45 protein-coding genes and 2 pseudogenes are annotated in these 45,782 nt (G+C 71.6%); 20 read left to right on the forward strand and 27 right to left on the reverse strand.

The window, feature by feature from the left end; translation table 11 throughout:
• The first annotated feature begins 344 nt into the window (after positions 1–344).
• The 7 genes from ACFXGI_RS25710 to ACFXGI_RS25740 all read left to right on the forward strand — a co-directional run bounded on the left by ACFXGI_RS25710 (position 345) and on the right by ACFXGI_RS25740 (position 7,038).
• Complete coding sequence (locus ACFXGI_RS25710) at positions 345–542, forward strand: hypothetical protein (RefSeq protein ID WP_384711014.1); 198 nt, start codon at positions 345–347, stop codon at positions 540–542.
• A 123-nt stretch (positions 543–665) separates the two neighbouring features.
• Positions 666–2,621 carry a hypothetical protein gene (locus ACFXGI_RS25715; protein WP_384711017.1) on the forward strand — a complete coding sequence of 652 codons (1,956 nt, stop codon included), beginning with the start codon at positions 666–668 and terminating at the stop codon, positions 2,619–2,621.
• A gap of 97 nt (positions 2,622–2,718) precedes the next feature.
• Positions 2,719–3,630 (forward strand): hypothetical protein, encoded by a 912-nt coding sequence (locus ACFXGI_RS25720; RefSeq protein WP_384711020.1) that lies wholly within the window; start codon positions 2,719–2,721, stop codon positions 3,628–3,630.
• A 225-nt stretch (positions 3,631–3,855) separates the two neighbouring features.
• Complete coding sequence (locus tag ACFXGI_RS25725; RefSeq protein ID WP_384711022.1) at positions 3,856–4,254, forward strand: STAS domain-containing protein; 399 nt, start codon at positions 3,856–3,858, stop codon at positions 4,252–4,254.
• A 533-nt stretch (positions 4,255–4,787) separates the two neighbouring features.
• Positions 4,788–5,084 carry a hypothetical protein gene (locus tag ACFXGI_RS25730; protein WP_384711025.1) on the forward strand — a complete coding sequence of 99 codons (297 nt, stop codon included), beginning with the start codon at positions 4,788–4,790 and terminating at the stop codon, positions 5,082–5,084.
• Between the two features lie 622 nt (positions 5,085–5,706).
• Positions 5,707–6,357 (forward strand): hypothetical protein, encoded by a 651-nt coding sequence (locus tag ACFXGI_RS25735; RefSeq protein WP_384711027.1) that lies wholly within the window; start codon positions 5,707–5,709, stop codon positions 6,355–6,357.
• Positions 6,358–6,486: 129 nt separating this feature from the next.
• Positions 6,487–7,038: a hypothetical protein gene (locus ACFXGI_RS25740; protein WP_384711030.1), complete on the forward strand. Its 552-nt coding sequence runs from the start codon at positions 6,487–6,489 to the stop codon at positions 7,036–7,038.
• A gap of 458 nt (positions 7,039–7,496) precedes the next feature.
• Here the strand turns inward: ACFXGI_RS25740 and ACFXGI_RS25745 are convergent, their stop codons facing one another.
• A complete protein-coding gene (locus ACFXGI_RS25745) occupies positions 7,497–7,691 on the reverse strand; it encodes a hypothetical protein (protein WP_384711033.1) in 195 nt (64 codons plus the stop codon).
• A 389-nt stretch (positions 7,692–8,080) separates the two neighbouring features.
• On the opposite strand from ACFXGI_RS25745, the gene ACFXGI_RS25750 reads away from it, so the two are divergent.
• Positions 8,081–8,716 carry a hypothetical protein gene (locus ACFXGI_RS25750; RefSeq protein ID WP_384711035.1) on the forward strand — a complete coding sequence of 212 codons (636 nt, stop codon included), beginning with the start codon at positions 8,081–8,083 and terminating at the stop codon, positions 8,714–8,716.
• Between the two features lie 78 nt (positions 8,717–8,794).
• Here the strand turns inward: ACFXGI_RS25750 and ACFXGI_RS25755 are convergent, their stop codons facing one another.
• Together ACFXGI_RS25755 and ACFXGI_RS25760 are read right to left on the reverse strand one after the other, a co-directional pair.
• The gene (locus ACFXGI_RS25755; protein WP_384711038.1) at positions 8,795–9,187 is read right to left on the reverse strand and encodes a nuclear transport factor 2 family protein; all 393 of its coding nucleotides are present in this window, start codon (positions 9,185–9,187) and stop codon (positions 8,795–8,797) included.
• A 68-nt stretch (positions 9,188–9,255) separates the two neighbouring features.
• Complete coding sequence (locus ACFXGI_RS25760) at positions 9,256–10,482, reverse strand: alpha/beta hydrolase family protein (RefSeq protein WP_384711041.1); 1,227 nt, start codon at positions 10,480–10,482, stop codon at positions 9,256–9,258.
• 88 nt (positions 10,483–10,570) lie between these two features.
• Here ACFXGI_RS25760 and ACFXGI_RS25765 point away from each other — a divergent pair, with 88 nt between their 5' ends.
• Positions 10,571–11,164, forward strand: coding sequence for a TetR/AcrR family transcriptional regulator (locus ACFXGI_RS25765; RefSeq protein WP_384711044.1), 594 nt, complete (start codon positions 10,571–10,573; stop codon positions 11,162–11,164).
• A gap of 60 nt (positions 11,165–11,224) precedes the next feature.
• Here ACFXGI_RS25765 and ACFXGI_RS25770 read toward each other — a convergent pair whose 3' ends face one another.
• From ACFXGI_RS25770 to ACFXGI_RS25780, 3 genes and pseudogenes are all read right to left on the reverse strand, one after another.
• Positions 11,225–11,662, reverse strand: a complete 438-nt coding sequence (locus tag ACFXGI_RS25770) for a hypothetical protein (RefSeq protein WP_384711047.1) — start codon at positions 11,660–11,662, stop codon at positions 11,225–11,227.
• A gap of 195 nt (positions 11,663–11,857) precedes the next feature.
• Positions 11,858–12,208: pseudogene (locus tag ACFXGI_RS25775) on the reverse strand (hypothetical protein); the annotation flags it as partial.
• Positions 12,205–12,570, reverse strand: a complete 366-nt coding sequence (locus tag ACFXGI_RS25780; RefSeq protein WP_384711050.1) for a hypothetical protein — start codon at positions 12,568–12,570, stop codon at positions 12,205–12,207. The gene ACFXGI_RS25780 and the pseudogene ACFXGI_RS25775, both read right to left, overlap by 4 nt.
• Before the next feature lie 94 nt (positions 12,571–12,664).
• On the opposite strand from ACFXGI_RS25780, the gene ACFXGI_RS25785 reads away from it, so the two are divergent.
• On the forward strand, positions 12,665–12,904 hold the full coding sequence (locus ACFXGI_RS25785) for a hypothetical protein (RefSeq protein ID WP_384711053.1): 240 nt from the start codon (positions 12,665–12,667) through the stop codon (positions 12,902–12,904).
• Positions 12,901–13,167 carry a hypothetical protein gene (locus tag ACFXGI_RS25790; protein ID WP_384711056.1) on the forward strand — a complete coding sequence of 89 codons (267 nt, stop codon included), beginning with the start codon at positions 12,901–12,903 and terminating at the stop codon, positions 13,165–13,167. The genes ACFXGI_RS25785 and ACFXGI_RS25790 overlap by 4 nt, the downstream gene beginning before the upstream one ends.
• A gap of 13 nt (positions 13,168–13,180) precedes the next feature.
• Here the strand turns inward: ACFXGI_RS25790 and ACFXGI_RS25795 are convergent, their stop codons facing one another.
• Together ACFXGI_RS25795 and ACFXGI_RS25800 are read right to left on the reverse strand one after the other, a co-directional pair.
• On the reverse strand, positions 13,181–13,615 hold the full coding sequence (locus tag ACFXGI_RS25795) for a nucleoside deaminase (protein WP_384711059.1): 435 nt from the start codon (positions 13,613–13,615) through the stop codon (positions 13,181–13,183).
• On the reverse strand, positions 13,612–14,448 hold the full coding sequence (locus ACFXGI_RS25800) for an LLM class flavin-dependent oxidoreductase (RefSeq protein WP_384711062.1): 837 nt from the start codon (positions 14,446–14,448) through the stop codon (positions 13,612–13,614). Before ACFXGI_RS25800 ends, ACFXGI_RS25795 begins: the two co-directional genes overlap by 4 nt.
• A 93-nt stretch (positions 14,449–14,541) precedes the next feature.
• Between ACFXGI_RS25800 and ACFXGI_RS25805 the strand changes: the two genes are divergently transcribed.
• The gene (locus tag ACFXGI_RS25805) at positions 14,542–14,988 is read left to right on the forward strand and encodes an Lrp/AsnC family transcriptional regulator (RefSeq protein WP_030873151.1); all 447 of its coding nucleotides are present in this window, start codon (positions 14,542–14,544) and stop codon (positions 14,986–14,988) included.
• A 67-nt stretch (positions 14,989–15,055) separates the two neighbouring features.
• Here ACFXGI_RS25805 and ACFXGI_RS25810 read toward each other — a convergent pair whose 3' ends face one another.
• Positions 15,056–16,687, reverse strand: a complete 1,632-nt coding sequence (locus ACFXGI_RS25810) for a sigma-70 family RNA polymerase sigma factor (protein ID WP_384711065.1) — start codon at positions 16,685–16,687, stop codon at positions 15,056–15,058.
• Between the two features lie 323 nt (positions 16,688–17,010).
• Here ACFXGI_RS25810 and ACFXGI_RS25815 point away from each other — a divergent pair, with 323 nt between their 5' ends.
• On the forward strand, positions 17,011–17,580 hold the full coding sequence (locus ACFXGI_RS25815) for a GNAT family N-acetyltransferase (protein ID WP_384711068.1): 570 nt from the start codon (positions 17,011–17,013) through the stop codon (positions 17,578–17,580).
• A 28-nt stretch (positions 17,581–17,608) separates the two neighbouring features.
• Here the strand turns inward: ACFXGI_RS25815 and ACFXGI_RS25820 are convergent.
• Both ACFXGI_RS25820 and ACFXGI_RS25825 read right to left on the reverse strand, forming a co-directional pair.
• Positions 17,609–19,496 (reverse strand): annotated as a pseudogene (locus ACFXGI_RS25820) (serine/threonine-protein kinase).
• 17 nt (positions 19,497–19,513) lie between these two features.
• Positions 19,514–19,753 (reverse strand): hypothetical protein, encoded by a 240-nt coding sequence (locus ACFXGI_RS25825; protein ID WP_384711071.1) that lies wholly within the window; start codon positions 19,751–19,753, stop codon positions 19,514–19,516.
• Positions 19,754–19,958: 205 nt separating this feature from the next.
• Between ACFXGI_RS25825 and ACFXGI_RS25830 the strand changes: the two genes are divergently transcribed.
• Positions 19,959–22,574, forward strand: a complete 2,616-nt coding sequence (locus tag ACFXGI_RS25830) for a helix-turn-helix domain-containing protein (RefSeq protein WP_384711074.1) — start codon at positions 19,959–19,961, stop codon at positions 22,572–22,574.
• Between the two features lie 137 nt (positions 22,575–22,711).
• Here the strand turns inward: ACFXGI_RS25830 and ACFXGI_RS25835 are convergent, their stop codons facing one another.
• Positions 22,712–23,914 carry an IS110 family transposase gene (locus ACFXGI_RS25835; RefSeq protein ID WP_384711077.1) on the reverse strand — a complete coding sequence of 401 codons (1,203 nt, stop codon included), beginning with the start codon at positions 23,912–23,914 and terminating at the stop codon, positions 22,712–22,714.
• Between the two features lie 210 nt (positions 23,915–24,124).
• Between ACFXGI_RS25835 and ACFXGI_RS25840 the strand changes: the two genes are divergently transcribed.
• On the forward strand, positions 24,125–25,246 hold the full coding sequence (locus ACFXGI_RS25840; RefSeq protein WP_384711080.1) for a hypothetical protein: 1,122 nt from the start codon (positions 24,125–24,127) through the stop codon (positions 25,244–25,246).
• Positions 25,247–25,299: 53 nt separating this feature from the next.
• On the opposite strand, the gene ACFXGI_RS25845 is transcribed toward ACFXGI_RS25840, so the two are convergent.
• From ACFXGI_RS25845 to ACFXGI_RS25855, 3 genes are all read right to left on the reverse strand, one after another.
• Positions 25,300–27,357 (reverse strand): ABC transporter ATP-binding protein, encoded by a 2,058-nt coding sequence (locus ACFXGI_RS25845; RefSeq protein WP_384711083.1) that lies wholly within the window; start codon positions 27,355–27,357, stop codon positions 25,300–25,302.
• Between the two features lie 509 nt (positions 27,358–27,866).
• A complete protein-coding gene (locus ACFXGI_RS25850) occupies positions 27,867–29,372 on the reverse strand; it encodes a trypsin-like serine protease (RefSeq protein ID WP_384711086.1) in 1,506 nt (501 codons plus the stop codon).
• 148 nt (positions 29,373–29,520) lie between these two features.
• On the reverse strand, positions 29,521–29,964 hold the full coding sequence (locus ACFXGI_RS25855; protein WP_384711088.1) for a hypothetical protein: 444 nt from the start codon (positions 29,962–29,964) through the stop codon (positions 29,521–29,523).
• A gap of 420 nt (positions 29,965–30,384) precedes the next feature.
• Between ACFXGI_RS25855 and pip the strand changes: the two genes are divergently transcribed.
• On the forward strand, positions 30,385–31,347 hold the full coding sequence (gene pip, locus ACFXGI_RS25860; protein WP_384711091.1) for a prolyl aminopeptidase: 963 nt from the start codon (positions 30,385–30,387) through the stop codon (positions 31,345–31,347).
• A 30-nt stretch (positions 31,348–31,377) separates the two neighbouring features.
• Here pip and ACFXGI_RS25865 read toward each other — a convergent pair whose 3' ends face one another.
• Positions 31,378–31,833: an NUDIX domain-containing protein gene (locus ACFXGI_RS25865; RefSeq protein ID WP_384711094.1), complete on the reverse strand. Its 456-nt coding sequence runs from the start codon at positions 31,831–31,833 to the stop codon at positions 31,378–31,380.
• Positions 31,834–31,925: 92 nt separating this feature from the next.
• Entirely contained in the window at positions 31,926–32,198 is a 273-nt protein-coding gene (locus tag ACFXGI_RS25870; protein WP_384711097.1) for a response regulator transcription factor, read from the reverse strand.
• 279 nt (positions 32,199–32,477) lie between these two features.
• Here ACFXGI_RS25870 and ACFXGI_RS25875 point away from each other — a divergent pair, with 279 nt between their 5' ends.
• Entirely contained in the window at positions 32,478–32,921 is a 444-nt protein-coding gene (locus ACFXGI_RS25875; RefSeq protein WP_384711099.1) for a hypothetical protein, read from the forward strand.
• Positions 32,922–32,947: 26 nt separating this feature from the next.
• Here ACFXGI_RS25875 and ACFXGI_RS25880 read toward each other — a convergent pair whose 3' ends face one another.
• Entirely contained in the window at positions 32,948–34,009 is a 1,062-nt protein-coding gene (locus ACFXGI_RS25880; RefSeq protein ID WP_384711102.1) for a LuxR C-terminal-related transcriptional regulator, read from the reverse strand.
• Positions 34,010–34,188: 179 nt separating this feature from the next.
• Between ACFXGI_RS25880 and ACFXGI_RS25885 the strand changes: the two genes are divergently transcribed.
• Both ACFXGI_RS25885 and ACFXGI_RS25890 read left to right on the forward strand, forming a co-directional pair.
• A complete protein-coding gene (locus ACFXGI_RS25885; protein WP_384711104.1) occupies positions 34,189–34,371 on the forward strand; it encodes a hypothetical protein in 183 nt (60 codons plus the stop codon).
• 264 nt (positions 34,372–34,635) lie between these two features.
• Positions 34,636–35,250 (forward strand): DUF6461 domain-containing protein, encoded by a 615-nt coding sequence (locus ACFXGI_RS25890; RefSeq protein ID WP_384711107.1) that lies wholly within the window; start codon positions 34,636–34,638, stop codon positions 35,248–35,250.
• 96 nt (positions 35,251–35,346) lie between these two features.
• On the opposite strand, the gene ACFXGI_RS25895 is transcribed toward ACFXGI_RS25890, so the two are convergent.
• Positions 35,347–37,371 carry a hypothetical protein gene (locus tag ACFXGI_RS25895; RefSeq protein ID WP_384711110.1) on the reverse strand — a complete coding sequence of 675 codons (2,025 nt, stop codon included), beginning with the start codon at positions 37,369–37,371 and terminating at the stop codon, positions 35,347–35,349.
• A 231-nt stretch (positions 37,372–37,602) separates the two neighbouring features.
• Complete coding sequence (locus tag ACFXGI_RS25900) at positions 37,603–37,878, reverse strand: response regulator transcription factor (protein ID WP_384711113.1); 276 nt, start codon at positions 37,876–37,878, stop codon at positions 37,603–37,605.
• 389 nt (positions 37,879–38,267) lie between these two features.
• Between ACFXGI_RS25900 and ACFXGI_RS25905 the strand changes: the two genes are divergently transcribed.
• Positions 38,268–38,708, forward strand: a complete 441-nt coding sequence (locus tag ACFXGI_RS25905) for a hypothetical protein (protein WP_384711116.1) — start codon at positions 38,268–38,270, stop codon at positions 38,706–38,708.
• Between the two features lie 104 nt (positions 38,709–38,812).
• Here the strand turns inward: ACFXGI_RS25905 and ACFXGI_RS25910 are convergent, their stop codons facing one another.
• The 7 genes from ACFXGI_RS25910 to ACFXGI_RS25940 all read right to left on the reverse strand — a co-directional run bounded on the left by ACFXGI_RS25910 (position 38,813) and on the right by ACFXGI_RS25940 (position 45,644).
• Entirely contained in the window at positions 38,813–40,003 is a 1,191-nt protein-coding gene (locus ACFXGI_RS25910; RefSeq protein WP_384711119.1) for a JmjC domain-containing protein, read from the reverse strand.
• 41 nt (positions 40,004–40,044) lie between these two features.
• On the reverse strand, positions 40,045–40,200 hold the full coding sequence (locus ACFXGI_RS25915) for a hypothetical protein (protein WP_384711122.1): 156 nt from the start codon (positions 40,198–40,200) through the stop codon (positions 40,045–40,047).
• 165 nt (positions 40,201–40,365) lie between these two features.
• Positions 40,366–40,908, reverse strand: a complete 543-nt coding sequence (locus ACFXGI_RS25920) for a hypothetical protein (RefSeq protein WP_384711125.1) — start codon at positions 40,906–40,908, stop codon at positions 40,366–40,368.
• 642 nt (positions 40,909–41,550) lie between these two features.
• Complete coding sequence (locus ACFXGI_RS25925) at positions 41,551–42,714, reverse strand: insulinase family protein (protein WP_384711128.1); 1,164 nt, start codon at positions 42,712–42,714, stop codon at positions 41,551–41,553.
• Complete coding sequence (locus ACFXGI_RS25930) at positions 42,711–44,081, reverse strand: MFS transporter (protein WP_384711130.1); 1,371 nt, start codon at positions 44,079–44,081, stop codon at positions 42,711–42,713. The genes ACFXGI_RS25925 and ACFXGI_RS25930 overlap by 4 nt, the downstream gene beginning before the upstream one ends.
• On the reverse strand, positions 44,078–44,866 hold the full coding sequence (locus ACFXGI_RS25935; RefSeq protein ID WP_384711133.1) for a hypothetical protein: 789 nt from the start codon (positions 44,864–44,866) through the stop codon (positions 44,078–44,080). The genes ACFXGI_RS25930 and ACFXGI_RS25935 overlap by 4 nt, the downstream gene beginning before the upstream one ends.
• A 43-nt stretch (positions 44,867–44,909) precedes the next feature.
• On the reverse strand, positions 44,910–45,644 hold the full coding sequence (locus ACFXGI_RS25940; protein WP_384711136.1) for a hypothetical protein: 735 nt from the start codon (positions 45,642–45,644) through the stop codon (positions 44,910–44,912).
• Positions 45,645–45,782 lie beyond the last annotated feature (138 nt).

Below are 45,782 nucleotides of genomic sequence, written 5' to 3' on the forward strand. Positions count from 1 at the left end.
GCCTGGCTACGAAGGGCTGTGTCAATCTTTTTGGGCACGAGACCCATCCTCTCTGATGGCTCACAACGGAGCGGCAGAGAAGTCGGAACGGTTCAACCCAGCTCGCACACGCCCTCGCCGGACGCTGGTGTCTCCGCAGGCAGGGGCAGCTCGGCGGTCTGCGGGGAACAGTGTTTTCGAGTGGAACGGGGGACGGTCGTGTCGGGGGACTTCGCGCAGGAGTGGGGCAGCGAGAGAGCAGGGGTCGCCGATCGGGCAGCGATGCGGCTCCCTCGGTGCGGGGGACGGGTTCCGTCCACTGGGCACCCGGTCGAAGCTCAACGGGCTGTGAGGGGGAGCCGTACATGTTGACGTACCACGAAGTGATGTCGACGGACCTGGGCCTGCTGACGACGGCAGCGGGCAAGTGGGACGAGATGGCGGGCGAGCTGAAGAAGGTCGAGACCCGTTACGGAGACAGTGTCCAGAAGATCACCATGGGGCCCGACTGGAGCGGCGTCAGCGTCGGCGTGGCCCACTCGAGTTTCGCCGCCACGCGGTAAGAGTACTCCGCCGCGCAAATCCAGGCCAAGGCTGTCGCGAGCCTGCTGCGCGATGCACACAGCCAGTTCACCGACCTGAAGAAGCGCGTCGAGTCCGCTCGCGACGACGCGATCAAGGCGGGCATGACCGTCTCGGAGCAAGGCAATGTCGCGTTCGACTACGCCAAGCTGACTCCCTCTGAGCGCAGCGCCTACCACAACGACCCCGATGGCCAGACCACCATCCGTGACGCGGTCAACAAGTGGCAGCAGCACATCAACGACCAGGTCAAGGCAGTCTCCGAAGCCGACCAGGGGGTCAGGATCGCCCTTGCGGCGGTCGTGGTGGACAGCAACAAGGACGCCTTCGGCAAGGGCAACGACGGAACCCTGAACGGCTTCAACGCCGAGGCGCAGGGCGATATCGAGGTCTACGAGGCCCGCAATGCCGAAGACATCGCCACCCGTATCAACAGCGGCGACAAGGTGTCGGCAGCCGACTACGCCGAGCTGGACCGCTCTTTCCGCGACAACGCCAAGAGCACCGAGTTCAACCAGACCTTCCTGAACGGGATGGGCGCGCAGAACACCCTCAAGTTCACCAATCGGCTCAACGACCTTGCCTACCAGGACGACAAGAAGGGCAGGCAGACCTACCTGAACCTGGAGAAAGGTCTCGCCAACTCCCTGTCCAATGCGATGCAGGACCCGAAGTCGAAGTTCTACAAGGACTTCCGGGAGCAGCTGAAGAAGGCAGGCGTAGAAAAGTTCGACCTCAAGGAAGCCGCCGAGGGCCCCAACGCCGTCAGCCGTGGCCACGGGCAGCAGGTCCGGGGCTATCAGAGTCTGATCACACTCATGCAGAGCGGCGACGGCTACTCGGCGCCGTTCATGCACGACCTCGCTGACGACATCCGCTCGGCGGAGGACAGGAAGCGCGGCGGCGACCCGAACAGCTGGGACCTCCAGGGAGACTTCAGCGGCAAGAACGGCGGATGGTTCGCCCATGACCCTCTCGACGGCCTGCTCGGCATCATGTCCAAGGACCCTGCCGCTGCCACCGCCTACCTCGACCCCGGTACGGACCACAAGAACGACAACCTCGGGTACCTGCTGAAGGAACGCGACTGGAAGTTCGATGACACTCCCATCTGGCACGGGAACATCGAGACGCACAGCGATACGGAGAGCGAGGGTACGGACGCCCGCACCGGTCTGGGACTCCTCCTCGAATCCTCGACGACCGGCCACACGCCGCTCGGCCCGAACCAGGACCCCTGGCCGGCGACCCCTCACACCGCGGGACAGGCGCGCATCATGCACGACGTGATCGGCGGGCTCGGGCCGGACCAGAGCGTGCACGAGAACATGCGCGAGCCTCTCGCCCGCGCTCTGGCCACGTACACCGCGGACACCCACGAGATCCTCGGAGGCCTGGACTCCAAGTACATCTCGGCGGCCGGGACCGGGTACTTCCAAGACGGCGACAAGACCCACATGGCGGTCAGTCAGAAGGACCTCGTGCAGTTCATGCGCGGCCTCTCCGAGAATCCGGAGGCTTACGGAACGCTCCACAAGGCGGAGTCCCGGTACATCGACCTCTCCCTGGAGGAGATCCCCAAGGGCGCGCACGGGTCGGAGCTCACCAACCCGATCAACAAGGCGGGCACCGCCCTGGGCGTCATGAGTTCCATCCGGGAAGACGTGATCAACGACGGCCGGATGGCCGGGTACAGCGAGGCCGACTGGAAGTCGAAGCTCGCCTACCACGTCATCGGCGGCGCGGTGACCCCCATGTACTTCACCACGGCTGGTGGTGTCTCCATCGCCTTCGGAGACTCGATCCAGCGCGGCGTCGACACCTGGGCCTGGGAGTGGGGCAACCGGATGAAGGGCGAGATCGACGCCAAGGTCAACCCCCAGATCGCGGACGAGTACCTTTCCGTGAACACCCAAGCGCCGATCCTGATCCGTGAGTGGGCCACCGACCGGGCGGACATCTCGGAGAGCGACATTCAGGACTACACCCGCGATGTCCTCGAAGGCCGGGTCCGCGGTACGGAGACAGCACACAAGTACCTGACCGACACGACAAACTGATCGGGCAGCGAGGCAGCGAGGCGGCGAAGTGGGGACATCGATGGCGGGGAGCGCGGGACGCCGAGCCGTTCCGGTGAAAGCGTGGGCCGGGGCAGGGGTGTGCCTCGCCCTGCTGGGCGCATTCGCGGCCTGGCTGCTCCTCGGGCGCGAGACGGCGCCGCCCTGCAACGGGCTGGCCGAGGACACGAGGGTGCAGAAATCGGTGGGGCCGGCTGTTCACACCGGCATGAGCTGCACGGCACTCGGCCAGACCGTCGTCAGGGCCACTGCGGGCAGCGAGCCGGGCCGCCACACCCCGGCACAGGCGCAGGCAATGAAGGACGTGCTTCTCGCGCTCGGCTTCGGGCAGTCGAAACAGCTCGACCTCGACCCCGCGCTACGTGTCCCGATCGCCACCGCGCTGACCGACTACGCCCCCGACCTGCACGAAATGCTCGCGGGCCTCGACAGCATGTACGTGACCAAAGCGGACCGGGACACCCCGCCTTGGGAAGCCGGAGGAACCCACCACCTGTCAGTGCCCACCGACGTGCTCAGGAAGACCCTGCGAGCGGTCGCCGAGGACCCCCAGGCATACGCCCTGCTGCGGATGACGGAGACCCGCACCGCAGCAGGACGGCTCGCCGCCGTTCCCGCGGACGCGACCGGCTCGGAGCTCTCGCTGCCGCCTACGAAGAACGCCCGCGCTCTCGGCATCCTGGACGGCGTCGCCGACGCAGCCGAAAGCCACGACGCCGAAGAGGCCCGGAAATGGCACGCTACGGTCTTCGACCGGCTGTTCAACGAAATGGCTGACCAGGCGGAGCCGGCCGGTCGCCTCACCGCCACGTGGCTCCGGCAACTGAAAAACACCCCCGAAGAGCAACGCTCGGAACGCCTGCGCACCCAAAGTCTTGACATGGCCCGTACCTGGGCTCAGGCCCGCAACATGGACGAACCGACCCGCCAGGACCTGCTCGCGCAAGTAGAGAAAAGCGCCCACTACGCCCGCGAGGAAGTCAAGCACTGACACCTTGGGCTTCAGTGCGGAGGAGGCACAGCCTTCGCCGCCACGGAGCGGACCCGGGTTGCGCTGCTTCACACCTCCGGTCACAGTCCCGGTCCGGTACAAACGCGATCTCGGCTGATCGCCGACGCTTCAGCGTGCCGCGCACCGTCCCTACGCCGTACCGGGCCAGGATGGGGCCCCGTGGGTCCGGAGCCTTCGGGTGACGGGAGCAGAACATTGATCAACGTGGACGTCCAGCACTGCGGCAGCTCGATTCTGATCAGCGCCACCGGGGAACTCGACGAGGGTGCGGGAGAAGTCCTCCAGCGCGCGCTCGACTACGTGACCATGGACGAGCGTGATCTCCTGGTGGACCTGCACGCCGTCGCGGTCATGGACGCCGACGGCCTGCTCCATCTCTTGAACCTGCACCGGCGCGCCGAGCGCATGCGCCTACGGGTCCTGGTCACCGGCTGGCAGCCCCAGCCCCAGCAGTGCATGGCCACCGTGGCCGGCATCCCCGGCCCCAGAGCGGCCACCGGGGAGCGCTACGCCCTGGCAGGCTTCCGCCGACTCCTCGAGCAGAAGGCACAGCGCGCACGGGAGCGCTGCGACTTCGCCGACGGCTGGCTGCCCCGCGTCTAGGCCGCTTCCCTCAAATCACCTCGCTGACCGGATGAAAAGGGCGGCGAGGTGGATCGAGGCGGTCATGTCGTGGCGAGTGGCCGGGCCGCGCCACTGCTTGAGCTTGTTGATGCAGCGTCCGACGGTGTTCCGCTGCGTGTAGACCGTGCGGTCGAAGGCCGGTGGGCGGCCGCCGGGCCGCTTGCGGGCAGCGGGATCACCGCTGACAGGTCCCGGCGGCGTGCTGGAGGGCGGTGAAGACCTGCGCCCAGGTCCCGTCCGCGGCCCACAGGTCCGATGGTCTGAAGGAAACGACCTGGACGGCGCTCTCAGCTCGGGACCGACGGCCTTCGGCGAGTACCACTCACATCGCCTGCCAGGTCGAGTCGAGGTTCACGCACGCAAAGCTCGATGCATTCCTGGCTTTGCATTGCCGACTGCGATCCGCGCCTCCGACTCGCGACCCAACGACCGGATTTTTCGGCCGCATGTACTAGGATCCGCCGCTAGCGTCACTCGATCGACCGTTGCTCACCCAATCGACAGGAGGCCCGATGATCGGCGTGCTCGTGACTTTCACGCAGACCGGCAAGTTCGATCGCGCAACTCTCGCAAAGATTGCCGGCGAACTCCGAGGACCGTTCGAAAGCATGGCCGGACTTCGCTTCAAGAGCTTCATGCTCGACGAAGACGGCATTCGGGCAAGGAACTACTACGTGTGGGATGACGAAGAGAAAGCCCGTGCCTTCTTCACGGAGGAGCTCGTCGAGAAGGTGACGGGGATTTATGGCGTCCCGCCCAAAATTGAATACCTCGACATCGTCGGGTTCGTCGACAACTCTGGCACCTGATCCTCAGGGAGGCTGTGTCGCACCAACCCTCGCCGTCCGGGCCGTTTGGGACCATCTGGGCATGCCACAGAACCTCCTCGCATGCGATCGAGACCAACCGCCGCTGCAGCCCCCGGCCATGCGGCGATGCCCGCTTCCGGGTCCGCCACGAGGAGGCCCTCGCCGACCTCTTCGGCCAGCTGCTCGGCCCTACCGCGTCCAGCTGCTCCAGGGCGGCCTGCCGGGCGGACAGGTTCAGGCCGTCAGTGAGCCCTGCATGGCGCGGGCGTGCGTGCCCGCCGTCACTGTCATCACCTCCGGGGCAGGAACCGGGGAGGCCGCGGGACCGTCCTGGTAGGCCGACCATGGGACCCGGTCCGTTCGCGCATCGCCAGGCCGAGGGCCTCTTGCAGCGCGATGACATGCCTGTGGGAGAGTTCTTCCACCTGTTCCTCGGCTGTCCTGCGGATCGCGGCACGGAAGTCTGCGGTCTGGCAGAGTCCGGCTAGCTCCACCCAGGCGTCGACCTGTTCAGGCGTGGGGTCTTCAGGTAGTTCGGGCAGTGCGGATCGCATCCGGCTCACGAGCTCGGGTTGGTGTGGAGGCCGGCGAAAGCTGTTTCGAAGAGTGCGAGGACCGGAATATGGCCACCAACCATGTCCCTGAGGGCATCACTCGCAGGGCGCAGTATTTCATCAGGATCCATGGTCATTGGATCGGCCGGTCGGACACCGAGCAGTACCGGGCTCGATGGCTGGAGGCCGGCGTCCCTGGGGTGCAGATCGACCGGGTGAGCGCGTACGAGGCCACCTGGGGTGGTCTGGCTCTTCCTCCGTCCCCCCACTATGACGGCGGTCCCCGGACGCTGAGCGGCGATGTGCCCGAGGAGTCGGACGGTGAGGGCTGGTGCTTCGAGGCAGGCGCGCAACGCAGCGCTCTGCCCTACTCGTTCATGATCGGCCCCCGCGGGGAGTTCGGCCTCCACTCAGGGGGCTGGGTACCGCTGCACGCAAGCGTCGAAGGATGGGTCGAGGCCCTGGCGCTCGCCGACCACGCCCGCAGGTGCGCGCGCACGACCACCACACTGACGGGTGACGCAGTGGACGACCTCGAACTCGACGGCTTCGAGGCCGTCCCGGAGGTCGTGGGCCTGGCGGACACCTGGTGGCGCGGTACCGACTCCCTCATCGCCGTCTACCGCGGCGAAGCCGAAGTCATGCAGGCACCCCAATGCCGGACCGCCACCGTCTACGCCGGCCTTGACGACTGGGGTCTGCGGGGGCTCGACAACTGAATGCAGCCCGCATCGGCCCGCGCGTCTGCGGACCCGGCTGACGGCCGAAGCCGGGCGGCTGCGATGCTCTGCGGAGAGGCGGGGGCCGCGCCGCCCTTCCCCCTCTCGGCACGAAACCACTGGAGCATCGTGTACCTGCCTGCCCGGACCGGCCGTTCCACCACCTTGCTCCTGTCGGCCTCACTCTTCAGCATGCTCGCCGGCGGCCTGGCCGGCTGCTCCCTGATCAACCCGTACGCCTCGTGCGAAGGGTCGGAGCCGCGGCTCAAGGAAATGGCTTCCCTGGCGATCCTCGACGCGAAGCCGCCCCAGGCCAGTCCCCCGGCCGGCCACACCGAGGTGGCGACCGCATGCGACGACGACAGCAGCGGCGACGCCTGGCTCTCGGCCGAGCGACTGTACTCGGCCTCGGAATCGAAGACCGAGATCCTCGGCTACTACACCAAGACGGCAACGGCCGATGGCTGGAAGCTCGAGGAGAACACCTCGCCGCAGCGCGTCCCCGCGGAAGTCGCAGGCCTCTGCTTCAGCAAAGGCGGCGACGGCAGCGCAATGACACTGACGGTGACCTTCCCGACCGGGGACAAATATTCCCCCGCGCCCGACTTCGGGGCCGGAACCGGAGTCGAGATACTGGTCGGAGCAGAGATCGACGGCTCACCCACACCCTGCTGGGACTGAAGGGTGTTGCGGCCGGGGGGAGACGCTTGGGTGCGGTGCGGCTCGTGCGCCGCGTGCGCCGCCTCCCTGCGCACGTCGGACAGCGGGTGTTGAAGGAACCGCTCGGCGATCGGGAGCGCCGCCTGGCGTAACCCTCAGTGGAGAGCGCGGTCTTCACCAGCCGCTCGACGGTTCGCTCGGCGTCGTCCTGGGTCGGACGGCCCGTCTCCAGGATGTCGCTGATGGCATCGGGGCAGAAGTCGCGGTGGCCGGTATCGGGGCCGTTCAGCTCGTTCCAGGCCGATTCCACCATTGCCGCCGGCGCTTGCCATCCCTCCACGGCCAGAGCCTAGGACACGGTCGGAGGCCTGGAGGTGGGCCGGCTCAGCGGGCGCCGGCAAGCTCGGTGCGCAGTCGGCCGAGTCGGGCGGCGGAGCGGGTGGCCCAGCCGTCGCGCAGGTGCAGCGGGACGCTCACCGTCACCCCGCTCTGCACCGGTCGCGGACCTTCACCACGAACGGGTTTGCGGCGCACAGCCGCAGGTAGGCGCTGCGACCCGTCGTGGGCCAGTCGGTGACCGAGCCGTCCGGGAGGCCGCCGTCCTCCGCGGCGGCGGCGCGGGCAACGAGGAACGCGGTGAGGTCCGCGAACCTGACTACGTCGAGATCCCCCACCCGTGCTCTTCCTCCGAATCCGCCGTGGCCGCCTGGCCGGACCCGGGCCCTGCCGGCCCCCTCTCCGACCACCGGGTTCCGGGCAGCACTTACCGCTCGACAATGCGGTGCAGGGGCTCGCCTGGATTCTGCCCGATGGCCTGGTGTGCGATTCGTGCTGCGGACCACCGGACGCCGTCGCTCCTGTGGATCGCGCTTCGGGGTTGTCGGTTTCGGAGCCTTTGATTCTTGGGGTGTTGTGGCAGCATTTGTCTTTATTGTTTCTTGCGCCATCACGGCGCCTGACGCGGCGGTCGAGGAAGAGCATGGGCTGGAGAGGTACATGTCGGACGGCCACGTCGGGCGCTCTGGCCGGGGCGGTAGCCCTCGTCCTGGCGGCTGCGCCTGCGGTGGGCGCCGCGCCTCGGAGCGGGGCCGCGCCGCCGTTCGGGACCGTCGCCGGCCGGCAGGACGCCTCTTCGACTCCGCCTCCGCCGCGCCTGCCCCGCGACTTCCGCGGCAAGGGCAAGTGGATCGTCCGGGACCTGGGCATCACCGTGCCGTTCACCTGGGAGGGACGCGACGGTGAGAGCCGGATGACCGCGGGAGGACCGCAGTACCCGATCTGGTTCACCAACCTGATCTACCACGGCACCCTCTACACCCTGACGTACAAATGGCCCGGCCTGGACGACCATCCCTGCTCACGCATCCCCGGCTTCACCCTGGAGGATCTGAACCAGGGGCTGGAGGGCTCCCGGTTCGTGGGGCGCGAGACCTTGCGGCGCACCCCGGAGCGGCGCGTGAACCACTGGAGGGTGGGTGTGGTCTTCCCGCAGCTGCCTCCCGGGAACCACCCGCGTCTGCCGCTCGCGCTGGGTGACATCTACGTCGACGAGGACAACCGGGGCACGTTCTGGCAGGTGCTGCAGTTCGGTGTGCAGAACCTCTACGACCCCGAGCTGGACGAGTGGCTGGTCATGGACACCTTCGAGCACCGGCCCGGGAACGTGACGCTTCCCCCGGAGTGCGAGCCGCCCCGGTGAGCGGGAGTCTTCGCTCCGGCCCGGTGGTTCCGCCGCCAGGGGAACCCGCTCCCTGCCGACCGGCGGACGCCCGGCGCCTCAGCGGGCGCTGCCCATGTCGCGGTCGGCGTCGGAGCCGCTGAGCATCAGGGTCGTTTCCTCGATGCGGTGGAAGCGGCCGTCGGGGGCGAGGTCGGCGAAGACGTAGACCTCCATGGTGACGGTGGTGCCGTCGTTCTTCGTGATGTGGCAGGTGTGCCGGTCGGCGTACTTGGTGCCGTCGTAGAGCTCGTCGTGGACCTCCACCGTGCCGCCGGCGACCATGCCCCGCAGGTGGCTGATGTGGTCGAGGAACTCGGTGCGGTCGGCCCATTCGCCGTCCGTGCGCTGGCGGTACCCGGGGGTGAAGTGGCGCTCGGCGGCCTCCTCCAGGGTGATGTCCCGGTTGAAGAGCAGGTCGTTGAGGGCGGCTTCGATTCCGGTGCGGGTCATGGTGATGGCTCCCTTGGGTGCGCGTAGGTGCGTGCGTGCGTGGGTGGGTCGCTGTGGGTTGCCTGGTGTCAGGCGGTCGGGGCGAGGGTGGTGTCCAGCCAGTCGTAGATGCGGGCGAGCGCCAGGCGCATGGCGCCGGGGTGGCAGTGGGCGCTGGCGCCTTCCTCGGCGGTGAACAGCATGAGGGTCTTGGGGCAGGTCAGGTGGTCGTAGAGCTGCTCGGGCTGGCCCTTGAAGAACTCGTCCTCCTCGGCGTCGCACACGAGGGTGGGGCACTGGATCCGCTCGGCGATGCCGTCGGCGAGGGTGTAGTCGAGGTAGGAGGCGCTGAAGGCCCGCGGGGTTTCGACGCCCATCACGTACATGCCGTGGTTGATCGCCCAGCGTGCGGTGGCGTCCTGGGTCGTGATCTGCTCGAAGCGCGCGTCGAGTTCGGGGGCGGAGTCCGCGCGCAGGAGCCGTTCGGCCTCTTCGCGGTCGCCGGGGATGTGGCGGGTGGAGACCTGGCCGAGGTCGTAGACGCCGTCGACGGCGATCAGGGCGGCGAGGCGGTGCTCGAAGGCCGCCGCCCTGGGGGCGAGTACGCCGCCCATGCTGCTCCCCAGGAGTGCGATGCGGCTGTTGTCGACCTCGGGGAGGGTTTCGGCGAAGTCGATGACCGGGGTGATGACGTTCTCCCAGTCCGGGCGGAAGACCAGGCCCTGGTGGTGGCGGGGGCCGGGCTGTCCCGGGCCGTCGAAGGCCAGGACGGTGTACCCGCGCTCGACGGCGGCCAGCGCGCCGCTGAAGTGGAGTTCCTCGGCGGTGCCGTCGAAACCGCTGTGCATGATCAGGGTGGGGCGGGGGGTGCCGGTGTCGTCTGCCCGGTAGAGGTAGCCGGGGAGGGTGGTGTCCTCGTACGGGATGCGGACCGCTTCGATGCGGGGGGTGGTGTAGAGCGCGGCCGCGCTCCGGAAGCAGGCGACGCTGCGGTCGTAGGCGTGGTCGTGGCGGGGGTCGCACGGGTGGCCGTGCTGGAAGAACTCCGCCGACCGGTAGTAGTTGGAGGCGCGCAGGAATCCGTCCCGGGCGCTGACGGTGTGGCCCGCGTCCAGGGCCCGCCGGGCTTCGGCGGCCACGCGGTCGGCGGTCGCCATCCACTCCGCGTGCCAGCTGTCGTAGTCGCCTTCCTTGATGCGCTCGGCGGTGGAGACGACCTCGCCGAAGTCGGCACCGCCGTAGGCGATGTGGCTCATCGAGCGCAGGGTCTCGTACCAGAACTGGGGGTTGTCGGGGAACATCAGCGGCTTCATCATTCTCTCCTTAAGCACAGATCTGTGCGTACGGCAGAACTGTAGACCGCCCGGGCGGCATTAAGCAAATAGTTGTGCTTACGATGTGGGGGTGACTTCAAAAGAACCGGCCCCGCGCCTACGCAAGAGCCCCGAACAGGTCCGCTCGGCGGTCCACCAGGCCGTCATCGACCTGCTGTCCGACCCCGAGGGTGCGGACCTGACCATCCCCGCGGTCGCGCAGCGCGCCGGGGTGAACCACACCAGCGTCTACCGGCGTTGGGGCAGCCGGGAGGCGCTCCTGGCCGACGTGGTCGTCACCCGCCTCGAACGGGACTGGCCGCTGGCCGACACCGGAAGCCTGCGCGGCGATCTCACGGCGTGGGTCGAAGCCGGCGTCGCGAGCATCCGCACCGCCGAAGGGCGGCTGCTGATCCGGGCCGTCGCACTGTCCATGCCGGGCAGCGCCACGGCTCAGGGAGAGCGCGCGCAGCAGTTCCAGCGCCGCCTCGGCGCCATCGAGCGCATCCGCGAGCGCGCCGTCGCGCGCGGCGAGGAGCCGCCGCCGCTCGACCGGATCCTCGACCAGCTCGTCGCGCCGCTCTACCTGCGGGCGATCTTCGGCATCGACCCGCCGGCCTCCGGCTACCCGGAGCTCCTCGTGGACCGCCTCCTCGGCGGTACGGGCGCGTCGGTGCCGAGCTGAGCGATGTGGGTGCCGTCTCCCACCGCCGGTGCCGCAGGGGCGGGCGGCGGGCGTCTCCTTTCAGGGCAGGTCGGTGCGTCCCAGCCATGACGGCTTCACCGGTACGCCGTCCTCGTCACGGTCCACCGCTGCTGCCGGGAGCAGCGGGGGCGGGGGCGGCGTCATGGCCGGTAGCGCCTCAGCCGCGACCGGTTCGGACTCGCGCCGCTCCGCCGGTGTGGGGCGATCGGTGTCGTCCAAGAGCTCGACCGCGGAGAAGCGGGTGGCGTGGAACTGCCAGGAGCCGTCGACAACCAGCAGAAATCCATCACCGGCACGGAAGAGGCGGCGGCGCTTGGGGCTCCTGGGGTGCTCCGGCGTATAGGCCCGCGCCCGCTGTTCCAGCTCCGCCAGAGCCGTCTCGCGGTCCCCCTCCACGTGTGCCATCACGTAGGCCTCGGTGTGCTTGCGCTCGCCGGAACCGACCGTCGTCTCCAGGATCAGGCCCCATGTCGTCATGGCCGACCCCCCTTCCCGAGTTCCCGAAAGGATGCCACCGGGCAGTGGCAGAGCGGCAGATGTACGGCATGAGCGGAGACGCCGCAACCCGTACCCGATGGTCAGAGGGGCCCGTCACCCGTGTCGTGGGCGGTGAGGCGTTGTTCGAGGTCGGTGGTCCAGGACCGGGCCCAGCGTCCGAGGGTCGCGATGGCGGGCGAGGACCGGACCGTACTCGGTGCGGGCCGGGCGCTCCACAGGTTCTCTTTGAGGATGTCGACCTCGCACTCGGCGCCGGCTGCGGGGGCGGTGACCATCAGGCGGGCGGACAGTGGGGCGACGGAGATGACGGAGACCTGCCAGCCGCGTCTGGCCAGCTCGTGGGCGAGGTCGGTGGTGATGTCGGCCATGGGGGCGGGGTTCTCGGTGGCCACGTCGAGGTCCTGGCTGAGCCGGTCGACGAGGCCATGGGCCTGCACGGCGTAACCGCCGGTGATCACGAGGGGGTGGGGGTGTCTTGCGGGTCAGGCCGGTGAGGAGCCTGCGGTGCGGGGCGCTGAGGTTCACGCCGCGGAGGTCACCCGGCCGGCGAGCTGGGGGAAGCGGTCTTCCCAGACCTGGCGGATGTGGCGGCTGACCAGGGTGCGCAGGAGGGGCCACTGCTCGGTCAGCAGGTCGCGGTCGAGGGGTGTGGTCAGGTCGTCGCGCCGGCCCTCGGCCAGGACGGTGCGGTACAGGCTCATCCGCTGCCGGGGCCGGTCCAGGTCGTACGCGCGCAGCCCTGACCACGCGATGTACAGGGGCAGCCGCACCACTGCGCCGGTCGGGCCCGCGAGCTCGTCGAGGGAGTCGGGCAGGCGGCCGGTGTAGCGCTCGCGCAGGACCTCGGCGGCGGGGACCGGTGAGACGGGGGACGACAGCCGAGCCATACGGCCGGTATCCCGCGCCACGGCCCCCGCGGGTGCGGCGGACGCGATATCGCTCCACTCGCACCATAAATCGAACACGTGCTTGAATTGATGGATGCAGTGCACCTCCTTCCCCGATGACCTGGTCGGACTCCAGGCCGACCGGCTCCGTACGTACCGGGAACTGGCCCGGCGGCCCGCGGCAGCCGGTACGACCCCGCTCCGCCGCCGGCTGATCGCCCTCTCGTGCGCGATCTCCACCCATCCGTACTGGTCGCGCCCCGTCCGTACGGCGGGCGGCCCGGCCGAGCTCCGCCGCGCGGCGAGAGCCCGAGCCTGGGCGAGGGCGGCATGACGAGCGCCTGCCCGGGAGGCGACCAGGGCTACGGGGCGCCGGGCCCCGCTCCCCGCCTGGTCGTCCATCCGCCCGACCACCGCGGGTGGCGCCGGGTGCGGTGTGACGGGCGGAGCCTGGGCACGGCCTACCGGATCAGCGACATAGCCGTCTTCCTCGCGGCGACGGGGATGGAGGACGCCGAGGACTTCGACCTCACGGACCCCGCGCTGGTGGACTGGCGCGGCGGCGGCCCCGACTGCTGGACGCAGCCGGAGGCATAGCGCGCCTTCGCGGTCAGGGCCGGTAGTAGGCGTCGATGGGGGCGCGTGCCTCGTCGAACAGGGCCGGGCCGTCCTGCGGCAGCGCCGGCCATGCGCCCGACTCCGGGTTGAGTTCCACGAGTTGCGCCGTGGAGAGGGCGTAGACCACGCGTCCGAGTCCGGAGCGGACGATGCCGCCGGCGCACATGCCGCACGGCTGGCAGCTGGTGTAGAGAGTGGTGCGTGCGGCCGTGTCGCGGTCGAGCTCACGGGCCGCCCAGCGCGAGAGTTTCAGTTCCGGGTGGGCGGTGATGTCGTCGTCACGCCGCACCGTGTTGTGGGCTTCGGCGAGAATCGCTCCGTCCGGGCCGGCCAGCAGGGAGCCGTACGGCGCGTCGCCCAGGGTGACGGCACGGGCTGCGATGGCGACGGCCCGCCGCAGCAGCGCCTCGTCGGCAGTGGTGATCATGAAAATGTCCTCCGGTGGGTTGCCACGGCGGTGAGCGCCTGCCAGGCCTCTTGGGGCCGGCGGGTCTCCTCCGGATCTCCGTGGTAGGGGTCCAGCACGACGGTGTCGGCTCCGAGGCGCTCGAGCTGGTCGAGATCGTCGAGGATCTGCTCGAGGGTGCCGGTGCCCGCGAGCCGCTCGGGGTCGGTCACCGGTTCAGTGGTCAGCCGCAGGGCGATGCGGGGCGCGAACGCCGGAAGCGAGTGGTTCGTCACGACCGAACGCATCCAGGGGAGGGTTCCCCGCAGCGGATGCCAGGCGTCGCCGAACTCGATGGCACGCCGGATTCCCGCCTCGCTGTTGCCGCCGACCCAGACGGGAATCGGGGCGGTGTGCCCGCCGTCCCCGCCGTCCCCGCCGTCCTCCTCGCTCCAGGCCTTCCGCAGGGCCACGAGGTGCTCGTCGGTCAGTCTGCCGCGCGCGCTGAACGGCACGCCGAGCGCCTCGAATTCCTGGCGCGCCCAGCCGACTCCCACCCCGAGCACGAGCCTGCCGCCGCTGAGCGCGTTGAGGTTGGTGGCCATGCGCGCCACCAGCAGCGGATGCCGGTAGGGCAGCACGAGCACGGTCGTGCCCAGCCGCACCCTGGTGGTCATGCCGGCCAGCCAGGACAGGGTGGTGAACGGCTCGTGGAAGGGCGCCGGATAGCGCGCGGCCACGTCCGGGGTGACGGCCACATGGTCGGACACCATGAGGAGGTCGAAGCCGAGCCCCTCCACGAGCCGCGCCCATTCGCTCAGCACACCAGGAGTGGTTCCGGGCCCGAAGTTCGGTACGTTCACGCCAAGTTGCATGACCGGAGGCTATCTCGGTGATCAAGAAATCTGAAAGATGCTTCTCGCGGTCAACTCGCCATTCACCCATGACTTTCCCGGTAGAGTCGCGATATGGCCGGGAATCTTGATGACATCGACTGGGCGATCATCGACGAGTTGCAACGCGATGCACGCATCTCCCTCAGCGAGTTGGGGCGGCGCGTGAATCTCGGCTCGTCGGCCACCACGGAACGGGTGCGCCAGCTGGAGGCATCGGGCGTCGTCACCGGCTACCGCGCCGTGGTCGACCTGGCCAAGGTCGGCTATCCCGTGCTCGCCGTCGTCCGGTTGAAGTACCCGGGCAACCGCCACCAGCCGCTGCGCCGGCTGCTCGCCGACCGGCGGGAGATCCTGGAGTGCCTGCGCACCACCGGCGACGACTGCTACACCCTGAAGGTGGCCGCGACCTCCATGGAACATCTGGAGACGCTGATGGACGAACTGGCCGGCTTCGGCAGTACGACCACCAGCGTCGTCTACAGCCAGACGCTGCCCTATCGCGGACCCGACCGGCCCTGAGGGCGGAGGCCGGCGGAGCCGGTGCCGGAGCCGATGCTCGCCCGTGGCCGGCGGGTCGCGCGCGCGGTCACCCCAGGGTGAAGAGGAAATTGACGGAGTTGTAGTAGTTGGGCAGCTGTACCAGGTCCGAGCATTGGCGCGGGGAACTGCCCTTCGGCCAGTTCCGCGGGCCCAGCAGGTGGCTGGCGTAGTCGCTCTTCGGGACCGGTGGCACGAACCACAGCCGGAAGGCGCCGGATCGCCCCTCCGGATCGGACCTCCAGAGCTGCGTCTCGCGGCCGGCGCCCGAGCGGCAGGCACGAAGGGCGACATCGACGACGTTTCCACCGGCGGTGGTTCCGTCGAGACACGTACCGGTGCCCGTGTTCCGGAACTGGTACGTGCCCTGGCCGGCCGGCAGACGCTGCCAGCCCTGGGACGGGTCGCCCGTGCACGGCTGGAGCTCCAACGGCCCCTCGGAACCACCGCCGCCGGCGAAGCCGACGCACAGCCGTGAGCCGGTGTTGACCAACGGCAGACCGGTGGGGGCGGCGGTCGGCGAGGGCCGCGCCGGGGACGGCGTGGGAGTGACGGGGGCCGAGGCGGCGACGGCGACGCCCGACACGGGGGCGCCGATGGACACGATCGGCGGCGTCGAGTCCGTCAGGGACGGCAGCAGGTAGGGGTCCGCGTTCGGGCTCGCGACCGCGGGTGTGGGGGTGGGCGTCGGGGCGGCCCGCTCGGGCCGGTCCTCGGCCGGCAACAGGACGAACGCGGTGAGCGTCGTACCCGCGACGGCCGCCGCCGCCGTCCACTTCGCCGCGCCGAACCGCGCCGCGGCCACCTTGAGCCCCACCAGCTTGCCCGCTGCGAGGTGGGCTCCGTGCACCCCGGCGGACAGCGCGGAGGTGGCGGGGTGCCAGAGCAGGATTCCGGCGGGCAGCAGCGCGCCCAGCCGGTCGTTGACGGCTCGCAGATCGCGCTCGGCCCGCCCGCAGCCGTCGCACGCCCGCAGATGCCGCCCCAGGTCACGGGTGACGCGCTTGCCCGGTCGGCGGAGCGCTGCGGCGAGCAGGCCGCCGTAGTGCCGGCACTCGTCGCTCACGCTCTGGTCCAGGTGGGCGCGCAGGTACGCCTCGCGCAGTCCTTCGCGGGCGCGGGCCGCCAGGGAACCGACGCCCCCCGCCGAAATCCCGAGGCGCCGGGCGGTCTCGACCGCGGGCGCGTTCTCGACGACCGCGTCCCACAGCACGGCCTGCCAGCGCTCCGGCAGCGACCGGTACGCCCGCAGGACCAGCGAGCCCTCCTCCGCCAACAGGGCGGCGTCTTCGACGTCCTGGTCGCCGGCCAGGCCCGCGGCCCATGTGTCGAAGTCGCCCGACAGCTGGGTGCGGGCACCGCGGCGTGCCCATTCGGCCGCCACCCGGCGCACGCAGGTCAGCAGGTACGGACGCCAGACGTACTCGGGGCCGGCTCCCCAGGCGACCGCCCGGTAGGTGCGGGCGAAGGCCTCGGCCGCGAGGTCACCGGCGGTGGCCAGATCGCGGCAGCAGGTGCGGGCGTAGGCGAGTACGGCGTCGTGGTGACGGGCGAACACCTCGCCCATCACGTCGCTGAGATCGGCTTCCGCCTCCGATTCGCGCTCTCGGAGCAGCGCGCAGAGCTGTGCGTCGCTGAGGTCGTGGAGGTCCTGTCGGCGGACAGTTCCCGATGTGCTCAACCTTGCTCCCGTTGACTTGCTTTTGGCCGGCACGGCGAATGCCAGGCAGATGGGCAGTGGGGTGCGACGCTGCGCCCGGCCGGAATTCGCGCAAGTGTGCACGTTCCCGAGGCCTGTGAGCAACCGGATGCCCCGGCGCTGTCCGGCCCGGCACGACTTCGGCAAAGGCCTGGCAAAGTCGCGGGACCGCGGCGCGGCCGCGCCGTCTCCCACCTGCACGAGTCCGAACAACAGGCCAGGAGGAGCGAGTGCGGTACCGCGGGATCCCAGCCTTTCCGCCCGGCACGACCGGGACGTCCTTACTCGTGTGATCTTCTGTTCGGATGAGCCTTCACCATCGACCCTCGTCCCTTGCGCCGGCACGCGTTGAGCTGTGTCCGCTCACTCTTGCCGACCAGGACGAGTTCTGTTCGCTCGTGAGTGCCAGTGCCGAGCTGCACCATCCGTGGATGCAACTGCCCGCGACCGCCGAGGAGTTCCAGGGCTGGATGCGCCGCTTCGGCGACGGCGCCAACCTGGGCTTCCTGATCCGCGTACGGGAGACCGGTGCGGCGGCCGGCATGGTCAACGTCAACTCGGTCATCCGGGGGCGCTACCAGGGGGCGTCCCTCGGCTACGCGGCTTTCGCCCCGTCCGCGGGGCGGGGGTACATGGCCGAAGGGCTCACCCTCGCCTTGCGGTATGCCTTCGACGAGCTGCGGCTCCACCGGCTGGAGGCGAACATCCAGCCGGGGAACAAGGCGTCGTTGGGCCTGGTGCGGCGGCTGGGCTTCGGCTACGAAGGCCTGTCCCCCGCCTATCTCTACATCGACGGGGCCTGGCGCGACCACGAACGGTGGTCCATCACCGCGCCGTCGTCCTGGAAGCCCGGTCCTTCCCTCCCCGAGGTCTAGGGCCTGTCCGGATTCGCCTCGGCGGGCGTCAGGCGTTGCGGTAGAACATCGTGCACAGCAGTACCGAGTCGTCGATCACCAGCCAGGCGCGGTAGTCGGTGGAGTCGTTCTGGCTGCGGCGGCAGTTCGCGGCGCTCGCGTCGGCCGGGGCGCGGTAGACGCCGGTGATGTGCAGGACGTAGTCGTAGTCGGCGGGGATGCGGGTGGCCTTGCAGTCCACCAGGGTGAAGGTGCCGAGCTCGACGCTGTTGCCCGGCCCCTTCCCGAGGACGCAGTAGCCGACGTGGAAGATGCGCGTCAGGCAGAGGTTGGTGGTCTTGTAGCGCCAGTACGTCCGGCCGTTGCCGCTCGGGCAGTCCCCGTTGGTGACGGAGCTGACCTGGACGTGCGCCTGGTCGGTGTCGCAGCGGACGGGGCCGGGCGGGACGTCCACGTTCCACTTGTCCGGGTACCCGGTGGCGTAGAGCGGCAGGCAGGAACCCTGCCGGACGGCCAGGAAGGCCTCCTCCGTCCGGTCGCGGGCGGGGGCCGGGGTCGGGGTCGGGGTGGGAGCGGGGCGGACCGGGTCGCTCGTGCCCGAGCCCGTCTTCGCCTCCTCCGACGGGGTGGGAGTGGGGGTACGCGTCGGCGTGGGCCTCTCGGACGGAAGGCGGAGTTCCGTGGGGGTGGAGCGGGGCGTGACGGCCACGGAAGGGGCGCTCCGCGCGTCGGCGGACGTCCCTTGCGTGGCCGTCCACGGCTGCCAGACGAGCAGGGCGATGGCCAAGAGCACGGCGGCGGCGGCCCAGCCGGCCGTGCCGCTGCTCCCTCCTGCACCTCCTGCACCTCCTGCACCTCCTGCACCTCCTGCACCGGCGTTCCGGGCCAGCCTGCGCAGCTCCGCTTCCCGGCGGCGGCGGGCCTCCTCGGCGCGGCGCTCCCGCTCCTGGCGGACGGCCGCCTCCCCGGGGTCGGTGAGTACGGGTATCCGCGGCGGCCCGGGCTCGGCGACTGCTCCCCCCGCCGCGGAGCCGGTCGCGGTGCGGTCCACGTCGAGCGCGCGCCCGTGGGCCTCGTACGCCGTGATCGTCGCCGTCCACTCCACCGGCAGCCAGCGCCGCCCGCGCCGGGGCGCGGAAACGGCGGTCGCCAGGACGGTGGCGAGATCGGGACGCCGGCGCGGGTCGAAGGCCAGGCACGGCTCGATCAACGGGGCCAGGCTGGTGGGCAGTCCTGTCAAGTCCAGCTTCCCGCCCTGGACATGGGCCAGCAGCACCATCGAGGACTCCACCTCCCGGTACGGCGGACGCCCCACGGCGAGGTGGAAGAGGGTGGCTCCCAGGGAGAAGACGTCCGACGCCTCGGTCGACGCCTCCCCGCGCGCCTGCTCCGGAGAGGTGAAGGCGACGGTGCCCAGGGTGAGCGAGGTACGGGTGCGGTCCACGGCGTGCGAGATGCCGAAGTCGATCAGGAGCGGGCCGGTCAGCGGCAGCAGGGTGTTCTGCGGCTTGACGGTGGACGACCCCGCTGCCGTGCAGGGACATCAGCGCCTGTACCACTCCCGCGGCGACGGACGGCACGGCCCAGGCGGCCAGCGGCCCCTGCTCGCGTACGAGATCGGCGAGGGAGGGGGCGGGTACGTACTGGATGGCCATCCAGGGCCGCGGGGCGCCGGGGTCGGCGTCGAGGACGCGGGCGGTGTACGCGGCGTCGACGCGCCGGGCCAGGCGCACCTCCCGCGCGAACCGCTCCCGGTCGAGGCGCTCCACGGGGCCTTGGGCGAGCAGGGTCTTCACCGCGACGAGCGGGCCCCCCGCCGCCGGGCGCGCCAGATAGATCCGGCCCATGCCGCCGGAGGCGAGCCGCCACAGCAGGCGGTAGTCGCCGAGGCGTCGGGGGTCTTCGGCGTCGAGACGCTGTACTGCGATGCCGGGCATGGCCGCCTCCGCTTCGGTCAGCGCCCGCAGGCGGACACGATGATCAGGAAAAGGAGGCCGAGGACGGCCACCGTCGCGCAGCCCGCACAGCTCGTGCCTTCCCCGGCGGGGGCCTTGGCGGCGGTCTCCACCTGGCCGCCCAGGCGCAGTCCGGGGTGCCGGGCGGCGTAGTGGTCCATGTGCCCGCGTTCGGCCTCGGACTCGGTGCCCCAGGGGGTCTTGAACCCGCATTCGCCGCACCAGAACCGGTAGGTCATCACTCTTCTCCTCGGGTCTGCGGAGGGCGGCCGGTGGTGGTGGGGCGGGTGGGTGGCCGCCGGAGGCTCCTCTTTCTCCGAGCGTGGTGTCCGCGCCGGTCGGGGTACAGGTCATGGCACCGGTCACGTATGACCGGTCGCCGCCCGCTACGCTCGCCTGCGGTCCGGGCCGGTCCTCCGGCCCCGGGAGGGGAGGGATCGCCGCGTGACGTCCGATCGACTCGTGCGACTGGCCTCGCTGTTGAAGCTCATGCGGCAGAGGTCGGGGCTGACGCAGGAGCAGTTGGCCGCGGAGTCGGGGGTGAGTGAGAGCACCATCCGGCGGCTGGAGAGCGGCAGGGCCCCGAACCCGACACTGCTCTCGCTGGAGAAGCTGCAGGAGGCCCTGGCGGCCGGGCCCGAGGACCGCAGGGAGCTGGCCGAGCTGCTCGCGAGCGGGCGCGGCGTTCCGGCTCACCCGGACGGGGTGGCGGGAGAGCCGGGCAGGGCGGATGGGACAGGCGAGGCGGATGAGCCAGGCGAGCCGCAGCCCGGGCGGCTGCGGTCCCCCGCGGCCCCTTCCGCGGTGCTGGTCCGGGACGAGGTGCTGTCCGCGGCCCGTGACGTGGCGCTGGAGATCCGGCGCCGCTGGCGGCTGGAGGAGGAACGGCGCCGGGTCCACGACCCCTTCCCGCTGCCGGTGCGCTGGCGGCGTACCGACCCCGCCCTCAGCGATCACGAGGCCAACGTCGAACGCCTCCCGCCGGGCGCCGCGGCGCCCGACCCCGACGACCTGGGCGGCGACCTGCCCACGGTGGCCGATTTCTACCGGCGCAGGCACTCCGGGCGCCTGGTGGTCCTCGGCCGGGCGGGCTCGGGCAAGTCCGTGCTCACGATCCGGTTCGTGCAGGACTTCCTGGAGACCCGCACCGCTCCGGACCGCGTCCCCGTGATCTTCAGCATCGGCTCGTGGGACCCGACGGCCAGGACCCTGCGCACGTGGATGACCGAACGGCTCGTACGGGACCACCCGCACCTGGCGGTTCGCGTGGCGGGCACCTCGATGGCCGGGGCCCTGATCGAGGCCGATCTCGTCCTGCCGGTCCTGGACGGGTTCGACGAGATGGCGGAGGGGCTGCGGGGCAGGGCCCTGGAGCGGCTCAACGAGTTCTCCTCGCCGCTCCTCCTGACCAGCCGGCGCGAGGAGTTCGCCGAGGCGGTGGACGCGGCGGGCACGCCGCTGGTCTGGGCCACCGTCATCGAGCTCGCGGACCTCACCGTCGACGACGTCGCCGCCTACCTGCCGCGGACCGCCCGGCGGAACGGGGGCCAGGGCGGCGGTTACGGCCGGGGCGTGTGGGACGCGGTGACGGAGCGGCTGCGCGAACGGTCCGGAGAGGGCGACGGCCAGGGCCACGGCCACGCAGCGGACCCCCTGACCGGAGCCCTGCGCACCCCCCTGATGACCGCCCTGGCCCGGACCCTCTACAGCGAACGGACCGGGGCCGACCCGGCCGAACTGCTGGACGCGGAGACGTTCCCCGACGAGAGCTCCATCGAGGAGCACCTGCTCGCCGGGTTCGTCCCGGCGGTCTACCGGCGCCGCTCCCCGGAGGCGGAGCATGTGCGGGACTGGGATCCGGACCGGGCCGAGCAGTGGCTCGGATACCTCGCGCACCACCTGGCACACCCCGACCGGGAACGGCAGGACCTCGCCTGGTGGGAGATCGGCGACTTCCTGCCGCGCCGCCAGCGCGTGCTGAGCGTGGCGCTGGCCGCCACCCTCTGCGCCGCCCTCAGCACCTGGGTGATCGGCCTCCTGATCGGCCGGCTCCCCGCGTGGCGGACCCTGGTGGAGGGCGCGCTGATGGGCCCCGCGGCGGGGCTCGCCTTCGCGGCGGTGTACGCGGTCATGATCGCCCGGGGCGGCGGAACCTTCGAGCCCGCCCGCGTACGCCTGCGCCTGCGCCCGCGCCTGCCGGGCGGCGGTCCGGGGCCGGATCCCGTATGGGGCGCCGCGGCGCGGGGTCCGGGCGTGCCGGGTCCGGGCGTGCCGGGTCCGGGCGTACGGGGTCCGGGCGTACGGGTCCCGGCGCGCGCACCGCTGCGGGTGTTCACGGCGCGGTTCGGCGCGGTCATGGCGGGCGGGTTCGTGATGGGCGTGGGCTGCGCCTGCGCCCTGGCGGTCGAGCGGGAACTGGCGTACGGGGCCCTGGTGCTGAACCTCGCGGTCCTGGAGGGGGTGGCCGTGAACATGCTGGTCTTCGGGCTGATCTTCGGTGCGGGGACGGGGCTGGTCTTCGGGCTGCTGGCGGCGTTCGAGGCGCCTCTGGACGTGGCCTCCGCGGCGGACCCGATCAGCCTGCTCGCCGCCAACCGGGCCACCGTCCGCCGACAGCTCGCGGCGCTCGTGCCGCTGCTCGCCCTCTCGGTCGCGTTCGGCGGCGGACTGATCGTGGCGCTGCTGGACGGCTTCCTCGGGGACCTGAACTGGGAGGCGTGGGACGGGCTCTACGTGGGGGCCGTAGTCGGTCTCGGGGGCGGGCTGTCGTACGCGCTGTCGTTCACCGCGTGGGGGCGCTGGGTGGTGCGGGCCAGGCTGTGGCTGCCGATGACGGGCAAACTGCCGTGGGACACGGCCGCGTTCCTGGACGACGCCTACCGGCGCGGGGTGCTGCGCCAGGCGGGCGCGGTGTACCAGTTCCGCCACGTACGCCTCCAGCACCACCTGGGCCGCACGTACCGACGCCGCCAGGCGCAGAGGTCGCAGCGGTGGGCGTCGGTGGGAGCGGGGCGCGGGCCGACCGCATCGCCGAGGGGCGCGCGGCGGACGAGGCGGTGACGCACGGCGGCAAACGGCGGCGGACGATGACAAACGGCCGGGTACCGGGCCACCTTGTCGAGACGCCGGCGGGGTTGTCCAAAACCTGACAACCTGACGGGACGCCGCCCCGTCCAGGAGGAATCTCAATGACCGTGTCAAGCCGCCTGCGTGACCGGCGGGGCGGAGGTGAACAGCCTCTTGTCACGCAGCATCGCCCACAACACGTCGACCCGGCGCCGGGCGAGCGACAGCAGAGCCTGGGTATGCAGCAGGCCCTCGGCACGCTTCTTGAGGTAGTAGTCCCGCGACGTACCAGGCCGCATCATCGCGGTCTGTGCCGCCAGGTAGAAGATGTGCCGCAGGCGCCGGTGGTAGCGCTGGGGCCGGTGGTAGTTGTTGGTGCGGCGGCCGGAGTCCCGGGCGACCGGGGCCAGGCCGGCGTGCGAGGCCAGGCGACCGGCGTCCTTGTAGCCGGACAGGTCGCCGACGATGGCGACGAACTCCGCCCCCAGGATCGGGCCCATGCCGGGCATCGACTCGATGATCTCCGCTCGCTCGTCGGAGCGGAACGTCTCGCGGATCTCCCGGTCGTTGTCCTTGATCCGCTCGTCCAGCGCCAGCAGCTGGTGGGCGAGATCGCCGACCAGTTTCGCCGCCCGCTTCTCGCCCGGCAGCGCGATCTGCTGGGACTGGGCCGCCTCCACCGCCTTCGCGGCGACCGCGTCGGCACCGCGGACCTTGCGACGCTCCAGCCAGGTCGTCAGTCGCTTGACGCCGATCCGACGCAGAGCGGCCGGGGTCTGGTACTCGGTCAGCAGGACGACCGGGCCCTTGGCCGAGGAGTAGTCGAAAGCCCGCTCCAGCGCGGGGCAGATACCCACGAGCAGGTCGCGGAGCCGGTTGATCAGCTTCACCCGGTCGGCGATCAGGTCGGCCCGGTAGTTCGTCAGTACCCGCAGCGTGGTGACCAGTTCCGGCGGCGTGTCCAGCGGGGCGAAGTCCCGCCACAGACGGGCCTGGTCGGCGATGACCAGGGCATCCTTCGCATCGGTCTTGGCCTCACCCCGGTAGGCGCCGGACATGCGGTTGACCGTCCGGCCGGGCACGTAGACCACCTGCTGGCCGTGCGCGACGAGCAGGGCCAGCAGCAGAGCGGAGGCCCTCCCGGAGATGTCCACTGCCCACCGCACCTCATCGGCCCGCTCGCGGGCGGTGTCGATCAAGGTGAGGATCTGGGCCTCGTCGTTGATCACCTTCGTCGAGAACACCGCCACGCCGTCGGCGTCGACCGCCACCGCCCAGTGATGCCCCTTGCCGGCGTCAATGCCGACCCATATCCGTGCGTGAGACGTACTCAAGCCTGTCGCTCCGTTCCACCGTGGCCAGCACTTCCGTGGCCCGAAGAACACCCCGCCGACAGGTCCCTAACCAGCGATGACCGCAGTTCTCAATCAGTGGTCGGAGCATCCCGGAGGACCGGGCGGCCAGTCCTACCGAGTCACCAACGACAACCCGCCATAAGCCACACCCGGTCCTCCCGGACCGCCTTACATTCTTAGGGACCCGCCATGACCGAAACCCTGACCGACGCTGTCGACGCCGGTGGCGACGGCGACGCCGAACGGGAGGCGGTCGAGCGCGAGCGGGCCGAGATGCGGGAGTTCATCAAGGGCCTGAGCGCGGACGACATCAAGTCCGGCAGCTGGTTCACGAAGCTCATGGCCCAGGCCATGAACTCCTACACCGACAAGGTCGACTGGCAGTACTTCCAGGAGCGGTACGAGGGCGTCCCCGCGGATGCCGTCGTCGATCAGCGGATGAAGATGGCCGCTCGGTACGCCGCACTCGAAGGCGGGCTTTCCGCCGGGGCCTACACGGCGGCCGTCGTCGCCACCCTCGGAAGCCTGGGCGGCGCCTCGCCGGCCACGGTTCCGGCCGCCGTCGCGACCGTCATGGTCGACGTCGCGTTCATCACCCGGCTCCAGCTCCGCCTGGCCTACGACATCTCGGTCCTCTACCGGGTCCCGCTCGACCTGTCCGACCCCGATGACATGTGGAAGCTCATTCGAGTGGCCTTCACGATCAAGGGTGGGGAAGTGGTCCGGGAAGGCGTGGTCAAGGCGGTCCCGGTCATGGTCCGGCCGCTGATCAAGCGCTTCTACTCCAAGGCCGTACTGAGCGCCGCGAAGGGGCTCCCCTTCGTCGGGAAGTTCCTTCTGCAGCGCAACGTCATCAAGATCGGCATCCCCGTGGTCGGCGTTCCCCTCGCGGTCGTGTTGAACCGCTATACGACGCTGCTCGCGGGGCGGCACGCGCAAGCCGTCTTCCGGAACGAGGCGCGGGTGATCGAAATCGCCGAGCGCCTGAGCGAGCGGAGTCGGCACCCGCAGTTGATGCTGTGGGTCGCGTGGCTGGCCATCGCGGCGGAGCAGAAGATCGCCGACGACGAGGCGCTGCTGATGCGGCACCTGGTGAGGCTGGTCCGGGATCGGCACCAGGTGGTCGATGAACGGCTCGCCCGCCTCGTCGACATCGATCCCGCCGAGGTGTGGCGGCGCCTGGAGGCCGAGCCGGGGGACCTGAGCGACCTCCTCGACGTGGCCGACCGGGTGGCCACGGTGGCCGGTGCCGTCACGGCGCGCCGCGAAGCCGTCATCTCCGAGCTTCGGGAACGCTGCGGCCGGGCCTGACTCCGTCGCGCCCCGCCTTGGGGCGGTGCGGGCAGCGGTGGGGGCGGACGGGGTCACAGGCCCGGCTCCCCGGCTGCGGCCGAGCCGGGCCTTGGGCCGCCGGTCCGGTGGCCGCCGGTTCGGTACCCGCTGGCCTGCAGGGTGAACATGGCGGCGTAGTCGCCGCCCGCGGCCATGAGTTCGTCGTGGGAACCGGACTCCACGATGCGGCCGCCGTCGAAGACGAGGATGCGGTCGCAGTCGACGACGCTGGCGAGCCGGTGGGAGATCAGTACCGTGATCTGGTCGGTGCGCAGCCGGCCGCGCAGGACCGCTTCGTACACGGCGTGCTCGGACGGCGGGTCCATGCTCGCCGTCGGCTCGTCCAGGAGCAGCAGCACCGCGTCCTGGTACAGGCCCCGGGCGACGGCGATCTTCGCCCACTGCCCCCCGGAGAGCTGTTGTCCGCCCTTGAACCGCTTGGACAGCAGCGTCTTCCACTGAGCGGGCAGCGCCTCGACGACTCCGTCGGCGCCCGCGGCCCGGGCGGCCGCCATCGCCCGCTGGGGCTCGGCCTCGGTGAGCGTGCCGGTTCCGACCGTGATGTTCGACAGCGCGCTGAAGGGGAACCGCACCGGGTCCTGCAGCACGCAGGCGACGCGGCGCTGCACCGACTGGGCGTCCATCTCCAGTACGTCGACGCCGTCCCAGCTGACGCTGCCCCGCTGCGCCTCGTACAGGCCGGCCAGCAGTTTGGCGCAGGTCGACTTCCCCGATCCGTTGAGGCCGACGAACGCCACGGTCTCCCCGGCGCGCAGGGTGAAGGAGACGCCGTTCAGCGCGGGGGTTTCCTTGCCGGGGTAGGTGAAGTGGACGTCCCGGACGGTGATCTCCTTCACCCGCTCCGGTGCCCGCACGTCGGACGTACGGGGCAGGAGGCGGCGGCTGCGCTCCTGGACGGCGAGCAGGTCGTCGACCCACAGGGCGTGCTCGTAGACGAGGTGGGCGACCTCGATGAGCTGGGTGAGGGAGGACTGTCCGACCTGGATGGCCAGGACGGCGCCGGCCCCGGCGGCCAGGGGGAGCCATCCGGCGATCAGCATGGCCGCCAGCGCGGCGTAGGTGATGCCGGTGCCGACCCCGCCCACGGCGCGGCCCGCGAGATTGAGCAGGGCCGAGTTCACGCCCAGGCGGGTGTCCTCTTCGGCGATCTTGGTGGTCAGGCGGCGGTGCTCGTCCAGCAGGGCGCCCTGGGCGGCATCGGAGCGCAGCTCGGCGGCGGCGTCCACGTCGAGCAGAAGCCAGGAGAACACCCGGACGCGGCGTTGCAGCGCGTTCCACCGTTTGAAGGAGCGGAAGCGGGCCCGCGCCGAGTGGACGGCCGCCGCCCCCACCGGCACGACGGACAGCAACAGCAGCGGGAGGAGGGCGGGGTGGAGGATGCCGAGCACGCCGGCGGTGCCGATGAGGCGCAGGGCCGCGGCGGCGAGGGCGACGACCTGCCCGACGATCATCCGCGCGTAGAAGAGCCCGCGGTCGTTGGCCCGGTGCACCTCGTCGTGCCAGTCGGCGTCCTCGACCGCCTCCAGCCGTACGTGTGCGGTGAGGTGCAGGAACTCGGATTCGAGGGCGGTCCGGATCTTGGGTGTGACGCGTGCCTGGGCCGTGGCGACGGCGGCCTCCAGCAGGGACCGGGCGGCGAGGAAACCTGCGACGAGGAGGAGTTGGGGAATGGCCGCGCGCACGCGGTCGGGGGTCGGTCCCTGGGAGAACAGGTGTTGGAGCACTCCGACCGAGGCGATCAGGCCGAGGGCCGCCATGGCCGCCGACGCCAGCTGGCAGAGGACGGCCGTGAGGGTGGACGCGCGGTCCGCCTGCCAGGCGAGCCGCCCGATCAGTGCCGTGATCTTGGGAAGCCGGGCGAGCACCTGGGGCACCGAAGCGCTGGCGGCCGCTCCGTCATGGACCGACCAGTACGCCTCCTCCAGCCCGTCGGTCATGTCTCCGTCCTCCGGGCCGGCGGGCACGGTCGCGGGCGGCAGCGGGAGCGGGTCGGGGTGGGGGCGGGAGTGGGGGTCGGCGGTGCGCGGTCCCGGAATGCCGCCGGCTGCCGCATCGGTGGGCTCGCTCATGCCGCCCGCCTCGCATCCGGTCGTACGGAGCGGCGCGCGCGAACGTCAAGGCGGCGCGGGCCCGGAGGGAGGAAGGCCGGGGCGGGCCGGTGGTGTTCGAATCCGAGAGGGCGGGGGGTGGGGGCGGGGAGGGGATGCACGGCGTCCTCCGTCTGAGCGGTCCGGTGGCACTGGTGCTCTAAAAAACGCTCCGGATTCGAGTCCGTCACGGCCGTTTCGGGGGCAGGTCGTGGACACACGTTCTGGTCCCGGTGGGCGCGCGCTCGGGCAGCGGTCGGCGGCCTTCAAACTCGTTCGATTGGGCAGGCTCACCCTGACGAGGGATTGCCATGCCTCGCCGACGCGCGTTGGGCGGCCCCGCCCGCCACCACCCGCCACCCGCCCTCCGCCCTCCGCCCTCCGCCCTCCGCCGGAGCTGGACCGTGCCACCGCACCCCCGGAGCGGACCCGCCGATGTCGTGGGACGTCGGCGGGTCCGGCTGCTCGGGGGTGCGGAGGTCGGGCGGGTGTCAGCGCCAGGTGTCGGAGTGCCAGATGGCGCCGCCCTTGCCCTGGCCGCCGTCCTTCTTGTACACGACGAGGTTGCCGTCGCTCTGGAACTGGGCGTAGGCGCCGGGGTTGGCGAAGGTGGCCGTCGACCAGACGGAGCCGCCCTTGCCGTCGCCGCCGTCCTTCTTGTGGAGGATGAAGTTGCCGTCCGCCTGCATGGCCAGGTAGGAGCCGTCGCCGCCGTAGGCGCCGGACGTCCACAGCTCCTTGCCGCGGGACTTGTCCCAGATGACGAGGCGGCCGCCGCGGTCCATGTAGAAGATCTTGGTCTCGGCGTCTATCCAGAACGGGGCCTGGTACTGGGTTCCGGACGTCAGGACGTTGGCCCGCCGGTAGCTGCCCGAGGCCCATATGGCGCCGCCCTTGTCGGGGCCGCCGTCCTTCTTGTAGACGACCAGGTTGCCGTCCTCCTGGAAGCGGAGGTAGGCGCCGCGGTTCTCGGTGCCGTCGCCATAGGTGGCGGAGGACCAGAGCGAGCCGCCCTTGCCGTCGCCGCCGTCCTTCTTGTAGACGAGGAAGTTGCCGTCCTCCTGCATCACGGCGTAGGCGCCCGGGTTGCCGTACGTCTTGGTGTCCCAGATCGCGGCGCCCTTACCGTCGCCGCCGCTCTTGTGGTACATCACCATGTTGCCGTCGGCCTGCATGACGAGCTTGAGGTCCTTGCCGACCAGCGTGCTGCCGGAGGGGATGGTCTGGCCCGGGCGTACGAGCAGCGGGTCGGTGGTGGCATCGATCCACTGGCCGAGGTCGTCGACGCGCGTGGCGAGGGCGCCGGTGCGGGTCTCGGTCCCGCCCAGGCAACCGCCCTGCCAGGACCTGCTGCTGATGGCGACCAGCTCACCGGCCTGGTTCAGCACCGGGCCTCCGGTGTCGCCCTTGCACAGTGCGTCGGTGCCCTTGCTCACCAGGGCGATCGAGGTCGCGTCCGTGGCGCCGGTGGTGAACGCGGCGCTGTGCGCCGCGGCGGGTACCCACTCGGTCTTGGTCCGGCCGTGGCCGACCGCGGTGAGCTCGCTGCCCGCCGCCGGAGCGCTGCTCGCGCGCTTGACCGGGGCGATGTCCGTGGCGGGCGCGGCCAGCCGGGCGAGGACCAGGTCGCGGTCGGCGTGCGGTACCAGCTCCACGACCTCGCCGCTCTTGCCGTTCTTGAGCGTCACGGTGGTCTTCAGCGCCGGCTTGCCGGCAGCCGGCTTCCGCCCGTCGGCCGCGGTGAAGCAGCTCGCGGCACTCGCCACCCACCACTGGTCCACGACCGTGGCGGAGCAGGCCCGGGCGTCGGCCGCGTCACCGATGGCGAGTCGGGCCGTGTGCGCGAACGCCCCGCCCTCGACGGGCCGGCCGGTGGCGGCCTGCGCCGGGGCGGGCATCAGGAGCGAGCAGACGACGGTGGCCGCGGCAACGGCGCCCAGCCCGGCGGGCTTGAGGACGGCGGGCTTGGACGAACGGTGTGTACGGGTACGGGACATGCATTTCCCCCCTGGGAACGCGGATGATGAATGGGGTGGGCCTTGCGGCGCGGGTCGGGCGCCGTGGCGGATGGCGTGTGTCGTGTGTCGTGTGTCGGAGTGCGGAACCCCGGCCGCGCCGCGGTGGAGCAGGGCGCGGCCGCGTGTTTCACGCGCCGGTACGGATCTCGACGAGGGTGTGCTCGCGCTTGCGGGGGCCGGTGTCGACCGGGACTTTACGGTCGACGCCCTTCACGCTGTACACGCCGTACACGCCGGGCAGTTCCTGTGTCGGATACCCGGGCTTGCCCTTGACCTCGAAACAGAACCGGTTTCCCTCGTTCTGACCGCCCGAGACCTCAAGCGGTATGTCCTTGAAACCGCATTCGGTCAGGAGGACATTACCGTTGCCCTTCTCCAGAGGAATTTCGTCCTTCTTGAGAATGGTCTCGGCGTCGGGGAAGCCGAATTCCTCGACGGTGCACGGCACCGAGGCAGGCATCACGGCGGCTGCGGGACTTGCGGCCGAGTCGTTCGCCGCAACGGCTGCACCTGCGGTGACTGTCGACGCGGCGAGCGCGCCCGCAGTCACCGGCATGGTGATGCGCTTCACGAGAAAGGTCCCCTCATGTGCACGGACTGCGAATTACGCGACGTCCCTCGGCGGAGCCCGCCGGTCAGTGCGATGGCTCCAGGACGTCGGAAATACGCACGCCGTCCGCCCCACGTGCGACATCCCCCCGCATGCCGAGATTCTGACACTCAGACAGCTCGGCGACTCTACGTCACGACTCCCGTCGCACGTCAAATCGGAAGGCCTGGCCACACGCCGGACAGCGGCGCACAGTTTGCCGACGGTTTACCGACGCCGGGGGCGCGGGAACCGAATCCCGCAAGCGGAGTTGAAGAATTCGGTGACCGATCCCACCGGTGGCGAGAGGGCCCCGTTCACCGGTCGGGCCGGGGGCCGGCAGGGCGTGCTGTCTACTACCAACTTGTCCCCACCGGGTTTCGGTTGCCAGGAGGTCTGCGCATGCGCGAGCTGTTCCCCCCGACAGAGCCGTACGACAAAGGAATGCTCGACGTCGGCGACGGCAACCTCGTGTACTGGGAGGTCTGCGGCAATCCCGACGGCAAGCCGGCGCTCGTCGTCCACGGCGGGCCGGGGTCGGGCTGCGGCACCGGGGCGCGGCAGTACTTCGACCCGCAGCGGTACCGGGTCGTCCTGTTCGACCAGCGCGGCTGCGGGCGCAGTACCCCCCACGCGAGCGATCCGGCGACCGACATGCGGCACAACACCACCCGGCACCTGATGGCCGACATGGAGCGGCTGCGCGAGCACCTGGGCGTCGACCGCTGGTTGCTGTACGGCGGTTCGTGGGGATCCACACTGATCCTGGCCTACGCCGAGACCCACCCCGAGAGGGTGTCGGAGATCGTCATCGCCGCCGTCACCACGACCCGGCGTTCCGAGATCGACTGGCTGTACCGGGGTGTCGGCCGCTTCTTCCCCGAGCAATGGGAGCGCTTCCTGGCAGGAGCTCCCGGCACACCGCGAGACGGGGACCTCGTCGCGGCCTACGCGCGCCGTGCGGAACACCCGGACGCCGCCGTACGGGAGAAGGCCACCGCCGACTGGTGCGCCTGGGAGGACGCCGTGCTCTCCGGGGAGACGAACGGCGCCTCGAACCCGTACGGGGACCGCCCGCCGGCCGCGCGGCTGGCCCTGGTGCGGATCTGCTCGCACTACTTCTCCCACGGGGCGTGGCTGGAGGAGGGCGCGCTGCTGCGGGACGCCCACCGCCTGGCCGGCATTCCCGGCGTGCTCGTCCACGGCAGGCTCGACATGGCCGGCCCGCTCGACACCGCGTGGGAACTCGCCCGCGCGTGGCCGGACGCGGAGCTGATCGTCGTCGGTGACGCGGGCCATCTGGGCGGCGACACCACGCGCGCCCATGTTCTCGGGGCCCTCGAACGGTTCGCCCGCCGGGAATGAGCCCGGGCCGGAAGGGATCTGAGCGCCGGGCTACAGGGCGAGTTCGAGGTAGGCGGCGTGCTTGTCCTCACGTGCGGCGAGGGCCTTGCGCCATACGGCGAGGGCGAAGGGCGGGATCATGCTGGGCGAGATGTCCTCGGGCAGGCAGAAACGGATCTCACCGATCTCCGATTCCTGGACCGTGATGGCCTGCTGCTGCTCCGGGCTCAGCTGGGGGCCGTCGAAGACGTAGAAGACGTGCGATCCCTCCGTCCTGGTCACCCAGGCGGTCACGAGGAGCTCGCCGATCTCGAGGTCCAGGCCTATTTCCTCACGAACCTCACGGCGCGCGGCCGCGGTGGGGAGCTCGCCCTCCTCGATGTGGCCGCCGGGCAGGTTCCACCGCTCCTTGTAGACCGGGTTGACGATGAGCACCCGGCCCTGCTCGTCCCTGACGATGGCGGCGGCGGATGCGGTGGCCTTGGCGCGGCCGTCGGACGTGGTCATGGATGACTCCTGCGTAGGCGGGCTCGCGGACCCGGGCCCGCATGTTCGGGCACGCAACCATGATCCGGTACGCCGGCCCCCGCTGCGGGCCGCTACAGCCCGGTGGCCGGGGCGGGGGCGACGGTGGCCGGGGCGGGGTGGGCCCCGTACGAGGACAAGCCCAGCCGGGTGGCCAGGACGGCGAGCTGGGTGCGGTTGGTGGTGCCGGTCTTGCCGCGCAGCCGCCGGATGTAGGTGTCGACGGTGTGCGGGCTCAGCCCCAGCCGGCGGGCGATGGCCTGGTACGTGGCGCCGTCGGGCAGATGGGCGAGGATCTCCCGCTCGCGCGGGGTGAACGAGTGCTGAAGGAGGGTGTCGTGCGACATGGCGGGCTCCTGAGGGTGGACGTGGTGGACGGTGCCGGCTCCGTCGCCCAGCCTGGCCGGTCCGGTGTCCGCCCTCCATCCCCCGCGGACCTCAGCAAGGTGTCTGGCAGCAAAGCGAGGCGGGGGCAAACCGGAAGATTCGGCGAATTCGACCCCGGCGAGAGGAGGCGGGGCACCGGGATCACGTGACTGTTGCGGAGCGGCCCGGCGCGCGAGCCTGGTCGTGGGCCCGGCATCCGGCGTCGGGAGCTTTCGTACGGCTAGGGCAGGAGGAGAGACATGCAGACCAGTGACAGCGGAGCCCGTCATCTGGGAGAGCTCGCGCTCTTCCTCTCGGTCCACCGGGGCGGGGGCCCCGGGATCCTCTGGCCCGACCACGACCACCCGGGCTGCCGCGTGAAGGCGACCGAGGCCGATCTCGCGGTGCTGCGAGCCGAGTTGTCCGCCGTGCTCGGCGCCGCGGTCCGGGTCAGCCGCGGCGCGCCGGACGCGCCGCGGCAGGTCCGCGGAGGCCCCGACCCCGCCCGCACCCTCGTACGGCAGGTCTCGGGCGGCGGCGGCTGGACGCTCGGTCCGGGGGCTGAGGACGTCCGGGCGGAGCCTCCGTTCCACTGCCGCCTGCGGGCGGGAGAGCTGCTGTACGTGCCGCCCGGGCGCGCGTGGACAGCCGAGCTCTCGGCCTCGGCACGGTATCTGCTGATCCGGATCGAGCCCGCCGCATGAGCCCGGCCGGCCTGTCGGCAGCCGCCTCAGGCATCGGCATCGGCATCGGCATCGGCGGGATCGGGCCCGGCTGCCGTGGGGGCGAGCAGCTCCTCGGCGTCGAGCAGGCCGCGCTGCACGGCGGCCACGCCCGCCTGGAAGCGGCTCTCCGCCCCCAACTGCTCCATGATGTCGGCGATGTGGCGCCGCGCCGTGCGCAGCGACATGCCGAGGCGGCGGGCGATCGCCTCGTCCTTCAGCCCCGCGGCGAGCAGCCGCAGGATGGTGCGGTCGATCTCCTGCGCGACCTCGCCGAGGCCCTGGCTGGCCGCGTCGGCGAACGGAGTGGCGTGCGTCCAGGTCTGCTCGAAGACCTCGGCGAGGTAGGACGCCACCGAGGGCTCGCTGATGGCCACCGCGCCGCGCGAGCCGTCGTTCAGCGGGATGAAGGCCAGCTCCCGGTCGAAGACGATGAGCCGGCCGAAGAGCTCGTGCGCGGTCCTGTACTGGGCGCCGAACTCCGAGGCCGCCGCGACGTACGCCTGGCTCGGGCCGTTGAAGCGCGCGGTGTGGTGGTAGAGGGTGCGCATCCGAACGCCTCGTTCGAGGATCGCCCGGTCGCGCGCCAGGGCCTCGCCCATCGCCTCGACCACCCGGCTGCCGCCGCCGGGCTGGCTGGAGAGCACTTCCTCGGTGCACCGTTCGGATGCCTGGGTGAGGGCGACCCTGACCTCCAGCATGTTGGCGATCAGCCGGAACTGGCCGTTGCCGCGCTTGGCGTGCCGGAGGTACTCGACGGAGAAGCGGTCCAGCTCCCGCTGGGCGCGGTCGAGCTCCTCCTCGACCTGGCGGATCCGAGACCGTACGGGGGCGGCCAGCTCCGCGCGGGCGACGTCGGGCGAGACGGCGAAGCCCTCCGCCGGGTCCTGGGGGTCGCGCCGGATCAGCCGGGAGGCGATGAGCCGGGCGAGGGCTTCCCGCACTTCCTCTTCCGGCAGGCCGAGGCCGGCCGCCACCGCCGGTTCGTCCAGCCGCCCCTGCTCCAGGACCCACCCGTGACGGCCGTGTCGGCCGTCCGCCAGCCGTCCGGAACCTCTGACAGACCACAATCACGGCTAATGTCCATCGATGTCCCCTCCTCGCCTTGCTGCCACGCACCTTGATGAAGGGGGTGACCAATTGCGGCCAGGATAGGCGCCGGGAAAGACTTCTCTCGAAAGCGGGAACACGGCGAGCCCTCAGAGTTACCTCGCCGGCGTTCTCTCAATACATCCCCTTGGAGAAGTCCATGAAGCGCATTGCCCGCATAGTGACGATCGCGGCCTCCGTCGCCGCCCTGCTGTCGCCGGTAGCGGTCGAGGCGTACCAGGCGGCCGCCCACGACTCGGCGCGCGCGGCCGTGGCCGACGGGCCGAGCACGCCGACCGACACCTCCTGGGGCTGGGGCGGCGTTCCGCCGAAGCTCCAGTAGAGACGGGCCCCGAGGTCCCATACCCCATCTGAACAGCCATGACCGGGTGCCCGAAAGGGCAACACCGCGATGGCGCAAAAGCGGCGGCTGTATTTACGCATGCGCGTCGCCGTGTCCGGGTACCAGGATTGCGGCGGTGGACACGGAACCGGCCACGAACTCGCGCCGGCAGCAACCCCGTACCGACGACGCCTTCGGCCACATCCCGGCCCTCCCGGAACCCTGACGTCCTCGGTGTCGGAGGGGCCATGAAGGATCTGTCGCATGGCTACGACTGCGGCTGACTACACGTGGTTCGAGGAAGACTTCCCGGACCTCGCCGAGTCCTACTGCGTCACCCTCGTGCACAGCATGCCGCCGAGCGAACTGCTGAGCAGGCTGGGCGGCCAGGCCGAGGCCGAGGTCACCGGGATCAGCGCACTCGTCGACACCGCATACGACCTCTGGGGCCCCAGCACCACACGGACGTACTTCGGGATGACGGCGCTCGGCCCCTGGACCCTCATGATCGAGCCCAACGGCTGGCACGGAGTGAACGAGGAGAAAGCCCTGCCCGCGTCAGCGGGCACCCGCTGGATCTCCCACTACGACAACGCGAATGCCAACAACGACGGCTCGTTCCTCTGGGCCGAGGACACCGCGCTGCGACTCCACTTCGAACTGCGTGATGCCGGCCGCCGTTCCGGCACCCGCGCCGACGACCTCCTCGACGTCGTTCGCCGCCTCGGCTTCACCTTCCCCGAAGAGCCCACCGACACGGACGACGACCTGGCCGTGCCGGCCGCCTTCGCACTCGCCGAGCACCTCACCGGCATCCGAGTCACCCCAGCCCTCGTCCGGAACACCACCTTCAGCTGCGGCACCGCCGACTTCCGCTGATGGTTCGATTCCAGGCCTGACCTGCCGGCCGAGTGGCTGGTGGACCGCCGCGGCCGCGACTGCAACCACGCCTGGGCGGGCGAGGTCCTGGTGCGTTCAGTGCCGGCTCCAGGCGGTGGGGCCCAGCACCAGGCGGCTGGTGGTGGCGAGGCGGTGGGTCCGGTCGACCAGTCGGTGGGTGAACAGGCGGCGGGCGGAGGGCTCTCCGTGCGCTTCGATGTGCTCCACGACGACCCGGGGGTCGTACTCGGCGCGAGCGCGCCAGGTGATGACCTCGTCGCGGGTCAGCTCCTCCAGTACGAGGGGTGCCCGGGCGGCGGCCTCGGGCATGGCCGCCGGTGCCGTACGCCGGGCGGCCGGCAGGACCGGCGCCGGCGCCGGCGCCGGCGCCGGCGGTACGACAGCGGTGGCCTCGACCGAGGCGCGGCGCTCTGCCCGCGCGGCCTCGACCCGCTCCCGGTACAGCACCTTGGCCCAGCCCTCGGCGGTGACGGCCGCGTGCATGCGACGGTCCACCTCCGTACGGCGGTCTTCCGGGGAAGCCCCCGGCATCCGCGCATCGACCTCGGCCGCGATGCCATGGCGCATGGCGCGGCGGTCGTCGAGCAGGTACTCGCAGGTGGCGCACGTGCCACCGTCCAGCCGAAGTCCCTCGTCACACCGCACGTCACCGCAGCCACGCTGCTGCGGCAGGCCCCGGCCGATCAGCCAGCCCGCCGGGTCCGCCACGGCGCCCGGGCCCCCCTGCGCCACCAGGCGCCGCGTCAGCCGCTCGGCCAGCACCGCGGGCGCATCCGCCAGGCCGGCGAATCCGGCCACCGCCGAGAGTTCCCTGCGCACCGCGGCCTGCACCAGGCGGCGTGCGTACGGGCGGCCGAGGCGTTGCCACAGCGCCCGGACCGGAGCGAGCACGGCCAGCAGGTCCGTCGGCGGCAGCGGGACCGGTACCCCCTTCCGCTGCTGCTGCGGCTTCTCCCCGCGCAGCGGGCCGCCGTGCTCCGCGTCGACCGGCGTCGGCCGCACGGCGGCCGCCCCACCGGCCGGGGCCTGGGCCTGTTCCTCGCGGCCGCCCGCGCGCTCCGGAAGACCACCTGACCCCGGACGGCCTTCGCCGGACAAGCCCGGATCACGGACGGGATGGTCGACGGGAGCAATGCGAGAAGCGTGGAGAGCGTGGTGGTGTGCAGTTGCGGGGCGGCCTGGCGAACCGGCCGGGTCCGCCTCGGACGTAGCCGAGGACCCTGGCCCTGCAAGGGCCGCGGTGGCGCCGCTCGTCACGTGATCACCGGATGCAGGAGGGGCGAGGTCCGGGAAGGCGGGGAAGGCGCGGACGCCGCCCGGCGCGATCCGGTCGGCACGGTTCCTGCCGTCCTCGCGCTCGGCGGCGGCCCGGCGGTGCGCCTCTCCGACCGGTACCAGCCGCACCCGGCTGCGGGCGTGCAGCCCCGAAACGGTCGGTCGTCGTTCGACCTGGACCGGGCCGTGTTCCACCAGCCGCTTGAGCACCTTCGCTCCCGCCGCCGGCGAGCAGCCGAGGAGCCGGGCGACCGTTGCCGCCGGCCGTCCGCGGGCCGGGTCCACCTTCCCCGGGCACAGTCGCAGCCAGCCCTCCGCGTTCGAGGAGAGCACCATGAGCAGCAGCCCGAGCCGGTCCGTCGCGGCCCCGCGACCCGTACGGCCCGCGAGCAGCCCGGCAGGGGTGACCGACCCGTCCCGGTGGGTCCATCCCGGCCCGAAGAGTGCCTCGACCAGGCGCAGCAGTACGACGAGTTCCACCCGCGACAGGGCGAGGGCGTGGCGCGGGTCCCCGGCTGTCCGGGCCCGGTAGAAGGGGATGATCCAGCACTCCAGCCCGGTCGTGTGCCCGGTCGCGTTCGTCATGGGCCGCGTGGCGAGGGCGCCGGCCCGCCGCAGTTGGGGGAGCACGGTGTGCGCTGTCTGGGACTGCGACACACCCAGCCATCTGCCGAGCTCTGCCGCCCATATGGCGGTCCGGCACCCGTTGCCCATGTTGGCCTTCGCGGTCAGCACGACGCAGGCCAGCCGGGCGCCGTCGGACAGGGACACCAGCGCGGGATCCGTCACCAGGGCCCGCACCGCGGCCAGAAGGCGCGCGCGCATCGGCTCCGTGAGCCGGAAGGGGTCGTTCGGCCCGGATCGGTGTCCGCTGACAGGAGGGGGAGGGGCATGCTGCGGCCTTACGGGTACGGTCCGGTGCGTGCGGTACGGGAGTACCGCCGGGCGGGGCCGGAAACGCCATGGCCCCGCAACGGGCAGGCTGCGGGGCCATGGGACTTCGGGGCGGCTGCTCGCCGGCTGTGCGGGCCGGGCAGCGCTGTTCTCTTCGGTGTTTCAGAGGAGGCGTGAGCGAACCTCGTGCCCCTGCTCGACGGTCCGGTCCGGGGCGCTGTGCGGCGGTCGGCCCACATATCCGTTCTGGACGGCGAAGACCGTCAGCTGGGTGCGGTTGGCCGTACCGGTCTTCGTACGGAGCCGGCGGAGGTACGTGTCGACCGTGTGCGGGCTCAGGCCGAGTTGACGGGCGATGGAAGAGACGGTGTCGCCGGAGCTGAGCATGCACAGGACTTGCCGTTCACGGCCGGTGAGGGCAGGCGCGATGTCCGTCATGGTGCCTCCTGGGGCTACGAGGGGTGGGGATACGGGCGGGGAACGGTCGGCAGGAGGCGCTTCACACGAAACTCCGGAAGGTGGAAGGTGGGGGGCTTTTTGCAGGTCAGCGCGGTCTCGGCTGCAATATGAAGCCTGCCGGGTCCCCTGGGGTCCCTGCAACGGATCGGCCACCTCACCAAGTTGCAATGGCAGCTTGAAACCTGGTGGACGAAACGGACATCAAGGCACCGAAACACGGTGAAAGCAGCGATCGGGCACGGCTCGTGGCCCGGTGCACGACGCACCTCCGGTCGCGTAAAGCTGTGACTTTTCCCGGAGCTGCGGCTGCGACAGGCTGGCTTCTACCGTCGCAATTCGTGCGGTCTCCGCGCCAGAGAGGCAAGTACATGTCGGATCCGCTTATCCCACACGAGTGGGACGGTGACCAGCTCCGGGAACTCGCCCTCTTCGTGCGCACGCACAGCGGGAAGGGCCCCGGAGTCCTCTGGCCCGAGCATGCCGACCCCGACGACTGGCGTCGCTCCCCCGAAACCCTGGCCGTCGGCATCACGCTCCATCTGGGCCGCCCGGTGGCGGTCCGGCCCGGCCCTTCGCCCGCTGCCCCGAGTACGGAAGACCTGCTGGTCCTCCAGCAGGCGGGCAGCAGCCGATGGCAGCTCGGCACGGCCGGGATCCCCGCCACCGCGCAGGACTTACGACTGCGCTCGGGAGAAGCCCTGTTCATACCGGGCGAATACACCGCCCGGGTCGAGCGGACGGCATCGTCGGGCTTTCTCTGCCTGACCATCGGCACGGCCACACCGGACACACCGGCCTCCACGGCCTGACCGGCCCGCCCGCCGCCCGACTCCCCGCGACGCAACACCACGGCCGGCCGGTCGTCCTGCGACAACCGGCCGGCCGTGGCCCGTCTTCGGCGAGGAACGCCGGCTCAGGAGAGCGCGGAGTACGCCGCGGCCAGGGCGTCGGTCACCTCGACGCACAGGCCGGCGTCGAGGAGGGTCTGCGCGTACGCCGCGACGTCGAGGCCCGTCCGTGCGCCGAGCTCGGCGACCTGGACCGGGAGCCCGGACAGCAGGGCGTCCAGAGCGGGGCGGGCCTGCGCGGGGAAGGTGAGGGACCGTCCCGCCGAGGTGACGGTGACCGTGTCACCGGCGGCCGTCAGGCGCGGGCGGAACTCGGTGAGGCAGGCGACGTCGGTGGCGGGCCCGAACACCCCCCGGGTGATCACGCGCTGGTTCTCTCGCAGCCCGAGGCCGCCACGGTCCAGGAACATCGGCTGTGCCTGCGCGAACGCGGCCGGCGGGTACTGCTCGGCCAGCGCGGTCAGGAGGCGGACGAGGTCACGGGGATCGGTGTCCCGGGACACGTCGTGGCGGAACAGCTCGACGTGGTTGGCCCGCTCGGTCAGGGCGCGCAGCCAGTCCATGCCGGTGCGTTCCACGATCCCGAAGGTGACGTGCAGGGAGTACCCGCCGGGCGCCTGGTCGGTACGGGTGGCGGTGTGCCAGTAGCCGCGCGGCACGCACATCAGGTCGCCGGCCTCCAGGGAGCCCCGCCACAGGACTTCCTCGCTGGGAGTCGCGGTGCGGCGGACCTCGTTCAGCGGAGCCTTGAGCGTCTCGCCGCGCACCTCCCAGCTCTTGGTGCCCGCCAGCTGGAGGATCACCGAGTCGGACGTGTCGACGTGCAGGTTGAAGCCGCCCGCGTCGCCGGTCGCCAGGAAGGCGGTGGCGTACACCTTCGCCCCCGTCAGCCACTGCAGGGCGCGGCACGCGAGGTCGAAGCGCGGGTCGATCTTCTCCAGACCGCCGACCACGATCTGGCACCCCTCCTTGAGCAGGGCTCCGAGGCGGTACGTGTCGACCATCTCGTGTTCGTCGCCGCGTGTGGTGCGGGCGACCATGTAGTCGCGGGGCGGGAGGAACACGCCCTTGCTCAGGCAGAGGACCTGGCCCGGCCGCGAGAACGTCCGGTAGGTCAGCAGGTCGAGCAGCCCGGTCGGAGTCAGCAGGCGGTCGCCCCAGCCGGGCAGCTCGGCGCGGGTGAAGTGTGAGCCGAGCGTCCGCTGGTCCGGGCGGTGCAGTGCCTGTGCCAGGTCCTGGACGAAGCGGAGATCCATGGCCGTACCTTTCCGTCGTGGTGGGATGTGCGGGCCGGGGGTCAGCCGAGGTCGACGCCGGCCCCGTCGTCGATGGGGCTGGTGAGCGCCTGCGCCATGGCGAGCGCCTCCTTGCCCGCGTCGGTCGCGTCGAGGGCGCGGAGGGTCTCGACGAGCGAGTCGACCCGCTGCAGTTCGGCCGTGGTGGTGTCGTGCATCAGGTGGTTCCTCTTCTGGACGGGAGGACGAAGGAGGCTGGACGCCGTCCAGCCTCCTTCGGGAACGCCGCCGCCCGAAAGCCACGACATCGGGTGACCGGGCCGCGGGTCCCGCTCCCCGGGTACCGCAACGCCGTGACCGGGCGGCCCCGGCGGGCCGCGCGTTCAGCCGGCCGCGACGGGGACTCCGCCGGCCACCTGCCATACCGAGAGCCGGAGCGCAGCAGCGGTGGCGGCGGGCGCGGCGCCGTCCGCGAGCGCGGCCCGCAGGGCCTGTGCCATCGGCGTGAAGCCGGCGTAGGCATGCTCTTGGCGCCTCTCGCGGGCCACGCGCGCGAGCGCGTCACGGCCCACCTCCGCCGCCGCGCACGCCGCGCGCAGCCGTTCGGTCAGAGCGGCCCGGCCGTGCGGGGCGGGCTTCCAGCACAGGACGTCCACGGCCTGGTCCGCGTTCTCCACCGTGGTCCTGCCCGCCAGCGGCACTCCGGCCCGTACGCCTGCGGCCACCACCGGTCCCAGGTCGCCGATCAGGGCGCGCGCCCACGGGCCCTCGTCCCGGCGGGGACGCGTGAGGGTGACCGCGACCAGGCCGTCGAGCGCGGGCAGGCACATCCCCGGCGCCGGGGTGAGCACCCGGCGGGGCTCGGCGGCATGCGGGCCGGGGCCCCCGGCGACGCGGTGCAGGTGCCGCTCCACCGCCTCGGCCACGGTGTCGAGGGCCTCGGGGGGGGCCGGCCACCGACAGGACCGCGCGGCCCGGCCGGTAGCCCCAGGCGACCAGGTCGGCCACCTCGCGGTGCGTCACGGCGGAGATGTCGCCGCGCCGCGTACGGGCGACCGCGTCCATGCCCGGTTCGTCGCAGGCGGCCGCGGCGAAGAGGCCGCCCGCGCGCAGCAGCGGGCCGGAGTCCATGCGCGCGGTCTCCAGCTCCACGGCCATGCGTTCGGATTCCAGGAGCCGTTCGTCGACGGTCGCGTCACCGAGGACGTCGACGAGCCGCACCGCGAGGTCGGCTGCCGCTCGGGGCGCTGCGGTGGCGCGGAAGAGCGTACGGGCGATGTCGGTCTGGGCGAAGACCGGTACGGTCTGCCGCGCCCGTCCGGTGCCCGTGATCGCCCGTACGTGCTCCGCCAGGTGGGCGGTGGCCGGCGTGCCCGGTGCGTCGTCACGGGATCCGCAGGCCACGGCCAGGCAGCCGCCGACCGAGCGGGCCCAGGGCATGGGCACCAGGCGCACGCGCAGCCCCGCGACACGCGCCTCGGGTACATCGGGCACCTCGGGCACCTCCGGCACCTCCGGCACCTCCGGCACCGGCGCGGCCGGGCTGTCGGGCAGGCTGATGGTCTGGATCATGTGTGACTCCCGAGTGCTTCTTCCACCGCGCGGCCGCACGGATCGGGCCCGACGACCGCAACGGCCGGACGCAGCCCGGACACCGCGCGCAGGCCGTCCGGCGAGGTCAGGGCGGAGACCGACCGCACCAGTTCGTCGATCGGGGTCTGGCCGCGGGCGGCGCGCCGTACCTCGTCCGCCGCGGCGAAGGGATCGTCGAGCGAGGTGAGGAGTCTGGCCAGGCATCGCTGTCGGGCCGCCTCGAACTCCCGCTCCCCCGGCGGACTCCCGAGGAGGCCGCCCACGGCGTCCAGGAGGATCCGGACGCTGTCCGCCACGTCCGGGGCGCGCACGAACGCGGTGGCCGCGACGCTGTTGGTGCTGTCCTGGGACCAGTGCCCGGCCGAGAAGCCGTAGGCGATCCCCCGCTCCCCGCGCAGGGCCCGGTGCAGGCGTCCCTCGGGACCCGAGCCGAGTACCTCCACGAGCACTTCCAGGGCTCCTGGCCGGTCGCTGTGGCAGGGGAGCCGCACGGACAGGCGCGCCGATTCGGCCGTGGTCCGCACGTGTACGACGCCGCCCCGCCACCGGCGGTCATCGGCCGCGGTCGGCGCCTGCGGGACCGCGGCCGGCAGAGCGGGCCCGTCGGGTCCCGGACCGGGAGAGCCGCCGTACCGGGGTGCACTGTGGACGCGGAGGGCCGATCCCAGGCGGGCCAGTTCCTCGCGCACCACCTCCCCCGACAGGTTCTCGATGGTCTCCGCCCCACCCAGCGGCGAAGGAGGCGTCCAGCCCCAGGCCGCCTGGTGGGAAGCCTGGTTGAGCTGCGTGAGGACCTGCCCGGCCCGCTGCCCGGCGAGTACGCGCTGGGCGGCGCGGGAGCGGGCGAGGCGCTCCAGGTCCGCCTCCGTCCACCGGCGCGCTCCGGCGGCCAGCGCGGCGCCGGCCTCCCGCACGTCGTCGTCCACGGACCAGAAGGCGAAGAAGGACGAAGCGCGTGCTTCGAGCTGGTGCCGTGTCCGCCAACCGCGTTCCGCGGCCAGCCGGGCCGCCCCCGGACGGCCGGGGTCCGCCAGCATGCGCGCCGCGAGTGCGGCGAGTCCGCGCAGCTCGGGGGCGTCGTCCTCGTGGCCACGCGGAAGATCGACGATGACGGCGTGGCCGGGGCGCTCCGCCGTCATCGGACGGCCGCCGGGGCGGGTGCGGCAGCGGCCGGTGCCGCATGCGAGCTCGCTTCGGCGGCCTGCCCGGCCTGCCCGGCCTGCCCGGCCTGCTCAACTCGCTCCGCCTGCCCGGCCTGCTCCGCCTGCCCGACTCGCTCCGCCTGCTCGGTCCGGTACGCCAGGCGCGCCAGCGGCATGGTCGTGACCGTGGCGAGGACGCCGCAGACGAGCAGGACCGACCCCATGTCGAGCCATCCGGCGAGCATCGCTCCCGCGGCCAGCGAAGTCAGCTGGCTCAGCGTCGTCGCCATGCGGCGGAACGCCAGGACCCGTCCTCGATGACTGTTCGCGGCCCGCTGCTGGCACACCATCACCGGCCCGAGCCCGTAAAGGAACTGGTGGACGCTCACCAACAGCCCGGCCGCCGCCGCCGGCAGCACCCCCGTGCCGCCGCGCAGGAGGAACACCGCGGCCGCGCTCACGGGAGCCGCGGCCAGCGCGCTCCACCACAGCATCCGGGTCGGGGCCACGGACTCCCGGGCCCGTCCCAGCACCACGGTGACCGCGAGCCATCCCAGTCCGCAGCCCACTCCGAACGCACCGATCAGCCGCTCGGCGCTCGCCGCGTGCACCTGTCCGAGCCAGATCGCCAGTTGCTCGGTGGCCGCTCCCACGCACAGGTACATCACGCTCTCCGCCGCCACCGCGTACCGCACGATCCGGTCACCCCACAGCGCGCGCAGACCGCCGGCCAGCGCCGCGACTCCGGTCTGCGAGGTGCGGCCGTCCGCCGGCGTGGGCGACAGGGGCAGGAGGCACAGGGCGGCCACGATGAAGGTCAGCCCGTTCAGGAGCAGCACCCACTCGATGCCCCAGCCGGTCAGCAGCGCCGTACCCAGCAGCGGCCCGAGGGTCATCGCCGCCCCGGTGGCGGCGTCCAGCAGGGAGTTGGCGGCCATCAGCCGGCCCGCGGGAATCGCATCGGGCAGGATGCTCGACAGCGCGGGCACCCGTACGGCCGCCAGTACCTGCAGGACTCCGAGGAGCACGACCACGGTGACCACGTGGCGGCCCGCCGCTGCGGCGGCCATGGCCACCGTGACCAACGCGGAGGCCACGTCGGTGGCGATGGCCACGCCCCGCCGGTCGAGCCGGTCGGCTATGAGTCCCGCGAACGGCGACACCACGACCTTCGGCAGATGGAACACCACGAAGGCCAGCACACCGGCCGGCGAGGACCCCGTGGTCTGCTGCACCCACAGCGGCAGGGCGAGGAACTGGAGGTATCCGCCCAGCGTCGACAGGCTCCGCCCGGCCCACAGCGTCCAGAACACCCCGCCCAGCGGCGTACGGACCGTCTCGGCCCGCGCCCCGGACGCGCTCACGCGGCACGCCCCAGGGCCCGGCCGCCGCCCTCCACCGCCGCGAGGGCGTGCTGGGCCTTGGTGCGCTCGGCGCGCGGCCGGCCCAGCCACTGGTCCATCCCGTCGGCGAGCTCCTCGAGCAGCCGCAGCGCGCGGGGGGCGGAGGAGTTGACCTCCACCTCCACGCACGCGTACGTCCCGACCGGCGGGCAGCCGTCGGCCGGGGCGCGGAACGTGACCAGGTCCAGGCTGTACGCGACGTCGGTGCCGTGAGCGTCGCGGCCCAGGCCCTTGACCCGCTTCTGGCTGGCGATGGCCACCGGCGCCAGGTCCCCCTCCGCCAGCCGGCACTCGCGTACGTGTCCGACGGGCAGCAGCCCGGGATCGTTGATCGCCTTCGACACCTGCGCCGGGGCCAGGCGCTCCGACAGTTCCAGCCCGTCACGCCAGGCGTGCCGGCGCACCGCCTGCTTGAAGGTCATCCAGCACACGTTCGACGCGCTGCCCACGTTGACGACCACGCCCAGGGAGTGGCCGGCGCCGATCAGGGAGCGGCGTGCGTCGTCCACGTAGAGGGTGGACGAGACGAACGTCAGCGGCGGGCGCAGCGTGGTGAGCGCCGTCGACAGGACGCTCCCCTCGAAGAACCGCCCGGGGTCGTCGATCGCGTCGCACTCCTCGCGCGCGAGGTCCCACTTGCACTCGTGCTCGACCCCCACCGAGGCGGTCCCGCCGCGGGTGGACGACGGCCCTCCGCCACGTGACGGGTCCCGGGCTTCGCCCGCCGGCGCAGGTGTCTCGGGCATGACTGTTCTCCAAGCGTGTGGGTGGGGGCCGGGACCGGTCGGATCAGGCCCGCGACTGCGGGACCGTGAAGACGTCGATGTCCTCGTCGGTCAGGGGGAAGACGCCGCGCAGGACGTCGCGCAGGACGTCCGCACAGGACGGCGGGGGCCTGAAGTGCCCCGATTTCATATTGGCGATGACCATGCAGTCGTCCGGGCCGCCCACGATGGACAGCTCTCCGGCCGCGCGCACGCGCAGCCGCTCCGGGACCAGCATCGGATGCACCACCCGCGTACCGTCCACGCGCCGGTCGGGAGTCCGGCCGAAGACCATCTCCGCCAGCGTGAACGGCTCGGGCCACACCAGCAGGCGGTAGGAGTCGTCCACCACGTAGATGTGCGTGGGACCCGCCTGCAGTGCCTCGAACGCCACCGCGGCGCCGGTGACGTGCACCGGTCCCACAGCGCAGGCCCGGCGCAGACTTCCGTACATACGGTCGAAGACCGCCCGGTCGTACTCGATGAGCACCGGACGGTCACTGATCAGCCGATGATGGCGGCCCTTGTCGACCATGCCACCGATGTCATAACGACGCTGAATTTCCACACTCACATCGCGGACGCGTTCCGCGATGCGACGGTTCGAGCGATCCTGGGCGAGTACGGTCCTCAGGGACAGCAATTCCTCGTACAGGATGAATACGACGGCCTGCGAGTCGGGTCCGTACTGCGCGGAAACCTCAGAGCGGACTTCCGCGTACCGCGCGAGCAACGGGTGCTCCGCGCTGCTCAGCCCCATGGCATACAACCCTTCACTGACGGTGAGACGGCCGTGGCGGGGGCAGCGTGACGCGGAACCCGGCACCCCGCGGGGTGTGGAGGGGTAACAAAAAGCCCTGCTAAACCCCGCAGGCGAGCGCCAGGGGGGGTCTATAAA

This window comes from Streptomyces sp. NPDC059355, assembly GCF_042752335.1.
In the GTDB taxonomy this organism is placed as follows: Bacteria; Actinomycetota; Actinomycetes; order Streptomycetales; family Streptomycetaceae; genus Streptomyces.

What these genes read in the sequence shown, in the direction of transcription:
- ACFXGI_RS25710 (WP_384711014.1), top strand. Translation starts at nt 345, where the DNA reads ATGTTGACGTACCACGAAGTGATGTCGACGGACCTGGGCCTGCTGACG.
- ACFXGI_RS25715 (WP_384711017.1), top strand. Translation starts at nt 666, where the DNA reads ATGACCGTCTCGGAGCAAGGCAATGTCGCGTTCGACTACGCCAAGCTG.
- ACFXGI_RS25730 (WP_384711025.1), top strand. Translation starts at nt 4,788, where the DNA reads ATGATCGGCGTGCTCGTGACTTTCACGCAGACCGGCAAGTTCGATCGC.
- ACFXGI_RS25735 (WP_384711027.1), top strand. Translation starts at nt 5,707, where the DNA reads ATGGCCACCAACCATGTCCCTGAGGGCATCACTCGCAGGGCGCAGTAT.
- ACFXGI_RS25755 (WP_384711038.1), bottom strand. Translation starts at nt 9,187, where the DNA reads ATGACCCGCACCGGAATCGAAGCCGCCCTCAACGACCTGCTCTTCAAC.
- ACFXGI_RS25760 (WP_384711041.1), bottom strand. Translation starts at nt 10,482, where the DNA reads ATGATGAAGCCGCTGATGTTCCCCGACAACCCCCAGTTCTGGTACGAG.
- ACFXGI_RS25770 (WP_384711047.1), bottom strand. Translation starts at nt 11,662, where the DNA reads ATGACGACATGGGGCCTGATCCTGGAGACGACGGTCGGTTCCGGCGAG.
- ACFXGI_RS25780 (WP_384711050.1), bottom strand. Translation starts at nt 12,570, where the DNA reads ATGGCTCGGCTGTCGTCCCCCGTCTCACCGGTCCCCGCCGCCGAGGTC.
- ACFXGI_RS25785 (WP_384711053.1), top strand. Translation starts at nt 12,665, where the DNA reads ATGCAGTGCACCTCCTTCCCCGATGACCTGGTCGGACTCCAGGCCGAC.
- ACFXGI_RS25790 (WP_384711056.1), top strand. Translation starts at nt 12,901, where the DNA reads ATGACGAGCGCCTGCCCGGGAGGCGACCAGGGCTACGGGGCGCCGGGC.
- ACFXGI_RS25795 (WP_384711059.1), bottom strand. Translation starts at nt 13,615, where the DNA reads ATGATCACCACTGCCGACGAGGCGCTGCTGCGGCGGGCCGTCGCCATC.
- ACFXGI_RS25800 (WP_384711062.1), bottom strand. Translation starts at nt 14,448, where the DNA reads ATGCAACTTGGCGTGAACGTACCGAACTTCGGGCCCGGAACCACTCCT.
- ACFXGI_RS25805 (WP_030873151.1), top strand. Translation starts at nt 14,542, where the DNA reads ATGGCCGGGAATCTTGATGACATCGACTGGGCGATCATCGACGAGTTG.
- ACFXGI_RS25815 (WP_384711068.1), top strand. Translation starts at nt 17,011, where the DNA reads ATGAGCCTTCACCATCGACCCTCGTCCCTTGCGCCGGCACGCGTTGAG.
- ACFXGI_RS25825 (WP_384711071.1), bottom strand. Translation starts at nt 19,753, where the DNA reads ATGACCTACCGGTTCTGGTGCGGCGAATGCGGGTTCAAGACCCCCTGG.
- ACFXGI_RS25840 (WP_384711080.1), top strand. Translation starts at nt 24,125, where the DNA reads ATGACCGAAACCCTGACCGACGCTGTCGACGCCGGTGGCGACGGCGAC.
- ACFXGI_RS25845 (WP_384711083.1), bottom strand. Translation starts at nt 27,357, where the DNA reads ATGAGCGAGCCCACCGATGCGGCAGCCGGCGGCATTCCGGGACCGCGC.
- ACFXGI_RS25850 (WP_384711086.1), bottom strand. Translation starts at nt 29,372, where the DNA reads ATGTCCCGTACCCGTACACACCGTTCGTCCAAGCCCGCCGTCCTCAAG.
- pip (WP_384711091.1), top strand. Translation starts at nt 30,385, where the DNA reads ATGCGCGAGCTGTTCCCCCCGACAGAGCCGTACGACAAAGGAATGCTC.
- ACFXGI_RS25865 (WP_384711094.1), bottom strand. Translation starts at nt 31,833, where the DNA reads ATGACCACGTCCGACGGCCGCGCCAAGGCCACCGCATCCGCCGCCGCC.
- ACFXGI_RS25870 (WP_384711097.1), bottom strand. Translation starts at nt 32,198, where the DNA reads ATGTCGCACGACACCCTCCTTCAGCACTCGTTCACCCCGCGCGAGCGG.
- ACFXGI_RS25875 (WP_384711099.1), top strand. Translation starts at nt 32,478, where the DNA reads ATGCAGACCAGTGACAGCGGAGCCCGTCATCTGGGAGAGCTCGCGCTC.
- ACFXGI_RS25885 (WP_384711104.1), top strand. Translation starts at nt 34,189, where the DNA reads ATGAAGCGCATTGCCCGCATAGTGACGATCGCGGCCTCCGTCGCCGCC.
- ACFXGI_RS25890 (WP_384711107.1), top strand. Translation starts at nt 34,636, where the DNA reads ATGGCTACGACTGCGGCTGACTACACGTGGTTCGAGGAAGACTTCCCG.
- ACFXGI_RS25895 (WP_384711110.1), bottom strand. Translation starts at nt 37,371, where the DNA reads ATGCGCGCGCGCCTTCTGGCCGCGGTGCGGGCCCTGGTGACGGATCCC.
- ACFXGI_RS25900 (WP_384711113.1), bottom strand. Translation starts at nt 37,878, where the DNA reads ATGACGGACATCGCGCCTGCCCTCACCGGCCGTGAACGGCAAGTCCTG.
- ACFXGI_RS25905 (WP_384711116.1), top strand. Translation starts at nt 38,268, where the DNA reads ATGTCGGATCCGCTTATCCCACACGAGTGGGACGGTGACCAGCTCCGG.
- ACFXGI_RS25910 (WP_384711119.1), bottom strand. Translation starts at nt 40,003, where the DNA reads ATGGATCTCCGCTTCGTCCAGGACCTGGCACAGGCACTGCACCGCCCG.
- ACFXGI_RS25915 (WP_384711122.1), bottom strand. Translation starts at nt 40,200, where the DNA reads ATGCACGACACCACCACGGCCGAACTGCAGCGGGTCGACTCGCTCGTC.
- ACFXGI_RS25925 (WP_384711128.1), bottom strand. Translation starts at nt 42,714, where the DNA reads ATGACGGCGGAGCGCCCCGGCCACGCCGTCATCGTCGATCTTCCGCGT.
- ACFXGI_RS25935 (WP_384711133.1), bottom strand. Translation starts at nt 44,866, where the DNA reads ATGCCCGAGACACCTGCGCCGGCGGGCGAAGCCCGGGACCCGTCACGT.
- ACFXGI_RS25940 (WP_384711136.1), bottom strand. Translation starts at nt 45,644, where the DNA reads ATGGGGCTGAGCAGCGCGGAGCACCCGTTGCTCGCGCGGTACGCGGAA.